The sequence below is a fragment of the Segniliparus rugosus ATCC BAA-974 genome (assembly GCF_000185725.2).
GTDB classification, from domain to species: domain Bacteria; phylum Actinomycetota; class Actinomycetes; order Mycobacteriales; family Mycobacteriaceae; genus Segniliparus; species Segniliparus rugosus.
This window is the reverse complement of sequence record NZ_KI391953.1, coordinates 1,867,666-1,922,431: the sequence shown is the minus strand read 5'-3', so window position 1 is coordinate 1,922,431 and position 54,766 is coordinate 1,867,666. Positions and strand designations below refer to the sequence as shown.

General features: G+C 68.0%; 60 protein-coding genes and 2 pseudogenes (1 of these 62 cut by a window edge). 28 read left to right on the top strand and 34 right to left on the bottom strand.

The window, feature by feature from the left end; genetic code table 11:
* From HMPREF9336_RS09460 to pdxT, 13 genes and pseudogenes are all read right to left on the bottom strand, one after another.
* Positions 1 to 1,666 carry the 5' portion of a RelA/SpoT family protein gene (locus HMPREF9336_RS09460; protein ID WP_021030421.1) on the bottom strand. It extends 713 nt beyond the left edge of the window, so the window shows 1,666 of its 2,379 coding nt (coding positions 1-1,666); it begins with the start codon at positions 1,664 to 1,666; its stop codon lies beyond the left edge, outside the window.
* A 171-nt stretch (positions 1,667 to 1,837) separates the two neighbouring features.
* Positions 1,838 to 2,382, bottom strand: a pseudogene (locus HMPREF9336_RS09455) (adenine phosphoribosyltransferase).
* A gap of 74 nt (positions 2,383 to 2,456) precedes the next feature.
* On the bottom strand, positions 2,457 to 4,121 hold the full coding sequence (locus HMPREF9336_RS09450) for an ABC transporter substrate-binding protein (RefSeq protein WP_007471233.1): 1,665 nt from the start codon (positions 4,119 to 4,121) through the stop codon (positions 2,457 to 2,459).
* Positions 4,111 to 5,226 (bottom strand): protein translocase subunit SecF, encoded by a 1,116-nt coding sequence (secF, locus tag HMPREF9336_RS09445; RefSeq protein ID WP_007471232.1) that lies wholly within the window; start codon positions 5,224 to 5,226, stop codon positions 4,111 to 4,113. The genes HMPREF9336_RS09450 and secF overlap by 11 nt, the downstream gene beginning before the upstream one ends.
* Positions 5,223 to 6,902: a protein translocase subunit SecD gene (gene secD, locus HMPREF9336_RS09440; protein ID WP_007471231.1), complete on the bottom strand. Its 1,680-nt coding sequence runs from the start codon at positions 6,900 to 6,902 to the stop codon at positions 5,223 to 5,225. Before secD ends, secF begins: the two co-directional genes overlap by 4 nt.
* Positions 6,895 to 7,533, bottom strand: coding sequence for a hypothetical protein (locus HMPREF9336_RS09435; RefSeq protein WP_007471230.1), 639 nt, complete (start codon positions 7,531 to 7,533; stop codon positions 6,895 to 6,897). Before HMPREF9336_RS09435 ends, secD begins: the two co-directional genes overlap by 8 nt.
* The gene (gene yajC / locus HMPREF9336_RS09430; RefSeq protein ID WP_244431647.1) at positions 7,526 to 7,846 is read right to left on the bottom strand and encodes a preprotein translocase subunit YajC; all 321 of its coding nucleotides are present in this window, start codon (positions 7,844 to 7,846) and stop codon (positions 7,526 to 7,528) included. Before yajC ends, HMPREF9336_RS09435 begins: the two co-directional genes overlap by 8 nt.
* Before the next feature lie 53 nt (positions 7,847 to 7,899).
* Positions 7,900 to 8,337: a PPOX class F420-dependent oxidoreductase gene (locus HMPREF9336_RS09425; protein ID WP_021030420.1), complete on the bottom strand. Its 438-nt coding sequence runs from the start codon at positions 8,335 to 8,337 to the stop codon at positions 7,900 to 7,902.
* A 24-nt stretch (positions 8,338 to 8,361) separates the two neighbouring features.
* Positions 8,362 to 9,425, bottom strand: a pseudogene (gene ruvB / locus HMPREF9336_RS09420) (Holliday junction branch migration DNA helicase RuvB).
* Positions 9,422 to 10,021 carry a Holliday junction branch migration protein RuvA gene (gene ruvA / locus HMPREF9336_RS09415; protein WP_007471226.1) on the bottom strand — a complete coding sequence of 200 codons (600 nt, stop codon included), beginning with the start codon at positions 10,019 to 10,021 and terminating at the stop codon, positions 9,422 to 9,424. The pseudogene ruvB and the gene ruvA overlap by 4 nt, the downstream one beginning before the upstream one ends.
* Entirely contained in the window at positions 10,018 to 10,587 is a 570-nt protein-coding gene (gene ruvC, locus HMPREF9336_RS09410; RefSeq protein ID WP_007471225.1) for a crossover junction endodeoxyribonuclease RuvC, read from the bottom strand. Before ruvC ends, ruvA begins: the two co-directional genes overlap by 4 nt.
* A gap of 54 nt (positions 10,588 to 10,641) precedes the next feature.
* A complete protein-coding gene (locus tag HMPREF9336_RS09405; RefSeq protein ID WP_007471224.1) occupies positions 10,642 to 11,397 on the bottom strand; it encodes a YebC/PmpR family DNA-binding transcriptional regulator in 756 nt (251 codons plus the stop codon).
* A 49-nt stretch (positions 11,398 to 11,446) separates the two neighbouring features.
* A complete protein-coding gene (gene pdxT / locus HMPREF9336_RS09400; protein ID WP_007471223.1) occupies positions 11,447 to 12,046 on the bottom strand; it encodes a pyridoxal 5'-phosphate synthase glutaminase subunit PdxT in 600 nt (199 codons plus the stop codon).
* 752 nt (positions 12,047 to 12,798) lie between these two features.
* Between pdxT and HMPREF9336_RS09395 the strand changes: the two genes are divergently transcribed.
* Together HMPREF9336_RS09395 and HMPREF9336_RS18435 are read left to right on the top strand one after the other, a co-directional pair.
* Positions 12,799 to 13,035 carry a hypothetical protein gene (locus HMPREF9336_RS09395; RefSeq protein WP_007471222.1) on the top strand — a complete coding sequence of 79 codons (237 nt, stop codon included), beginning with the start codon at positions 12,799 to 12,801 and terminating at the stop codon, positions 13,033 to 13,035.
* A gap of 10 nt (positions 13,036 to 13,045) precedes the next feature.
* A complete protein-coding gene (locus tag HMPREF9336_RS18435; RefSeq protein WP_021030419.1) occupies positions 13,046 to 13,339 on the top strand; it encodes a hypothetical protein in 294 nt (97 codons plus the stop codon).
* Positions 13,340 to 13,352: 13 nt separating this feature from the next.
* On the opposite strand, the gene HMPREF9336_RS09390 is transcribed toward HMPREF9336_RS18435, so the two are convergent.
* The 5 genes from HMPREF9336_RS09390 to dnaK are packed head-to-tail and all read right to left on the bottom strand — an operon-like array spanning position 13,353 to position 18,423.
* Positions 13,353 to 14,249 carry an aldose 1-epimerase gene (locus tag HMPREF9336_RS09390; protein ID WP_169727313.1) on the bottom strand — a complete coding sequence of 299 codons (897 nt, stop codon included), beginning with the start codon at positions 14,247 to 14,249 and terminating at the stop codon, positions 13,353 to 13,355.
* Positions 14,250 to 14,305: 56 nt separating this feature from the next.
* Positions 14,306 to 14,683 carry a heat shock protein transcriptional repressor HspR gene (locus HMPREF9336_RS09385; protein WP_040585374.1) on the bottom strand — a complete coding sequence of 126 codons (378 nt, stop codon included), beginning with the start codon at positions 14,681 to 14,683 and terminating at the stop codon, positions 14,306 to 14,308.
* 2 nt (positions 14,684 to 14,685) lie between these two features.
* The gene (gene dnaJ / locus HMPREF9336_RS09380; RefSeq protein WP_007471218.1) at positions 14,686 to 15,876 is read right to left on the bottom strand and encodes a molecular chaperone DnaJ; all 1,191 of its coding nucleotides are present in this window, start codon (positions 15,874 to 15,876) and stop codon (positions 14,686 to 14,688) included.
* A 53-nt stretch (positions 15,877 to 15,929) separates the two neighbouring features.
* Positions 15,930 to 16,577, bottom strand: a complete 648-nt coding sequence (gene grpE / locus HMPREF9336_RS09375; protein WP_007471217.1) for a nucleotide exchange factor GrpE — start codon at positions 16,575 to 16,577, stop codon at positions 15,930 to 15,932.
* Complete coding sequence (dnaK, locus tag HMPREF9336_RS09370) at positions 16,564 to 18,423, bottom strand: molecular chaperone DnaK (RefSeq protein WP_007471216.1); 1,860 nt, start codon at positions 18,421 to 18,423, stop codon at positions 16,564 to 16,566. The genes grpE and dnaK overlap by 14 nt, the downstream gene beginning before the upstream one ends.
* 304 nt (positions 18,424 to 18,727) lie before the next feature.
* Here dnaK and HMPREF9336_RS09365 point away from each other — a divergent pair, with 304 nt between their 5' ends.
* The 5 genes from HMPREF9336_RS09365 (at position 18,728) to HMPREF9336_RS09345 (ending at position 24,530) form a co-directional block, all read left to right on the top strand.
* The gene (locus tag HMPREF9336_RS09365) at positions 18,728 to 19,993 is read left to right on the top strand and encodes a hypothetical protein (RefSeq protein ID WP_007471215.1); all 1,266 of its coding nucleotides are present in this window, start codon (positions 18,728 to 18,730) and stop codon (positions 19,991 to 19,993) included.
* Positions 19,994 to 20,175: 182 nt separating this feature from the next.
* Positions 20,176 to 21,549 (top strand): WS/DGAT/MGAT family O-acyltransferase, encoded by a 1,374-nt coding sequence (locus HMPREF9336_RS09360; RefSeq protein ID WP_007471214.1) that lies wholly within the window; start codon positions 20,176 to 20,178, stop codon positions 21,547 to 21,549.
* A 107-nt stretch (positions 21,550 to 21,656) separates the two neighbouring features.
* Positions 21,657 to 22,541 (top strand): SDR family NAD(P)-dependent oxidoreductase, encoded by an 885-nt coding sequence (locus tag HMPREF9336_RS09355; protein ID WP_007471213.1) that lies wholly within the window; start codon positions 21,657 to 21,659, stop codon positions 22,539 to 22,541.
* A 94-nt stretch (positions 22,542 to 22,635) separates the two neighbouring features.
* The gene (locus HMPREF9336_RS09350; RefSeq protein ID WP_007471212.1) at positions 22,636 to 23,622 is read left to right on the top strand and encodes an ATP-binding cassette domain-containing protein; all 987 of its coding nucleotides are present in this window, start codon (positions 22,636 to 22,638) and stop codon (positions 23,620 to 23,622) included.
* A complete protein-coding gene (locus HMPREF9336_RS09345; RefSeq protein ID WP_007471211.1) occupies positions 23,619 to 24,530 on the top strand; it encodes an ABC transporter permease in 912 nt (303 codons plus the stop codon). Before HMPREF9336_RS09350 ends, HMPREF9336_RS09345 begins: the two co-directional genes overlap by 4 nt.
* Positions 24,531 to 24,598: 68 nt before the next feature.
* Here the strand turns inward: HMPREF9336_RS09345 and HMPREF9336_RS09340 are convergent, their stop codons facing one another.
* From HMPREF9336_RS09340 to HMPREF9336_RS09305, 8 genes are all read right to left on the bottom strand, one after another.
* Complete coding sequence (locus tag HMPREF9336_RS09340; protein ID WP_021030417.1) at positions 24,599 to 25,495, bottom strand: ribokinase; 897 nt, start codon at positions 25,493 to 25,495, stop codon at positions 24,599 to 24,601.
* A gap of 76 nt (positions 25,496 to 25,571) precedes the next feature.
* Complete coding sequence (locus HMPREF9336_RS09335; protein ID WP_007471209.1) at positions 25,572 to 26,288, bottom strand: VOC family protein; 717 nt, start codon at positions 26,286 to 26,288, stop codon at positions 25,572 to 25,574.
* Positions 26,289 to 26,345: 57 nt separating this feature from the next.
* Complete coding sequence (gene dnaE, locus HMPREF9336_RS09330; protein ID WP_244431646.1) at positions 26,346 to 29,843, bottom strand: DNA polymerase III subunit alpha; 3,498 nt, start codon at positions 29,841 to 29,843, stop codon at positions 26,346 to 26,348.
* Positions 29,844 to 30,055: 212 nt separating this feature from the next.
* Positions 30,056 to 31,003 (bottom strand): RluA family pseudouridine synthase, encoded by a 948-nt coding sequence (locus HMPREF9336_RS09325; RefSeq protein WP_007471207.1) that lies wholly within the window; start codon positions 31,001 to 31,003, stop codon positions 30,056 to 30,058.
* Positions 31,000 to 31,548 carry a signal peptidase II gene (gene lspA / locus HMPREF9336_RS09320; protein WP_021030416.1) on the bottom strand — a complete coding sequence of 183 codons (549 nt, stop codon included), beginning with the start codon at positions 31,546 to 31,548 and terminating at the stop codon, positions 31,000 to 31,002. Before lspA ends, HMPREF9336_RS09325 begins: the two co-directional genes overlap by 4 nt.
* Before the next feature lie 42 nt (positions 31,549 to 31,590).
* Positions 31,591 to 32,094 carry a DUF5078 domain-containing protein gene (locus HMPREF9336_RS09315; protein ID WP_007471205.1) on the bottom strand — a complete coding sequence of 168 codons (504 nt, stop codon included), beginning with the start codon at positions 32,092 to 32,094 and terminating at the stop codon, positions 31,591 to 31,593.
* A gap of 460 nt (positions 32,095 to 32,554) precedes the next feature.
* Positions 32,555 to 33,709, bottom strand: a complete 1,155-nt coding sequence (locus tag HMPREF9336_RS17515) for a pentapeptide repeat-containing protein (protein ID WP_021030415.1) — start codon at positions 33,707 to 33,709, stop codon at positions 32,555 to 32,557.
* Positions 33,709 to 33,969: a helix-turn-helix domain-containing protein gene (locus HMPREF9336_RS09305; RefSeq protein ID WP_007471203.1), complete on the bottom strand. Its 261-nt coding sequence runs from the start codon at positions 33,967 to 33,969 to the stop codon at positions 33,709 to 33,711. The genes HMPREF9336_RS17515 and HMPREF9336_RS09305 overlap by 1 nt, the downstream gene beginning before the upstream one ends.
* A gap of 163 nt (positions 33,970 to 34,132) precedes the next feature.
* Between HMPREF9336_RS09305 and HMPREF9336_RS09300 the strand changes: the two genes are divergently transcribed.
* The 21 genes from HMPREF9336_RS09300 to HMPREF9336_RS09200 all read left to right on the top strand — a co-directional run bounded on the left by HMPREF9336_RS09300 (position 34,133) and on the right by HMPREF9336_RS09200 (position 49,337).
* A complete protein-coding gene (locus HMPREF9336_RS09300; protein ID WP_007471202.1) occupies positions 34,133 to 34,315 on the top strand; it encodes a hypothetical protein in 183 nt (60 codons plus the stop codon).
* 4 nt (positions 34,316 to 34,319) lie between these two features.
* Positions 34,320 to 35,018, top strand: coding sequence for a trypsin-like serine protease (locus HMPREF9336_RS09295; RefSeq protein WP_007471201.1), 699 nt, complete (start codon positions 34,320 to 34,322; stop codon positions 35,016 to 35,018).
* On the top strand, positions 35,015 to 35,440 hold the full coding sequence (locus HMPREF9336_RS09290) for a hypothetical protein (RefSeq protein WP_007471200.1): 426 nt from the start codon (positions 35,015 to 35,017) through the stop codon (positions 35,438 to 35,440). The genes HMPREF9336_RS09295 and HMPREF9336_RS09290 overlap by 4 nt, the downstream gene beginning before the upstream one ends.
* The gene (locus HMPREF9336_RS09285; RefSeq protein ID WP_007471199.1) at positions 35,428 to 35,625 is read left to right on the top strand and encodes a hypothetical protein; all 198 of its coding nucleotides are present in this window, start codon (positions 35,428 to 35,430) and stop codon (positions 35,623 to 35,625) included. Before HMPREF9336_RS09290 ends, HMPREF9336_RS09285 begins: the two co-directional genes overlap by 13 nt.
* The gene (locus HMPREF9336_RS09280; RefSeq protein WP_007471198.1) at positions 35,622 to 36,041 is read left to right on the top strand and encodes a hypothetical protein; all 420 of its coding nucleotides are present in this window, start codon (positions 35,622 to 35,624) and stop codon (positions 36,039 to 36,041) included. The genes HMPREF9336_RS09285 and HMPREF9336_RS09280 overlap by 4 nt, the downstream gene beginning before the upstream one ends.
* Positions 36,042 to 36,365, top strand: coding sequence for a hypothetical protein (locus HMPREF9336_RS09275; RefSeq protein ID WP_007471197.1), 324 nt, complete (start codon positions 36,042 to 36,044; stop codon positions 36,363 to 36,365).
* The gene (locus HMPREF9336_RS09270) at positions 36,366 to 36,650 is read left to right on the top strand and encodes a hypothetical protein (protein ID WP_007471196.1); all 285 of its coding nucleotides are present in this window, start codon (positions 36,366 to 36,368) and stop codon (positions 36,648 to 36,650) included.
* Entirely contained in the window at positions 36,647 to 37,156 is a 510-nt protein-coding gene (locus tag HMPREF9336_RS09265; RefSeq protein ID WP_021030414.1) for a hypothetical protein, read from the top strand. The genes HMPREF9336_RS09270 and HMPREF9336_RS09265 overlap by 4 nt, the downstream gene beginning before the upstream one ends.
* Positions 37,138 to 37,713: an orotate phosphoribosyltransferase gene (gene pyrE / locus HMPREF9336_RS09260; protein WP_021030413.1), complete on the top strand. Its 576-nt coding sequence runs from the start codon at positions 37,138 to 37,140 to the stop codon at positions 37,711 to 37,713. The genes HMPREF9336_RS09265 and pyrE overlap by 19 nt, the downstream gene beginning before the upstream one ends.
* A gap of 164 nt (positions 37,714 to 37,877) precedes the next feature.
* A complete protein-coding gene (locus HMPREF9336_RS09255; protein WP_021030412.1) occupies positions 37,878 to 38,216 on the top strand; it encodes a hypothetical protein in 339 nt (112 codons plus the stop codon).
* Positions 38,213 to 39,187 (top strand): hypothetical protein, encoded by a 975-nt coding sequence (locus tag HMPREF9336_RS09250; protein WP_007471188.1) that lies wholly within the window; start codon positions 38,213 to 38,215, stop codon positions 39,185 to 39,187. The genes HMPREF9336_RS09255 and HMPREF9336_RS09250 overlap by 4 nt, the downstream gene beginning before the upstream one ends.
* The gene (locus HMPREF9336_RS09245; RefSeq protein ID WP_021030411.1) at positions 39,184 to 41,280 is read left to right on the top strand and encodes a hypothetical protein; all 2,097 of its coding nucleotides are present in this window, start codon (positions 39,184 to 39,186) and stop codon (positions 41,278 to 41,280) included. Before HMPREF9336_RS09250 ends, HMPREF9336_RS09245 begins: the two co-directional genes overlap by 4 nt.
* A gap of 96 nt (positions 41,281 to 41,376) precedes the next feature.
* Positions 41,377 to 41,724, top strand: coding sequence for a hypothetical protein (locus HMPREF9336_RS09240; RefSeq protein ID WP_007471184.1), 348 nt, complete (start codon positions 41,377 to 41,379; stop codon positions 41,722 to 41,724).
* Between the two features lie 2 nt (positions 41,725 to 41,726).
* Positions 41,727 to 42,440, top strand: coding sequence for a hypothetical protein (locus tag HMPREF9336_RS09235; RefSeq protein ID WP_007471183.1), 714 nt, complete (start codon positions 41,727 to 41,729; stop codon positions 42,438 to 42,440).
* 37 nt (positions 42,441 to 42,477) lie between these two features.
* Positions 42,478 to 43,791, top strand: a complete 1,314-nt coding sequence (locus HMPREF9336_RS17510) for a hypothetical protein (protein ID WP_021030410.1) — start codon at positions 42,478 to 42,480, stop codon at positions 43,789 to 43,791.
* A gap of 28 nt (positions 43,792 to 43,819) precedes the next feature.
* On the top strand, positions 43,820 to 44,140 hold the full coding sequence (locus HMPREF9336_RS09225; RefSeq protein WP_007471179.1) for a hypothetical protein: 321 nt from the start codon (positions 43,820 to 43,822) through the stop codon (positions 44,138 to 44,140).
* Between the two features lie 4 nt (positions 44,141 to 44,144).
* A complete protein-coding gene (locus HMPREF9336_RS09220; protein WP_021030409.1) occupies positions 44,145 to 46,541 on the top strand; it encodes a TPR repeat domain-containing protein in 2,397 nt (798 codons plus the stop codon).
* Positions 46,538 to 47,506 (top strand): hypothetical protein, encoded by a 969-nt coding sequence (locus HMPREF9336_RS09215; protein WP_007471175.1) that lies wholly within the window; start codon positions 46,538 to 46,540, stop codon positions 47,504 to 47,506. The genes HMPREF9336_RS09220 and HMPREF9336_RS09215 overlap by 4 nt, the downstream gene beginning before the upstream one ends.
* 104 nt (positions 47,507 to 47,610) lie before the next feature.
* Positions 47,611 to 48,192, top strand: a complete 582-nt coding sequence (locus HMPREF9336_RS09210; protein ID WP_007471174.1) for a hypothetical protein — start codon at positions 47,611 to 47,613, stop codon at positions 48,190 to 48,192.
* Between the two features lie 88 nt (positions 48,193 to 48,280).
* Entirely contained in the window at positions 48,281 to 48,610 is a 330-nt protein-coding gene (locus HMPREF9336_RS09205; RefSeq protein ID WP_007471171.1) for a histidinol dehydrogenase, read from the top strand.
* Entirely contained in the window at positions 48,600 to 49,337 is a 738-nt protein-coding gene (locus tag HMPREF9336_RS09200) for a hypothetical protein (protein WP_007471169.1), read from the top strand. The genes HMPREF9336_RS09205 and HMPREF9336_RS09200 overlap by 11 nt, the downstream gene beginning before the upstream one ends.
* Before the next feature lie 58 nt (positions 49,338 to 49,395).
* Here the strand turns inward: HMPREF9336_RS09200 and HMPREF9336_RS09195 are convergent, their stop codons facing one another.
* The 8 genes from HMPREF9336_RS09195 to HMPREF9336_RS09160 form a co-directional block, all read right to left on the bottom strand.
* Positions 49,396 to 50,313, bottom strand: coding sequence for a hypothetical protein (locus tag HMPREF9336_RS09195; protein WP_007471167.1), 918 nt, complete (start codon positions 50,311 to 50,313; stop codon positions 49,396 to 49,398).
* 69 nt (positions 50,314 to 50,382) lie between these two features.
* Positions 50,383 to 51,024, bottom strand: a complete 642-nt coding sequence (locus HMPREF9336_RS09190; RefSeq protein ID WP_021030408.1) for a RuvC family protein — start codon at positions 51,022 to 51,024, stop codon at positions 50,383 to 50,385.
* Positions 51,021 to 52,397: a hypothetical protein gene (locus HMPREF9336_RS09185; RefSeq protein WP_156920331.1), complete on the bottom strand. Its 1,377-nt coding sequence runs from the start codon at positions 52,395 to 52,397 to the stop codon at positions 51,021 to 51,023. The genes HMPREF9336_RS09190 and HMPREF9336_RS09185 overlap by 4 nt, the downstream gene beginning before the upstream one ends.
* Positions 52,384 to 53,088, bottom strand: coding sequence for a hypothetical protein (locus HMPREF9336_RS09180; RefSeq protein WP_021030406.1), 705 nt, complete (start codon positions 53,086 to 53,088; stop codon positions 52,384 to 52,386). The genes HMPREF9336_RS09185 and HMPREF9336_RS09180 overlap by 14 nt, the downstream gene beginning before the upstream one ends.
* Before the next feature lie 3 nt (positions 53,089 to 53,091).
* Positions 53,092 to 53,493 carry a hypothetical protein gene (locus HMPREF9336_RS09175; RefSeq protein WP_007471162.1) on the bottom strand — a complete coding sequence of 134 codons (402 nt, stop codon included), beginning with the start codon at positions 53,491 to 53,493 and terminating at the stop codon, positions 53,092 to 53,094.
* Positions 53,490 to 53,966 (bottom strand): hypothetical protein, encoded by a 477-nt coding sequence (locus HMPREF9336_RS09170; RefSeq protein ID WP_007471159.1) that lies wholly within the window; start codon positions 53,964 to 53,966, stop codon positions 53,490 to 53,492. Before HMPREF9336_RS09170 ends, HMPREF9336_RS09175 begins: the two co-directional genes overlap by 4 nt.
* A complete protein-coding gene (locus tag HMPREF9336_RS09165) occupies positions 53,963 to 54,364 on the bottom strand; it encodes a hypothetical protein (protein ID WP_156920330.1) in 402 nt (133 codons plus the stop codon). Before HMPREF9336_RS09165 ends, HMPREF9336_RS09170 begins: the two co-directional genes overlap by 4 nt.
* A 10-nt stretch (positions 54,365 to 54,374) precedes the next feature.
* Positions 54,375 to 54,614, bottom strand: coding sequence for a hypothetical protein (locus HMPREF9336_RS09160; RefSeq protein WP_007471158.1), 240 nt, complete (start codon positions 54,612 to 54,614; stop codon positions 54,375 to 54,377).
* Positions 54,615 to 54,766: the final 152 nt, after the last annotated feature.

The window sequence follows — 54,766 nt, the reverse complement described above, 5'->3', positions numbered from 1 at the left end:
CGGCCTTCCCCGCCTCCAACGCCTCCTCGCGGCGCTCCTTGGCGAACCATTGCCGGATCTTCGTGCGCGCCCGCGCGGAGACGACGAACCCCTGCCAGTCGCGCGAGGGGCCCGCGCTCGCGGCCTTCGAGGTGAACACCTCGATGACCTCGCCGTTCTCCAAGGGGCGTTCGAGCGCGACGAGCCTGCCGTCCACCCTGGCCCCGATGCACCGGTGCCCGACCTCGGTGTGCACCGCGTACGCGAAGTCGACCGGGGTCGATCCCGAGGGCAGTGTGATGACGTCGCCCTTCGGCGTGAAGACGAAGATCTCCTTCACCGCGAGGTCGTAGCGCAGATCCTCGAGGAAGTCGCCGGGGTCGGACGCCTCGCGCTGCCAGTCGAGCAGCTGGCGCATCCACGCCATCCGGTCGACCTCCGCCGAGTCGCTGCCGACTTTGCCCTTGTTCTCCTTGTAGCGCCAATGCGCCGCGATGCCGAACTCCGCGACCCGGTGCATCTCCTTGGTCCGCAGCTGCACCTCGAGCGGCTTGCCCTCCGGACCGATCACCGTGGTGTGCAGCGACTGGTAGACCCCGTAGCGCGGCTGCGCGATGTAGTCCTTGAACCGGCCTGGGAGCGGCTGCCACAACGAGTGCACCACGCCGACCGCCGCGTAGCAGTCGCGGACCTCGCCGCAGACCACGCGCAGGCCGACCAGGTCGTGGATGTCGTCGAAGTCCCGCCCCTTGACGATCATCTTCTGGTAGATGGACCAGTAATGCTTGGGGCGCCCGGCCACCTTCGCGTCCACCCGGAACGAGGACAGCGCCGATTGCAGCTCGCCCTTCACTCTGGCCAGGTACGTGTCCCGCGACGGGGCCCGGTCCGCGACCAAGCGCACGATCTCGGCGTATTTCTTCGGGTGCAGCACGGCGAAGGCGAGGTCTTCGAGCTCCCACTTCACCGAGGCCATCCCGAGCCGGTGCGCGAGCGGCGCGATGACTTCGAGGGTCTCCTGCGCTTTTCGCACCTGCTTCTCCGGCGGCATGAAGCGCATCGTGCGCATGTTGTGCAACCGGTCCGCCACCTTGATGACGAGCACCCTCGGATCGCGCGCCATGGCGATCACCATCTTGCGGATGGTCTCCGCCTCGGCCCCCGCGCCCCACGTCACCTTGTCGAGCTTGGTCACCCCGTCCACGATGTGCGCCACGTCCGAGCCGAAGTCCCGCTCCAGCTCTTCGAGCGAGTACCCCGTGTCCTCGACGGTGTCGTGCAGCAGGGCGGCCACCAGCGAAAGCGTGTCCATGCCCAGTTCGGCGAGGATGTGCGCCACCGCGAGCGGATGGGTGATGTACGGATCCCCCGAGCGCCGGAATTGGCCCTTGTGCCGGACCTCGGCGATCTCGTACGCCTTCGCCAACAGGCCGAGGCTGGCCTTCGGGTACAGCTCGCGGTGCAGCGCGGCGAGCGGCTCAAGCTCGGGCTGCAGCCCCGAGCCTCGGCCTGCCCCGAGGCTGCGGGCGATCCTGCTGCGCAGCCTGCCGCCGGACTTGGGGCTCGGCCCCGGAACGGCGTTCGTGCCGGGCGGGGCTGGCTGCTGGGCGGGCTCCTCCGGCACGGCGACTCCCGTGCCGGGGATCTGCACCGGAGTCGGCTGGCGGATCTCTTGGCTCGCTGTCATATTGCCACCCCGCATCGCAGACCCGCCCCGCCCGGCACGCCCGAAGCGCCCGCGCGGCGCACTGTCGATCCCACCTCGGCGCCGCAGGACGCTGCGCCTTGATGGTCGCGCTCCTGCAGTACCACGCCTACCATCCGACCATGATACCTCTGGTGATCGAGCCCGCTCGTCTTACCGCAGTTGTTCGTCGCTGAGCAAAGTCACCACGTCGAGGCCTTCCTTCGCCAGCCTGGCCCTGCCGCCGAGTGCGGGCAGTTCCACCACCGAAGCCGCTGCGAGCACTCGGGCCCCCGGCCGGCCAACAGCACGGCGGCGGCCGCGAGCGTGCCGCCGGTCGCCAACAAGTCGTCGAGCAGCACAACGTCCTGGCCCGCGAGCGCCACCCCGTCGGCGGGGATCTCGATCCGCGCCTCGCCGTACTCCAGCGCGTAGTCCTCCCCCGCGACCGGCGGCGGCAGCTTGCCCGCTTTGCGGATCGCCAGCACGCCGCAACCGCGCAACGCGGCGAGCGCCGCAGCGAACAGGAACCCTCGCGCCTCGACCCCCGCGATGATCCCGGCCTTCGGCGTCGACTCGTCCAGCGCCGCCAGCACCTCGTGGAAGGCTTCGCCGTCCGCGAGCGCGGGGATCAGGTCGTAGAACAAAATGCCAGGACTGGGGTAGTCCGGGATCTTCCGAATCGCCCCTGCGAAGCGCTGCAACGCCATATCACTCATCACCGCTCCATCGGTCCAAGCCAGCCCGCCAGCAACTGAGGCAGAACACAGCAGAACATGGACCACACCAACGCTTATCCATCACCGCTCCACCGGTCCATGTTCCATCCCGTCGCGCACGCCGTGGCGCCCGGCTGCACGCCGCTCAGCGTCTCGCTCCACACCACCGAACGCGGCGCGGCGAAAAGAGGGATCATCGGCAGATCGTCCCACACCGCGTCCTGCGCCCGTGCCAGCAGCCCGATCCGGTCGTCTTCCTTCTCCGCGAGCGCCAATTGTGCGACGAGGTCGTCCGTCCGGGCGCTCTGATAGCCGGAGAGGTTCTCGCCTTCGCCCTCTCGCACCTGCGCAGCGGAAGCCAGACCCCAGGAGGGGCCCGCCGCTCCCCCGGCTCCCGTCGCGAGGTCGGAGCTGGTCAGCAGCACGTCGAACTGCCCTTTCGCCGGGGCCAGCGGATCGAACTCGTTCGATTTGTCCTCGACGCGGATTCCCGCCGGATCGCACGCGTCCGCGACCGCTTTGACCAGGGCAGCCCTGCGGGCGTCCGGGGCGAGGTACCCGACGCGGACGGTGAGCGGCTGTCCCTTGGCCGCGGAGTCGCGCGCCTGATACGCAGCGGCGGCGTTCGGCTGGGCGTAGCGGGCGGGCTGGGACGCGGACAACTGCCAGGGGTCTTGGGAGCTGGACAAGGCGCCAGAGGCAAGGGGCTCGTTGTCCCCGAAGCGCGCGGCAAGCTCGGCTCGGGGCAGGCAGAGCGCGAACGCCTCTCGCGCCCGTTTCTGCGCGAACGCGCCCCGCAACAACAGCACGAACTGCTCGATCCCGAGCGAGCGGACCGTCCGCTCGCTCATGCCCGACGGCAAGCGCAGCTCCCCGAGCGAGCCCTTCCCGATGTCGATCACCTGCGCCCCAGCCACCGGCGGGCGGAACCCTTTCGGCCAGATCGCGACCTTCGGGATTCGAGCCGGGTCGCCCCACCATCGCGGGTTGCGCACCAGGGTGGTCGGCCCCGATCCGGTGGATTGGATTTGGTACGGGCCGCTGGACGGGAACCTCGCCTGGTCGAACTTCGCGCCGAAACTCCACCCCTCGTTCCAGAACTTCCCCGCCGCCTGCAGCTTGGCCCGGTCGTCCGAGCCCATCGCGCCCGCGACGTCCACGCCGACCGCCTTGGCGAGCACGTGCGACGGGAGGATCGTCCCCGGGCCGAAGAGACTCGGCCAGTCCGGGAAATGCCGCTCGAACACGGCAGTCGCCGTCTTCGAGCCTTTCTCGCACTGCATCTGGGAGATCAGCTCGTAGCCCAGCTTGCTCGCGGGCTGGGCCCCTGGCAGCCGCCCGGAGAGCGCCGCCCAAGCGAGCACGAGGTCTTCGCAGGTCATCGCGACTCCGTCCGACCATGTCGCTTTCGGGTTGAAGGTGTAGCGGACGGTGAACTCTTCCCCCTGCCCGGTCTGCGGCTCCGCCGCGCCGATGTCCGAGTCCGCCACCGAGCCCCCGGTCGGGGCCGGGTAGCTGAACCCCGGCAGCACGCGGGAGAAGGCCATCAACGTCCCGTTGGAGCGTCCGAGCACCGTGTTGGCGTTATAGGTCGGCAGCTTCGCGTCGATGAAGTAGTTGACGACTCCGACTTTGTCGCGGAAGAACCCGCAGCCTGCGACGGAGCCGAACACGAGGCACAGCGCCCAGCCGAATCGGACGAGCTTGCGGCGACTGCTGAGCCCGAAGCTACGACGCATCCGCCCCGGCCCGGCGACGCGAGGCGACTTTCGCATTGTGCCGTTTGATCTCCTGCTTGCGCTCCTTGAGCGTCACCAAAAGCGGCGTCGCGACGAAGATGGAGGAGTAGGCGCCGCTGATCAGGCCGACCAGCTGCACCAGCGCGAGGTCCTTGAGCGTCCCCACGCCGAGCAGGAGCACCGCGACCACGACGAGCCCGAGCACGGGGAGCACGCCGATCACCGTGGTGTTGATCGAGCGCATCATCGTCTGGTTCATCGCGAGGTTCGCCAGTTCCGCGTACGTGCGGCGCGTGGTCCGAGTGACCCCCCGGACGTTCTCCGCCACCTTGTCGAAGACGACGACGGTGTCGTAGAGCGAGAAGCCGAGGATCGTGAGCAGGCCGATGACCGTCGCCGGGACCACCTCGAAGCCGACGAGCGAATACACGCCCGCCGTCACGACGAGGTCGAAGAGCAAGCTGATCAGAGCCGCGATGGCCATGTCCAGCTCGAACCGGATCGCGATGTACGCGCCAACCGCGAGGAGGAAGACGCCGAGCGCGATCAAGGCGCGGTTCGTGATCTCGCCGCCCCAGCTCGAACTCACAGAAGACACGTTGACGGCGGCCTTGCTCGGTTTCCCGTCGTGTCCCTTCGGGTGGAATGCCTCGAAGAGCGCATCGGTGACCTTGACGGTCTGCGCGTTGTTCAGATCGCCGGTGCGGATCTGCACCGTCGCGGAGGAGCCCGTGCCCACCGTCTGCACCGAGACCGGCTCGTGGCCGGTCGTCTCCGCGATGACCTTGGCGATCTTGCCGTTGTCGGTCGTGCCCTCTGCCGGGAAGGAGATCGAGGTGCCGCCGACGAACTCGATGCCGAAGGTGAACCCCCGGAACACGAAGCTCGCCACGCAGACCAGGAGGATGCCCGCCGTGATCAGGGACAGCAGCTTGCGCCTGCCGACGATCTCGAACGCCCCGGTGCCGGTGTAGAGCCGGGTGAATAAGGACGGCCGGCCGTCTGCTTTCCCGCGCTCCGCCTCTTCCTCTGCTTCGTCAACCTCAGTTTCGAGCTCAGCCTCGTCCACCGCGTCGATCTCTTTCTCTGTTGCTTTCTCGCTCACGCGCTCACCGCCTGAGCGCGCGCCCGGCCCAGGCCGGTGCGGCTGGGTTTCGCCCACCACGCCCTGGTGGACGCGGCGTGCACCAGCGGATGGGTCACGAGGAACACCACCACGAGGTCCATGATCGTGGTGAGCCCGAGCGTGAAGGCGAAACCGCGCACCTCGCCGATCGCCAGGATGTAGAGGACCGCGGCGGCGATGAAGGTGACCGCGTTGCCGGAGAGGATCGTCCGGCGCGCCCGCTCCCACGCCCTTGGCACCGCCGAGCGGAAGGAGCGGCCCTCGCGGACCTCGTCCTTGATCCGCTCGAAGTACACCACGAAGGAGTCTGCCGTCATGCCGATGCCGATGATGAAACCGGCGATGCCCGCGAGGTCGAGGGTGAACCCGATCCAGCGGCCCAACAGCACCACGACCGCGTAGTTCGCCACCCCGGTCAAAATCAGCGACAACAGCGCGAGGAAGCCGAGCGCGCGGTAGTAGAAGAGCGAGTACAAGAGCACGAGGACCAGGCCGACGACGCCCGCGATCAAACCCGCGCGCAGCGAGGCGAGGCCGAGCGTGGCCGAAATGGTCTGCGCCTCGGACGAGGAGAACGAGAGCGGCAGGGAGCCGTACCGCAGCACGTTCGCCAGCTCTCTGGCCTGCGTCGCGCTGAAGTCCCCGGTGATCTGCGTGCTGCCGTTGATCACGCCCTGGATCACCGGGTGGCTCACCACGCGGGAGTCCAGGGTGATCGCGGTCTGCGTGCCGACGTGGCCCTCCGTGTACTTCGACCAGATCTCCTGGCCGTGCGGCTTGAACGACAGGCTCACGCTCCACGTGCCGCGCTGGTTGTCGAACTGGGAGCCCGCCTCGGAGATCTCCTGTCCGTCGATGATCGAAGGCTCGAGGACGAGCTTCTCCTTGCCGTCCGTCGAGCAGGTGACCAAGGGCAGCTTCGGGTCGTCGTTGCCGCGCAGCGGGTCCGGCTTCGAGCAGTCCAGGCTCTTGACCGCCTTGTCCAAGGGGCCGAACTTCTGCTCGACCAGCTTCGCCGTGCCCTCCGGGTCGGTGAGCATCATCAGCCTGATGTTCTGGATCTCCTCCTGGCTCACCTTCACCAGCACGTCGGGCGACTGCCGGATCGCGCGGGCCTGCTGGATCTCCTTGGCTTGCTCCTCCGTGACGTCCTGGCCGGCGGGAGCGGGCTCTCCGGCCGGCGGGGCCTGCTCGCCGTTCGCGGGCGGAGCCGGAGGCGGCGGCGGCGCGAACATGTCGGGGGCGGTCTCCTTGTTCCAGACCATGGCCTCGCCCTTCACCGGGTCCTTCGCGACCGGGCGGATGTACAGCCGCGCCGTCTGTCCCAAAGTCTTCGCCTGCGAGCCTTCCTCGCCCGGCACCGTGATGACCAGGTTGGAGCCTTGGATGAGCACTTCCGAACCAGCGACGCCGAGTCCGTTCACCCGCTGCTCGATGATGTTTTTCGCGAGCTTGAGCGAGTTCTGGTCCGGGTCTTTCCCGTCCAGGGTGCGCGCCGTGAGCGTCACGCGGGTGCCGCTCTGCAGGTCGATGCCCAGGTGCGGGATCTTCTTCTTGTCGCCCGTGAAGAGCACGAGCGAGTACAGCCCGGCCAAGAAGAGCACGAACACGGTCAAATACTGCAGGGGCTGCATGCCCCGAGATCGTCTAGGCATGACATCCTCCGAGCGCTTGGACCAGCGGGCTCGCGTCCTGTGAGGCCAGCCGCACGGTGAACGGGGTCGGCCCGTTCACCTCGATCGTCGCGACCACTTTCGAGTCCACGACGACAGCGGCGAGCGTGCCCGCGTTTTTTGATGTGTACTGCGACCAGGCGCTTTGCGCCTGGGGGGAGAAGACAAGGTCAGCTCCGGAGCCCGCGACCACGCAGGAGACCTGCGCTCCGTCGATGATGGCGGGCTTGAGCACGTACTTCGTTCCAGCGTCCGAAGAGCAGGCCACCAGCGGCAGTTTCGGGTCGTCCTTGCCGCCCAACGGGTCCGCCTTCGCGCAGTCCAGGCCCTCCGCCCCGGCGACGAGCGCCCCGGACTGGGCGGTCTGCTCCTCGGAGAGGAGCGCGGCGGCCTGCCTGGCCTGCTGCGACGGCACAGTCGGGTACGCGGCGAAGAATTTGGGGTAGCTCGCGCGGGAGAACGCCATATTGCCTTTCGCGTCGCTCAGCCCGGCTCCGTTCTTCGCCACCGGGCGGACCTGGAACCGGGAAGCGGGCTCCGCCTGCGCGGGAACCGCCGAGAGCGCGCAGGCCCCAGCAGCCACCACGAGCGCGCCGAGCAAACCGTTACGCACGATCCGGCCCGCTCTCCTCTGGCGAGGCTGTCTCGGCCTCCACGGCGTCCGCCTCGGCTTCCGGCTCCTCAGCCTTCTCCCGCACCGCGATCTTGGTCCACTCCGTCACCACGCCGGTCGCGATCTCCAAGAGGATGGTCTGATCCCGCACCTCGCGCACCGAACCGCGCAGCCCGGACGTCGTGACCACCCGGTCGCCCGCCACAAGGGAGTCGTGGAACGCCTGGAGCTGTTCGAGCGCCCTGTTCCGCGAACGGCCCTGCCACCACATGAACAGGAACATCAGGGCGCCGAGCCCGATCAACGGCAGCATTTGCTGCACAGTGTCATCCTTCCTCGAGGCTTCGCCTCAGGTTTTCGCGAGCCTTAGACCGGGAGGGCGTTCATGAGGTCGAACTTCGCCTGCACCTGCGTCGCGCGGATCCGGTACAGCGCCTCGTCCTGCCCTTTGAAGAACTGCAACGTCTTCTCGAAGTCTTCCTGCGGGGTGTACCGCGCCACCAGCTTGGCCAGAAGCTCGTCGAAACGCTCCGGCTCCGCGCTCTTGGCCACCACGCCGGTGATCGAGACGTACGAGTAGGGCGGGCATCCGTCGTCCACGAGGAACGCGACGCGCGGATCCTCCGCGAACGCCTTCGCCTTCGGCGATTCCCGACCGGTGAAGAACACGATTTCGCCGTTGTCCACCACAAACCACACCGGGACGACCGCAGGCCTGCGGTCCTCGCGCAAGTAACTCAGTTTTCCGTTGCGATCGCCCTCTGAGAGGAACGCCGCCACCCGGGGATCAGTCAATTCAGCCACGGGAGAGCAGGATAGCACCTCAGGCTAGTCATCCTCCCAAAGCAACGCTGCGTGCTGCTCCGTCGGCGGTTTCAACCCCAGATGCGCCCAGCCCGCCTGGGTCGCCACCCGCCCGCGCGGGGTGCGCGCGACCAGGCCGGCGCGCACTAAGAACGGCTCGCAGACCTCGGCGACGGTCGCAGGCTCCTCGCCGACGGCGACCGCGAGCGTCGAGACGCCCACCGGCCCCCGCCGTGCCCGCTGACCAAGGCCGAGAGCACCGCGCGGTCCAATCGGTCCAAGCCGAGCTCGTCCACGTCGAAGATCTGCAGGGCCGCCTGGGCCGCCGCCAAGTCCACGAAGCCGTCCCCTCGCACCTGCGCGTAGTCGCGCACGCGGCGCAGCAGCCGGTTCGCGATCCGGGGCGTGCCCCTCGACCGGCTCGCGATCTCGATCGCCGCCTCCGCGTCGAGCTCCACTCCTAAGATCTTCGCCGAACGCGCCAGCACCTGCGACAGCTCTTCGGGGGTGTAGAACTCCATGTGGCCCACGAAGCCGAACCGGTCGCGGAGCGGGTTGGTGAGCGCCCCCGTGCGGGTGGTCGCGCCGACGAGCGTGAACGGCGCGAGCGTGAGCGGGATCGCCATCGCGCCTGGCCCTTTGCCGACGACCACGTCCACACGGAAGTCCTCCATCGCGAGGTAAAGCATCTCTTCGGCGGGACGCGCCATCCGATGGATCTCGTCGATGAACAGCACGTCGCCCTCCACGAGGTTCGACAAGAGCGCGGCCAGATCCCCCGCGCGCTCCAGCGCCGGGCCGGAGGTCATCCGCAGCGCCGCGCCGAGCTCGCCCGCCACGATCATGGCGAGCGAGGTCTTGCCGAGGCCTGGCGGCCCGGAGAACAGCACATGGTCGGGGACCGCGCCCCTGGATTTCGCGCCTTGGAGCAGAAGGCGCAGTTGCTCGCGGACCTTGGGCTGGCCGATGAAGTCGTCCAAAGCGCGCGGGCGCAGGCTCGCGTCCAGCTCGGCCTCGCCGACGGCCGCCTCCGGCCGCACCGCGCGGTCCAAGTCCGCAGAACGCTCTGGATCGGTGGTCACGCTCACCTATTCTTCCCCAGGATCGCCAGCGCGCCGCGCAACGCGACCGCAGCGCTCGCGTCCTGGTCCTCGGCGAGGACGGAGTCCGCCGCGGATTCGGCGGGTTTGAGGGCGAAGCCGAGGCCGACCAGCCCGTCCACCACCTGCTGGCGCACCAGCGCGCTCCCCTCCGGAGCCCCCGGTTTCCCCGTCGCGCCGACACCGACGCCGACCTTCTCTTTCAGCTCCAGCGCCAGCCGCTCCGCGACGCGCTTGCCGACGCCGGGGACTCGGGTGAGCGCGGCGAGGTCCCCCTCGCCGATCGCCCGCCGCAACTGTGCGGGCTCGAGCACCGAGAGCACGGCCATCGCCAGCTTCGGCCCGACTCCCGAGACGGTGCGCAGCACGTCGAAGAGGTCGCGCGTCTCGCGGTCGGGGAACCCGTAGAGCGTCTGCGCGTCCTCCCGGACGATGAAGGAGGTCACCAGCCGCAGCTCGTCCCCCCGCGCCGCCATCGCCGCCGTCGAGGGCAGGACGACGACGTGGTACCCGAGGCCAGCGCATTCGACCACGACATGGTCGGCCCCGACTTCGACGGCCTCGCCTCGGACCGATGCGATCACAGCCAACCTCCTGTCTTGCGCGCCCCGGCGAGCGCGACGGCCTCCGCCAGACGATTCGGCCGCGCTTCGCCCGCCACCGCCGCGCGGCCAAGGAGCGGAGCGCGCCAGCAGTGGCAGATCGCAAGCGCGAGGGCATCGGCGGCGTCGGCGGGCGCGGGTTTCACCTTGAGCCCCAGAATCCGGGTCACCATAGCGGTCACCTGGTCTTTGTCGGCGCGTCCGTTGCCCGTCACCGCAGCCTTCACCTCGCTCGGGGTGTGCGTGCGCACCGGGATCGAGCGTCTGGCGGCGAGCAGCGCCACCACGCCGGAGACCTGGGCGACCCCCATGACCGTCCGCACGTTGTGCTGGGCGAAGACCTGCTCGACGGCGACCACGTCGGGACGGTGCGAGTCGAGCCAATGCTCGACCTCGTCGGCGATCCGGGACAGCCGGTGCTGCAACGAGTCCTGCGGCGAGGTCCGGCACACGTCCACGTCCAGCGCGGTGACCTTCCGGCCCGCCCCTGCCTCCACCAACGCCAAACCGCATCGGGTCAGCCCAGGGTCGATGCCCATCACTCGCATGTTCGAAAGGATAGCGGGCGGGGGCGCCCCGGCCGCGGTGACACGCCGCGCGGGCTACTCGGCTTCGAGCTGCGCCAACACTTCCTCGGAGATGTCCATGTTGGTGAAGACGTTCTGCACGTCGTCGCAGTCCTCCAGCGCGTCGACCAGCTTGAGCGCCTTGCGGGCCGTCTCGAGGTCGACCTCGACTTTCGAGAGCGGCTGGAACTCCACCTCGGCGGACTCGTACTCGATGTTCTCGCCGCGCAGCGCGTCGCGGACGGCGGGGAAGTCCGAGGGGTCGGAGAGCACTTCGAAGTTGTCGCCGAGGTCGTTGACCTCCTCGACTCCTGCCTCGAGGACCACGCCGAGCAGATCGTCCTCGGTGAGGTTGCCCTTCTCCACCAGGACGACGCCCTTGCGCGCGAAGAGGAACGACACCGAGCCCGGATCAGCCAGCGTGCCGCCGTTGCGGGACAGCGCGGTGCGCACCTCCCCCGCCGCGCGGTTGCGGTTGTCGGTCAAACACTCCACGTACAGCGCGGTTCCGCCGGGGCCGTAGCCCTCGTAGAACAGGCTCTGCCAGTCCGAGCCGCCGGCTTCCTCGCCCGCGCCCCGCTTGCGCGCCCGTTCGATGTTGTCGTTCGGGACGGAGTTCTTGCGCGCTTTGACGATGGCGTCGTACAGCGTCGGGTTGCCGTCGGGGTCCCCGCCGCCGAGCCGGGCCGCGACCTCGACGTTTTTGATCAGCTTCGCGAAATTCTTGCTCCGCTTCGCGTCGAGCACGGCTTTCTTATGCTTAGTCGTCGCCCACTTGGAATGGCCGCTCATACATACCTCAGTTCTTGATCGTTCTTCGTGGTCCCAACCTAGCAGCGCGTCAAGCGCGAGCCATCGACAAGAACAACGCGTGCCAGCGAATGTCCGCCGTGAGTTCCGGGTGGAACGCTGTGACCAGTATATTCCCCTGCCGCGCCGCGACTATCTTCGGCTCCGCGCCGTCCGAGGAGGCCACTGTCGCGAGCGTCTGGACCCCCGGACCGGCCCGGACCACCCACGGAGCCCGGATGAACACCGCGCGCGCGGGATCCGGGCCAAGCTCGGGCACGTCGAGATCCTCCTCGAACGAGTCCACCTGCCTGCCGAACGCGTTGCGGCGCACGGTGATGTCGATGGCTCCGTAATTGCGGGTGCGCTCGTCGGGCGGGTCCACCGCCTCGGCGAGCAGGATCAGGCCCGCGCAGGAGCCGAACGCGGGCATCCCGCCCTTCAGCCGCTCCCCCAGCGGCTCGGCCAGCTCCGTGACGGCCAGCAGCTTCGTCATCGCGGTGGACTCGCCGCCCGGCAGAATCAGCGCGTCGACCGAGGCGAGCTCCTCCGGCCTGCGCACCAGGACCGGCTCTGCCCCCGCCGCCCGCGCGGCTTCCGCGTGCTCCGCCACTCCGCCCTGCAACGCCAGGACTCCGACAGAAAAACCCATGGGGGGAATTGTATGGAACCGGTCGGGCCAGGACCGCGTCCCATCCGTCGAAGCCCCGCTGCCCGTGCTCCGCCGACCGCCGGGGCGGGCTCGACGCGCAAAGCCAACGCATTCGCGCACAGCCAGCCCGAAACCGCGCCCTTGCGCTGCGCAACCCCTTATCGGAGACAATATCCAGCAGTGACGACCCCCTCCAGCGTGCCGCTTGAAGCCTGCCAGGATCGCCCACGATAATGAGCACATGACGTACCCGTACCGGCGCGAGGACGCCCCGGCCTCCTCCGCTCCGCACGAGCCGCCGCAAGGGCCGACCGAGCCGAGTTCGGGCGGCTCGCCGAAGGGCCTGATCGCAGGAACCTCGGTCGCCCTCGCCGCGGTCGCCGGGCTCATCGCGTATCTCGTCTGGCCGTCGAAGCACGAGGCCCCCGCCGCCCGGTCGAGCACCTCGCTCATCCCGCCGGTCTTCTCGCAGTCCTCCTCCTCGGAGGAGCCCGTCCCCGCGCCCCGAGCCGACGACGACCGAGGCGGCTCCTGCCCCCGCTCCGCCGCCGCCTCCCCCGCCGCCGCAGACCACGACGGTCACCAGGACGGTCAATCCCGAGCCGCCGCCACCGCCGCCCGAGCCGGAGACGACCACGCCGGCTCCTCCTCCGCCGCCACCGCCGACGAGCACGTCCACCGCGCCGCCCAAACCCACGACAGCGGACATCGTCCTGGAGGTCAGCGGGTCGGGCGGGGCGCGGGTCGGGCGCGTGTCGCTCAACGACGGCACCCCGTCCGGCGGGTCGTACGTCTACTCCATGCCCTTCACCCATTCGAGCACGGTCACGCTGCCGCGCAGCGTCCGCATCTCGGTGGAGTGGGTAAAGGACGGGCCGCTCGACTTCGGCACCAGGCCTGTGTTCGCCTGCCGCATCCTGCGCGGGGGCCAGGTGATCGCCGAGAATCGGGGGGTCGGCTACGCCTCATGCTCCGCATCGCTGAACTAGGGTTATCACTATGACCTACCCGTACAAGCAGACCCAGCCATCCGCGCCGACGCCGACACCCTCTGCCCCTGGCTCGGAACCGTCCGCCCCGCATGCCCCGGAACCTGCAGCTCCGGCTTCCGCGAGCGTGGCGGAAGCGAAGAAATGGCTCATCGGCGGACTCGTCGCCGTCATCGTCATCATCGTCCTGACGACGATTCTCGTGAGCACCGAGCACGACAAGACGCCCCCGCCGACCACCCCGACCCCGGGAGCCGCCTCGGTCGTCGCCGACCAGGGGGACGAGCTTCCCGCCCAGGCGTAGGCCGCCTCGTCTCCTAGCCGACCGTGATCGAGAACTCCGCGCGGTACGGCTCGCCGAGACTCGCGAACCGCAGCCGGTCGCCGCTGCGCAGCGCGTCGGTCGGAGCCGTCATCGGCTCGAAGCAGATCACTTCCTCGCCCGCGGGGGCGAAGATCTGCGCGCACGGGTAGCCCTCGTCGAAACTGACTTCGATCCGCCGCCCACCCGAGGAGACGGCGAACACGGAGCCGACGGCGATCCCGTCGTAGCCGTCGTCGAACAGCCGCTCGCCCAGCGTGAAGGCCTCCGCCGGTTCGAGATTCCCCGCTCCTGTGGGGATGCCGGATCCGTCGAGTTCCAGACGGCGGCGCGGCGGCAACTCGACCCGCCACTCCTCCCTCGCCGTGCCGGGGATCCGGAGATACGGGTGAAAACCGAACGACACCGGCACGGGCTTGGACGAGGTGGCGGTCAACGTCGTTCGGATCCGCAGCCGCCGCCCGGCGAGCGCGATGGCGAGCGTCAGCCGGTGCGGGAACGGGAAGCTGGCCAGCAGTTCCGCACAGGCCCCGAAGTCGAACTCCGCCACAAGCTCGCCCGACGTGGCGGACCGAACCCGCCAATCCGGACGCGCGGCCAGCAGTCCGTGCATCGGCAGACCGTTCCCGTCGAGGTGCACCCCCGCAGCCCCGTCCGACAGCACCACCGTCTCGCCCGAGACCGTGTAGTCATGCGCGCTCAGCCGGTTCGCCCACGGGTGCAACAGCGGAATCCCCATGGTTTTGCCCGAGGACAGATACGCCTCCAGCCCCCGCCGCTGCCCCAGCAGCTCGGCCCCGCCGTCGGCCAACGACACGCCGATCATGCCCGCGGCAGGCACGAACACGGCGGCCAGACCGGAAGCCTCGTCCGACAGGGTGAATCTCTGCAGCTCGGTCATATCGCCGATCATGCCACAACGGGCAAAGCCCCGCGCGGACCCCGAAACTAACGATTCCGAGGCTTCCAGACCACAAGGGCGGTCGACTTCGGGAACGGCACGATCTCACGCCCCTGGGGGACGGTGCTCGCCGACTGCGCCGTCTCGGCGAGGCGGCGGCGCAGTTCCAGCACTTCCTTGGTCAGCTCCATGATCCGCTTGATCCCGGCGAGGTTCACGCCCTCCTCCTGCGAGAGGCGCTGAACCTCGCGCAGCAGCTCGACGTCGTGCAGCGAATAGCGCCTGCCGCCGCCCGGAGCGCGGCCGGGGCTCACCAGACCCATACGGTCGTATGTGCGCAACGTCTGCGCGTGCATGCCGGAAAGCTGCGCGGCGATAGAGATCACGTAGACCTTGGCGTGCGGGTCGCCCGGCTGCTCGTCCATGCTCATCGCGAGCCCGCCCAATTCGCCCTCGGGTCGAAGCCGCTCGCCTCTTCGGAAGCCGCGTACTTGCGCAGCGCCTCCAGCGCGGCCTCGTCCAGTTTCACCGGCACCGCCACTTGCAAGGTGACCAAGATGTCGCCCGCGCCGCCGCCGCGCTTGACGACGCCTTTGCCGCGCACCCGCAGCGTCCTGCCGTCCGCCGTTCCGGCGGGCACGCGGACCCCGACCTTGCCGTCGAGGGTGGGCACGGTGATGGTCGAGCCGAGCGCGAGCTCGGTGAACCGCACCGGCACCGTCAGCCGGAGGTCGTCGCCCTCCCTGGTGAACACCGCGTCCGGCTCCACATGGACGGTCACGTAGAGGTCGCCGGGGCTGCCGCCCCGGACGCCGGGCTCGCCTTGCGCGGCGAGACGGATCCGCTGCCCGTCGTGCACGCCGGGCGGAACCCGCATCGTGATCGTGCGCGAGCGCGTCGTCAGCCCCGTGCCAGCGCAGTCCGGGCACGGGTCGTCGATGATCTGGCCGGTCCCCCGGCACTCGGCGCACGGCTCGGTGAAGCCGAAGGAGCCCTCCTGGCGGGTCACCAGGCCCGAGCCGTCGCAGTACGAGCATTTGCGCGGCGTGGTGCCCTTGCGGGCGCCCGAGCCACGGCACGAATCGCACGTGACTTGGCTGGTGATCCGCAGCGGGATGGTCACGCCCCGCGCGGCCTCCCGGAACCCGAGCGTGGTCTCGGTCTCCAGATCGTTGCCCCGCCGCGCGCGGCTCCCCGGCCTGTTCGCGGAGCCTCGGCCGGCGCGACCTTCGCGGAAGGCGTTGCCGAAGATGTCCGAGAACGACGTGCTCCCCCCGCCCTCGAAGAGGTCGGCGAAGTCGCGGACCCCGAAGTCGCGCACCCCGGACGAGTAGCCGCTGCCGAAACCGGAGAAGCCCCCGCCGCCCGTCCGGGAGCCGGATCCGAAGAGCGAACGGGTCTCGTCGTACTCTTTGCGCTTCTCCGAATCGGAGAGCACGCTGTACGCCTCGGAGACCTCCTTGAACCGCTGCTCGGCCTTCTCGTCGCCGGGGTGCGCGTCCGGATGGAGTTCCCTGGCCAGCTTGCGGTACGACTTTTTGATCTCGTCCGCGCTCGCCTTCGAATCGACGCCGAGCGTCGCGTAAAAATCTTTCTCGACCCACTCACGTTGGCTCACCCGGCGTCACCTCCTCTCCTACTGATGCTTCGCTGTCATTGATTCTAGAACTGTCACTGATCTGCGGGCTGCTCCTGACTCGCCTCGGGCTGTTCCGTCGTGTCGTGCGGCGGGGCCTGCACGTCCTCCACGACCACCATCGCGGTGCGCAAGATCCGCTCGCCGTGCCGGTACCCCTGCCGGTAGACCGCCGCGACGACCGAGAAGTCGCCCTCGCCGGTGTGCTGCACCGCTTCGTGCAGTTGCGGGTCGAACGGCTCGCCCACCTCGCCGAAGGCGACGATCCCCTGGCTGTCGAAGGCCTGCTGGAGTTTGTCCGCCACCGATTTCAGCGGGCTCGACTCGAGGTCTCCGTGGCTGCGCGCCCTGCCGAGGTCGTCGAGCACCGGCAAAAGCGTGGCGTAGACGGAGGCCTTCGCCGCCTCGATCACGCCGGCCCGGTCGCGCTCGGTCCGTTTGCGGAAGTTGGCGTAGTCGGCCTGCACCCGCTGAAGGTCCTCGGTGAGCTCGGCGATCTTGTCTTGCGCCGCCTCGTCCTGCTCCGACGCTCCGGGGCCAGGCTCCCCGGCCTCCTGAGCAGGCGCCTCCGGCGCCTGCTCAGGAGCTTCCGAGTCTCGCACAGTCCCGGTCGTCGGATCGATCCGACGGCGGTCGGTGATGGTGACCGGCTCGCGCTCGGCCGAAGTCTCAGGCTCGGCCATGGCTCTTCCCGTCGGTCTCGTCGGTCACGACTTCCGCGTCCACCACGTCGCTGTCCGCGCTCGCGGCGGAGGCGGCCCCTTCGCCCGCCGAGGCGGACTCGGAGGCGGACGCCTCGTAGATCGCCTGGCCGACCGCCTGGGACTCCTCGGCGAGCTTCTCGACCGCCTGCTTGATCGCGGCCAGGTCCGTGCCCTCCAGGGCCTTGCGGACCTCGCCGACCGCACCGTTCACCTTCTCCGCGACGTCCGAGGGCACCTTGTCCTCGTTGTCTTTGAGGAACTTCTCGGTCTGGTACGCGAGGCTCTCGGCCTGGTTGCGCACCTCGGACTCCTCGCGACGGGCCTTGTCCTCGTCGGCGTGCGCCTCGGCGTCCTTGATCATCCGGTCGATGTCCTCCTTGGAGAGGGCCGAGCCGTCCTGGATCTTGATCCGGTTCTCCTTGCCGGTGCCCTTGTCGCGCGCGGTGACGTGCACGATGCCGTTGGCGTCGATGTCGAAGGTGACCTCGATCTGCGGGACGTTGCGCGGCGCGGGCGGGATGCCGGTCAGCTCGAAGGAGCCGAGCAGCTTGTTGTGCGCCGCGATCTCGCGCTCGCCCTGGTAGACCTGGATCTGCACCGAAGGCTGGTTGTCCTCAGCGGTGGTGAAGGTCTCCGAGCGCTTGGTCGGGATGGTCGTGTTGCGCTCGATGAGCTTGGTGAACACCCCGCCCTTGGTCTCGATGCCGAGCGAGAGCGGCGTGACGTCGAGGAGCAGCACGTCCTTGACCTCGCCGCGCAGCACGCCCGCCTGCAGGGCGGCTCCGACCGCGACGACCTCGTCCGGGTTCACGCCCTTGTTGGGCTCGCGCCCGCCGGTCAGCTCGCGCACCAGGTCGGTGACGGCGGGCATCCGGGTGGAGCCGCCGACGAGGACCACGTGGTCGATCTGGCTCACGGAGATCCCGGCGTCCTTGATGACCTGCTGGAACGGAGCGCGGGTGCGCTCGAGCAGGTCCGAGGTGATCCGCTGGAACTCGCTGCGGGTCAGCTGCTCGTCGAGGAAGAGCGGGTTCTTGTCCGCGTCCACCGTGATGTACGGCAGGTTGATCGAGGTGCTCTGGCTGGAAGAAAGCTCGATCTTCGCCTTCTCCGCCGCCTCGCGCAGGCGCTGCATGGCCATCTTGTCCTTGGTCAGGTCGATGCCCGAAGTGCTCTTGAACTTCTCGACCAGCCAGTCGACGATCCGCTGGTCCCAGTCGTCGCCGCCGAGGTGGTTGTCGCCGGAGGTCGCGCGCACTTCCACGACGCCGTCGCCGATCTCGAGCAGGGACACGTCGAAGGTGCCGCCGCCGAGGTCGAACACCAGGATGGTCTGCTCCTTCTCGCCCTTGTCGAGGCCGTAGGCCAGCGCCGCCGCCGTCGGCTCGTTGACGATGCGCAGGACGTTGAGGCCCGCGATCTGCCCGGCCTCCTTGGTGGCCTGGCGCTGCGCGTCGTTGAAGTACGCCGGGACCGTGATCACCGCGTCGGCGATGGTGTCGCCGAGGTAGGACTCCGCGTCCCGCTTGAGCTTCTGCAGCACACGGGCGCTGATCTCCTGCGGCGTGTAGTTCTTGCCGTCGATCTCGACGGTCCAGTCGCTGCCCATGTGGCGCTTGACCGAGCGGATGGTCCGGTCGACGTTGGTGACCGCCTGGTTCTTGGCGGGCTGGCCGACGAGCACCTCGCCGTTGCGGGCGAAGGCCACGACGGACGGCGTGGTCCGCGCGCCCTCCGAGTTGGCGATGACGACGGGGTCGCCGCCTTCGAGGACCGAGACCACGGAGTTGGTGGTGCCGAGGTCGATGCCTACTGCACGAGCCATAGTTGTCTTTCTCCTTGTTCTTTCGAGAGACTTCAGCGAGTCGCGCTCAAGTCTGCCACATTGTTTTCAGTTCGTCAATCAAAATTGAGTATACATCGCTCAACTTCTGTCGATCAGCTCAACCAGCCCCCGGCTCCGTTTATTCCCGCTTTATTCCCGCTTTATTCCCGCGACTGCTCCCCTCCTCCAAGCGCGCAGACTGGCGGGACGAGAAGCCAGGCGGTGAAACACGGAGGGGAATCATGCTGTCGTCCATCCACCGAATCTTCGGGCCCTGCGCCCCATCGGATTGGAGGCGGGCGTCGTGACCAAGCCCGCCATCGCCAGGCTCGCCTCCGCCATCGTCGCCGTCGCCGTGTTCTGCGGGGTCGTGGCGCTCGGGCTGCGGGGGCAGGGACAGCGCGCGCCGATGGATTCGGACGCGCCGCCCATCGCCTACACGACGGCCGACAAGGACAGCCTCGTGCTGTTGCGCGGCACAGCCGAAACCGCCAGATGGCCGGACCCGAAGACCGCTCACAAGCAATGGCGGCTGGACGCGCCCCAGTTCACCGAGGACGGCAGATTCCTCTACACGATGGCGAGGACATTCCGGCCCGGCCCATCGGGGACGGCCAAAGCGCAATTGGTCGTGATCGACGCCCGTTCCAACGCCGTCCGCGTCCTCCCCGCCCCTGCGGACAAGCAGCTCGCGTACGGGGACGAGGTCCGCGCTCTCGAAGGCAGCAGCGTCGTCTGGCTCGGGACCGACAGCTCGCAACGCTCGGCGGCGGAGACTGTGTCGGCTCCGAGGCGGCTGATCGCGATGGACCTGGGCGACAAAGATCCGGGGCCGAGGCTGCTCCGCAGCGTGGCGCTGCCGGAGCCGAACGCCGAAGAGCAAGCGGAGAACGAGCACTGCCCGACCTGCGTGCGCGGCGGCTACCTCGTCGGCGCGGGGGGCGGCAAGGTCGTGCTCGGCAGGATGAACACCTACCCAGGCGCGCGCGGCTTCGCCGACCACCTCTACCTCGTCGCCCCGGACGGATCGACGCGCGATCTCGGCCATATCCCGAAGGCCGAGAACGACCGACCAGGGCTCTTCAGCCCGGACGGAAAAAATTTCGCGTACCCCGACTCCGCCTGGGGCGGCGCGAGCTGCGGCGTCGGGACCAGGATCGTCCAATTCGACCTCTCTTCGTCATGGCCAGGAGGCCGGGTGCTGCGCACTCCCTTCCCGCAAGCGGAACCGTACGACGAGATCCGACAGCTGTGGTGGACCGTGGACAGCAAGCTCCGCATCAGCGGCAACGCCCTTGTTTGCGATATATTCCGCCCCGAGGGGCAACGGGCGGCGCGCACGCCGAGCGTGTGGGAGCTCCGAGGCGACCAGTGGACGCAGATCGACCCCGACGGCTTCCTGCTCGACGTCACGCTGCCCAACGGGGACAGCGTCGTCGTCACCGAGGCGACAGCGGCTCCCGGTTACAACCGGATCGACAGCCTCTCGATCCGGCACGGCGGGCAGCTCATTCGCATCGCGGACGACGTGGGCGACGTGGCCGTGGCCTCGGGCTGCCGGGCTCCATGAGATCCGAACAGCCGACACGCTCGTCCCCACCCCCTGCCCTGGCGGTTCTCCGGAAAGCGGGCCGGTGTTTACATACTCTTTTCCATTTCCTTCCATGAGATCCGCCCTACTTTCGGTAATGTCTGTGAGGTAGCGCTCGTAGCCCCGCCCACCCGCCACCGCTGCCGCAGAAGGAGCCGACGATGCCTCTCATGCCGATCAGCGACGCCATGTTCCTCCTCATGGAGTCACGCGAGCATCCCATGCATGTCGGAGCCGTGCAGCTGTTCCAGCCGCCGCCCGAAGCCGGCCCCGACTACGGGCGGGTCTTCCACGACCAGCTGCTCGCCACCGCCGACGTCTCGGGCGATTTCCGCAGACGGCCGGGGCAGCCGCTCGCCAGCGCCCGCGCGCTGCGCTGGGCCACCGACCCCGAGCTGGACTTCGAGTACCACGTGCGCCGCCTCGCCCTGCCAAGCCTGGCGGGGATGGACGAGCTCTTCGCCCTCGTCTCCCGCCTGCACAGCGCCGCGCTGGACCGGCACCGCCCGCTGTGGGAACTTGCCGTCATCGAAGGCCTCGCCGACGGCAAGCTGGCCATCTACACGAAAGTGCACCACAGCCTCATCGACGGGGTGGGCGCTCTGCGCACTCTGCTGCGGACGCTCTCCGACGACTCCGAGGCGCTTGACTGCCCCGCGGTGTGGGCTCAGCGCGGACGGCGCGAGCCGGCCCAGGCCGCCGTCGCCCCGAGGGGCCCCTTTGCCATGATCCGAGGAGCCCGCGCCGCCGCGAAGGGCGCGGCCGAAGTGGCTCCGGGGCTGGCCCGCTACGGGGCCGGGCTCGTCCGGGGGTCCGGCCTGGTCCGACCGATGCAGGCGCCGAGGACGATGCTCAACGTCCCCATCGGCGGGGCCCGCAGGGTCGCCGCCCGGTCGTGGCCGCTGCAGCGCGTGAAGACCTTGGGCAAGACTTTGGACGGGACCGTGAACGATGTGGTGCTCGCGATGAGCGCGGGCGCGTTGCGCGCGTACCTGTCGGAGCAGGGGGCGCTGCCGGACAAGCCTCTGGTGGCGGCCTGCCCGGTGTCGATGCGCAAGGAGGGGGACCAAAACGCGGGCAACGCGATCACTTCTTTGCTGGCGAACCTCGCCACCGACAAGGCGGACCCCGGCGAACGGTTCGAGGCCATCGTGAGGTCCGTGCGCAGCGCCAAGTCCATGCTCGCGACGATGACCCCGCTGCAGCAAGTCGTCACCGGCCTGATCAACACGGCTCCCGCGGGGCTCGGCGGCTTCCCGGTGATGCGCGACCGCGCCGCGCCCGCCTTCAACATCGGCATCGCCAATGTGCCAGGGCCGAGCACCGCGAGGTACTGGAACCGGGCCGAGCTCGTCGGCCTCTACCCCGCCTCCATCGCGATGGACGGGCTGGCGCTGAACATCACCGTCACCAGCACCGCCGACGCGCTGCACTTCGGCCTCACCGGCTGCCGCTCGAAGGTGCCCCACCTGCCGAGAATCCTCGGCCATCTGGAGGATTCGCTCGCCGAGCTGGAGGCGGCAGCGGGCGTGTGACGCCGAGGACCACAGCCTTCCTCCTCGGCCGGGCGTGGACAACTCTTCCGGCGGTGCTGTAGGGTGACTCACACAATTATATCTGCTACCAGGAGACTCAGATAAATATGAAGGATTTCCGCGACAAAGTCGTAGCGATCACGGGGGCCGGCTCGGGCATCGGCCGGGCGCTCGCGTTGAATTTCGCCGAGAAAGGAGCCCGCCTCGCGCTCTCCGACGTGAACTTCGCCTCTGTGGCCGAGACCGTCTGCCTCGCGGAAAAGCTGGGCGCGCAGGCGAAGGCCTACACGCTCGACGTCGCCGACCGCGACGCGGTCATCGCCCACGCGGCCGAGGTCCGGGCCGACTTCGGCAAAGTCAACGTCATCGTGAACAACGCGGGCGTGGCCATGGGCGGCAGCGTCGAAGCGATGGACTGGAAAGACATCGACTGGATCCTCAACATCAACTTCCACGGCGTCATCAACGGCACCAAGGCGTTCCTGCCCCACCTCATCGAGTCCGGCGAAGGCCAGATCGTCAACATCTCCAGTGTCGCAGGTTTCGTCGGAGCGGCGTTCGGCAGCGGCTACTGCACGTCGAAATTCGGGGTGCGCGGCTTCACCGAGTGCCTCCGCCAAGAGCTGATCGCCGAGAACAAGCCGGTCCGCGCGACTGTCGTGCACCCCGGCGGGGTCCGGACGAACATCGCCGCCAACCCGAAGGCGACCGACGACCCCGACACCGCCCGCAAGTGGTTCCACCGGGTCGCCGCGACCAGCCCGGAGGGAGCCGCGCGCATCATCGTGCGCGGCATCCGATGGAACTCCCCGCGCATCCTCGTCGGCCCCGACGCGTATCTGATCGACCTGTTCCCCCGGATCCTCGGCGGGCGCTACCAGGACATCCTCGCCTGGGGCACCCGCTTCGGGCTCTGGTTCCTCACGAAGAGCCGGTTCAACACGAAGCGGTTCGGATTCGACCCGGAGAAGTTCGGCATCAAGATGTCGTAGCGCGCCGCATGGACACGCCCTCCGAGCTGCGCGGCCCCTCTCGGGCTCGCCCTGTTCGTGTAGTCTCCAGACACGATGAAGCTCGGAAGGCCGCATGACGGCCATCGCTGACCCGCTCACCGGAGCGGTCATCCAGCAGCAAAGCGCAGCGTCTACGGCAGACGCTGCGCCTGCTGTCGAAGTGCGCGGCTTCACCAAGTCATACCGAGGGAACACGGTGATCTCGGACCTCTCCTTCAGCGTCAACCCCGGAACGGTGACCGGGTTCCTCGGCCCGAACGGCAGCGGCAAATCCACCACCTTGCGGGCGATCCTCGGCCTCGTGCGCCCCGACTCCGGGCAGATCCTCGTCGAGGGCTCGCCCTTGGCCTCGGCCCGCAACCCTGGCAAGGTCGTCGCGGGCGTGCTCGACGCGAACGGCATGCATCCGAACCGCAAAGCCGTCGACCATCTCAAGATCTACTGCGCGGCGCTCGGCGTGCCCGATTCCAAGGCGAAAGAGGCGCTCGAAACTGTGGGGCTCGGCTCTGCCTCGGCAGAGCGCCCCAAGGCGTACTCCCTCGGCATGCGCCAGCGCCTCGCCATCGCCACCGCCCTGCTGGGCGACCCGCGCATCCTCATCCTCGACGAGCCCGCCAACGGGCTCGACCCCGCAGGACTCGCCTGGCTGCGCGGGTTTTTGCGCGAGTTCGCGCAGGCGGGCGGCACGGCGCTCATGTCGAGCCATCTCTTGCGCGAAGTGGAGCAGACCATCGACCATCTCGTGGTCATCAGCCAGGGAGCCGTGGTGTTCGAAGGCTCGTTGGAGACCCTGCGCGGAGCCCAGGCCACGCGCACCTACGTCGCCAGCTCCGACCCGGCGGCGTTGCGCGCAGCGCTGCGCGAGCGCGGGGCCATCAGCGCGGAGCCCACCGAGGACGGCAGGCTGCTCGTCACCGGGCTCGACCGCGACCAGATCGCGCGGATCGCCGAGGCCGCGCAGATCGCGCTCTTCGGCCAGGCGGACGACTCGGTCGGCCTCGACCAGCTGTACACCTCCCTCGTCACGCCGCAATACGTGGCCAAGAGGGCCGCACCATGACCACGACCGCGTTCGGCCCGGCGGCCGCCAAGAAAGAGCGCCCCGAGTTCTTGCGGCTCGTCAAGTCCGAGTGGCGCAAAGTCCGCTCGCTGCGGTTCTGGTGGATCTTGCTCACCGCCCCGCTCGTCATCACGGCGCTGTCCACGGTCGCGGGACTCGCCGCCCTCGCGGGGGTCCAGGGCGACGAGGACGCGTTCCACCGGTACGGCTCCAGCCTCTTCAGCGTGTTGACCCTGCTGCTCGGCTACGCGGGGTTTTTCGCGGCCGGAGCGCTCACGATCCTGTTCTGCGGCATCTTCGCCGGGGTCAACGCCGCGTCGGAATTCCAGCACCGGACCATCGCGCACACCTACGCCACCGCCCGCTCCCGAGACCGGGCCATCGCGGCGAAGCTCCTGGTCACCACGCTGTTCGGCATCGGCTATGGCTTGGTTTTGGACTTCGTGGTGGTGCTCGCGACCTATCTCCTCGGCTCGTTCGAGTCCAGCACCCTGCACCGCTCCAGCATCAGCGCCGGTTTCGTGGCGGGAGTCTGCCTCGCGTCGGTCCTCGTCGCGGTGCTGTGGACCTGGATCGGCACCGGGCTCGGCCTGTTGGCCGGCAGCCCGCTCTCCGCAACGGTGGCCCAGGCCTTCTGGTCCTTCCCCGGCGAGCCCCTCCTCTGGCTCATCCTCGGCTTCATCACGCTGAGCAGCCAGGGAACCGGGGCCGCCGCCGCGGCCCGGTTCCTCCCCGTGAGCGCCACGGGACAGACCCTCCTCGGCTCTGCCATCGTGCTCGACAAATCGGGGGCCGACCAGAACACCGGGATCACCATGCTCGCGTACGGACCCCCGTCCCTCGCCGTGTGGGCCGTCCTGATCCTCGGGCTCGGGTGGTGGCGCGCTCGGACCCGCGACATCACCTAGACTCCGCGCATGGTCGCGCGGAGCACGTCCGAGGAGGCGGAGCCCGAACGCAAGGAGCCGGAGCGTGACTAGGCCCTGAGCCCGTCCAGCGCCTGGTCGATCTCTTCAGAGGTCGGCGCGCAGTTCCCCGCGCCAGGCACAAGCGTCGCGAGCGACCCCGCGACCGCCGCCCGCCGCAGCGCCTGCTCGGGCCCGAGGTGCCACGAGGCGGCGAGCACCCCTGCGAACACGTCGCCAGCCCCTGTGGTGTCCACCGGCTGCACCTTCGGCGAGGGCACGTTGACCTCCCCGCGCGGACCTTGGTAGCGGGCTCCGCGCGCCCCGAGAGTCGTCACCACGTGGCGCACGCCGCGCAGCCGCTCGCCCAGCTCCCGCGCCTCGCCCTCATTGACGACCAGCACGTCCGCCAGCTCCAACAACTCCGAGGGGAACGACCCAGGCGGGACCGGGGAGAAGTTCACGATCGTCAAGACCCCTGCCTCCCTCGAAGCCCGCAACGCGTCCACGATCGCGTCGAACGGCACTTCGAGCTGGCACAGCAGCATGTCGACTCTGGTCAAAACGCTCTCCGCCGCTTCGGTCAGCGCCAGCTTGTCGTTCGCCCCCGGCGGCACGATGACGACGTTCTCCCCGGTGTCGTCCACCAAGATCACCGCGACCCCGTTCGGACCCGGCACGGTCATGCTCCCGGTCAGGCCCACTTTCTCCCGTCGCAGCCTGCCGCGCAGCACGGCCCCGACCTCGTCCTCCCCGAACGATCCGATGAACTGGACGACTGCCCCCGCCCGCGCCGCGGCGACCGCCTGGTTCGCCCCCTTGCCGCCCGGCAGACGCTCCAGCGACCTCGCGAGCACCGTCTCCCCCGGATGCGGGGGCCGCTGCACGCGGAGCACGAAGTCTTGGTTCACGCTGCCGAACACCGCGACACGGGGGACTGCAGAGGATTTCGCCCTTGGACTCGACATCGTCACACCATCCCCCGTCCGATCAGAGATTTCAACAGGAGTCCGGGGCCAGGAAGGGAAAACATAGCCGTCCAGCCTATCCGGTCCGCTGCTCGATCACGAGGGTCGGCGTGGCCAAACCGGGGTCTTTGACCGTGGCGACCCGCGTCCCCGGCTTGTGGCCCTTGCGGATCTCGCTGACCTCCACTCCGCTTTCCACAAGCCGCGCGTGGGTCGCCTCGATGTCGTCGGCGCGCCACGCGATCCCCCAGATCGAGTCCGCTTTCCCCGGCAGACCTGGTTTGACGAGCACTTCGACCACCGTGTTCTGGCAGCGGAAGAAAAGCTGCTTGACCACCTTCATCATTTTCTGCTCCAGCCGCAGGTCCAGGCCGAGCCTGCCGCCGAGCACGGCGACGATCCGGTCGAGGTGCGTGGTCGAGACGACCACGTGGTCGATGGCGGCGATATCCCCCGCCGTCGGCTCGGCCTCGGCCCGCTCGACCACGCCAAGCAACAGACCGTTCACGACGCCCGCCGCCGCGCGCCGCCCGTCCCCTGTCTCCTCTGCGGCCGCCGGGACGAGCGGGAGGCCTCGGCGGGTCAAGAGTCGCACGGCCCCCTCGTAGTCCTCCGAGGAGAAAACCAGCCCCGGCCTGGGAGCCCACGCCGGGCGGCCCAGCTGCACCGCCGCGTTCGAAACCCTGGGCTCGGCCCCGGCCTCCCTCCCGAGGAACCGCGCGTACGCGGCCCCCGCCAGCTCGTGATCGGGCACGTCGAGGATCACCCGGTCCAGCGCGAGGTCGAGAGCCATACCGCAATTCAACCAGAGGCGATCAGAGCGCAGCAAGGAGCCTGAGCGCCCCGAAGGCTAATTGGCCAGGCAGTTCGGGCCGATCAGCGCTTTCAGATCCCCGTAGAGCTCCGGCGAGGGGGTCACCGTGAGCGCCTCGTCCAGCCGGAACGACAGAGACTTGCCGTTGCGGTGCAGGTCCAGGAGCACTTGGGTCGGGCCGGGGTTGCGTTCGAGGATCTCCCGCAGCTGGCCGACCGAGTCGGGGTTGCACCAGCTCTCCGAGACCGAGAGGCGCAACGTCCCTGCCGAGGTCTGCGGGGTGAGCTCCACGTGGCTCACATCGCTCGCGATGAGCGCGATCCGGTCGTCGCGGAAGTTCACCCGCGCGTTGATGAGCACGACCGTGTCCTCGACGAACTCCTCGCCGTACGCCACGTAGTTCTGCGGGAACAAGAACACCTCGATGCCGCCGACGAGGTCTTCGAGCTGCGCGCTCGCGTACGGCGCGCCGTTCTTGTTCACCCGCCGGTTCACCCCGGAGAGCACGCCGCCGACTTTCACGCTCGTCCCGTCCTTCACCTCGCCGTCGAGGATCGAGCGGATCGACACGTCGGTCGCCGCCGCGAGCGCCTGCTCTAAACCCGCGAGAGGGTGCCCGGAGACGTACAGGCCCAGCATCTCCCGCTCCAAAGCGAGTTTCTGCTTCATGTCCCATTCCTCGTCTGGGATCTGCGTCTCGAAGGTGGACGCGAGCTCGGGCGACCCCGACTCGAAGAAATCGGAGAACAGGTCGTACTGGCCTTGCGCCTCGGCTTTCTTCGTGCCCATCACCGCGTCCACAGCCTCGGCGTGCACCAGGTAGAGGCCCTTGCGGGGATGCCCGAGCGCGTCGAAGCCACCCGCTTTGATGAGCGACTCCACCGCTTTCTTGTTGCAGGCCGCGATATCCGCCTTGGCGAGATAGTCCGAGAAGCTGGTGAACGCGCCCTCGGCTTCGCGCGTGCGGATGATCGACTCCACCAGCCCCACCCCGACGTTGCGCACCGCGGAGAGCCCGAACAGGATGTCCTCGCCCACCGCGGCGAAGTCCACCCTGGACTTGTTCACGTCAGGCGCGAGGACCGTGATGCCCATCTTGCGGCAGTCCGCGAGGTAAACGGCCGCCTTGTCCTTGTCGTCGCCCACCGAGGTCAGCAGGGCCGCCATGTACTCCGCCGGGTAGTTGGCCTTGAGGTAGGCGGTCCAGTACGCGACCAGGCCGTAGCAGGCGGCGTGCGACTTGTTGAACGCGTAGTCCGCGAAGGGCAGCACGGTGTCCCAGAGCGCCTTGATCGCGGCCTCGGAGAAGCCATTGCCGAGCATGCCCGCCGCGAAGCCCTCGTACTCCGCCTGGAGCACTTCGAGCTTCTTCTTGCCCATGGCCTTGCGCAGCGCGTCGGCCTTGCCCATCGAGTAGCTCGCGACCTTCTGCGCGATGAACATGATCTGCTCTTGGTAGACGATGAGGCCGTAGGTCTCGGCGAGGATCTCCTTGAGCGGCTCTTCCAGCTCGGGGTGGATCGGCTTGATCTGCTGGCGGCCGTTCTTGCGGTCGGCGTAGTCGTTGTGCGCGTTCACGCCCATCGGGCCGGGCCGGTACAACGACAGGACGGCGACGATGTCGCCGAAGCCGGTCGGGCGCATCCGGCGCAGCAGGTCGCGCATCGGGCCGCCGTCGAGCTGGAACACGCCGAGGGTCTCGCCCCTCGACAGCAGCGCGAAAGTCGCCGGGTCGGTGAGCGGCACGGTCTCAAGGTCCAGCTCGATCCCCCGGTTCTGGCGGATGTTCTCAATGGCGTCCCCGATGACCGTGAGGTTTCGCAGCCCAAGGAAGTCCATCTTCAACAGGCCGATGTCCTCGCAGGACGGGTAGTCCCAGCCGGTGATGATCGCTCCGTCCTGCGCGCGCTTCCACAGCGGGATCGTGTCGATCAGCGGCTCATTGGACATGATGATCGCGCAGGCGTGCACGCCCGCGTTGCGGATCAGGCCTTCCAGCGAGAGGGCGGTCTCGTAGATCTTCGCGACGTCGGGGTCGCTCGCGATGAGCTCGCGGATCTCGGCCGCCTCTTTGTACCGCTCGTGCTCGGGGTCGGTGATCCCGGACAGCGGGATGTCCTTCGCCATGATCGCCGGGGGCAGCGCCTTGGTGATCCGGTCGGCGATGGAGAAGCCGGGCTGGCCGTGCAGCACGCGCGCGGAGTCTTTGATCGCGGCTTTCGTCTTGATCGTGCCGAACGTGATGACCTGCGCGACGCGGTCCGCGCCCCATTTCTCGCTGGCGTAGCGGATCATCTCGCCGCGTCTGCGGTCGTCGAAGTCGATGTCGATGTCGGGGGCGGAGGGGCGCTCCGGGTTGAGGAACCTCTCGAACAGCAGGCCGTGCTCGATCGGGTCGAGGTTCGTGATGCCGAGGGCGTAGGAGACGAGCGATCCTGCGGCGGAGCCTCGGCCCGGCCCCACCCGGATCCCCACGCTGCGCGCGTAGGCGATCAAGTCGCCGACGACGAGGAAGTACGAGGGGAAGCCTTTCTGCTTGATGACGTCGAGCTCGAACGCCGCCCTGGCCCGGTACTCCTCGGCCACCCCGTCCGGGAAGCGGCGCTCCAGCCCCCGGTCCACCTCCTTGGCGAGCCAGGAGTTCTGGTCCTCGCCGTCCGGGACCGGGAACACCGGCATCCGGTCGCGTTTCTCCCACACTTCGTCGTAGCTGCCCACCTGCTCGGCGACGCGCAGCGTGTTGTCGCAGGCCCCCGGCACCTGCGAGTCCCACGCGGCGCGCATGAGCTCGGCGGATTTGAGGTAGTACCCGTCCCCGTCGAACTTGAACCGGCCGGGGTCGGACATGGTCTTGCCGGTCTGCACGCAGAGCAGGATCTCGTGGCCCCGCGCATGCTCCTGCTTCACGTAGTGGCAGTCGTTCGTCGCCAGCGGGGGGATCTTCAACCGCTCGCCGAGGCGCAAGAGGTCTTCGCGGACCCGGCGTTCGATGTCGATGCCGTGGTCCATGAGCTCGAGGTAGAAGTTCTCTTTGCCGAAGATCTCCTGGAAGCGTCCGGCGGCCTCGCATGCCTCCTCGAACTGGCCGAGGCGGAGCTTGGTCTGCACCTCGCCGGACGGGCAGCCGGTGGTCGCGATGATCCCCCGCCCGTGCTCGGCGAGGATCTCCGCGTCCATCCGGGGCCACTTGCCCAGCTGCCCCTCGATGGACGCGAGCGAGGAGAGCTTCATCAGGTTGTGCAGCCCTTGCGCGTCCTTCGCCACCATGGTCATATGCGTGTAGGCCCCGGAGCCCGAGACGTCGTCGGAGCGCTGGCTCGGCTGGCCCCAGAACTCGCGCTTGGTGGAGAACCGCGAGGACGGCGCGAGGTACGCCTCGATGCCGATGATCGGCTTGACCCCGTACTTCTTCGCCGCCCGGTAGAACTCCGCCGCACCCCACATGTTCCCGTGGTCGGTCATGCCCACGGCGGGCATCCCGAGCCTGGCCGCTTCCTCGAACATCGCGTTGACCTGGGCGTGTCCGTCCAGCATGGAGTATTCGGTGTGGTTGTGCAGATGCACGAACGAATCGGCCACGGCCGTCCTTTCCGTCAGGCTTCGCAAAGGTCCGAGAGGTGCACTAGCCTACCCGCGCCGGGCCGAGAAACCCAGCCGCGAGGTCTTTGCGGACGACGCTGCGGCGTGTCGGGCCCCCGCTCGGCTCCGCTCCTCTGGCGGAGCCGTCACGCCTGTGGCGGATGGGTTCAGACGGCATCGCGGAGCACCCCGAGCGCGTGCTGCAAGTCCTGCGGCAGCTCGGACTCGAAGCGCATGATCTTTCCGTCCGCCGGATGCGCGAAGGAGAGCCTGCGGGCGTGCAGCCATTGGCGCCTCAGGCCCAGGCGCGCCGCCAGCTTCGGGTCCGCGCCGTACAGCATGTCGCCGCAGCACGGGTGGCGCAGCGCGGAGAAATGCACCCGGATCTGATGGGTGCGGCCGGTCTCCAGCTTGACCGAGACCAGGCTCGCCGCGCCGAAGGCCTCGATCGTGTCGTAATGGGTGACGCTGTGCCTGCCCTCGGTGGTGACCGCGAACCGCCAGCCGGGGCCCGGCCGTTTGCCGATCGGCGCGTCGATCGTGCCGCTCGACGGGTCCGGATGGCCTTGGACCAGCGCCTCGTACCACTTCTCCACCTCGCGGTGCTTGAAGGCCCGCTTGAGCACGGTGTAGGCGTGCTCGGAGGCCGCGAGCACCATGACGCCCGAGGTGCCGACGTCGAGCCGCTGCACGACGCCCTGCCGCTCGGCCACCCCGGTGGTCGCGATGTGGAAACCGAGCGCCTTCAACCCCCCCACCACTGTCGGGCCGCTCCACCCGACGGACGGGTGCACCGCGATCTCCGGGGGCTTCTCCACCACCACGACGTGCTCGTCGGAATAAAGGACGTTGAGGCCAGGGATGATCTCGGGCGCGTCCTCCTCGACCGGCGCGGACGGGGCCGAGGGGACGGACACCTCCAGCCAGGCTCCCGCCACGAGCCGGTCCGAACGTCCAGCCTCTTTCCCGTCGATCAGGGCGTGCCCCGCGTCGGCGAGCTCAGCGGCCTTGGTCCTTGAGACCCCGAGCAGACGCGCGAGGCCCGCGTCGAGCCGCAACCCGGCAAGCCCCTCTGGGACCGGCAGCGAACGCAGCGCGGACTCAGCCTCGGTCAACGCTCTTGCCCAGACGAATGCTCCACCCCGAAAAAGCTCAAGGCCACCATGAGCACGGCTCCGCACACGATGGCCGAGTCCGCGAGGTTGAACACCGCCCATCCTTCCCCGTGGTCCGAGAACAACGAGAGAAAGTCGACGACCTGGCCCCGGAACGGCGCGGGGGCGCGGAACACCCGGTCCACCAGGTTCCCGAAGGCCCCGCCGAGCACCAGGCCGAGGCCCAGCGCCCACCAGAGCGAGCCCAACGCCCGGCTCATCCGAACGATCACCACGACCGCCGCCACCGCGATCGCGGTGAGGACCCAGGTGTACCCCGTCGCCATGGAGAACGCCGCGCCCGAGTTGCGCACCAGCACCAGCCAGAGCGCGCCGCCGAGGAGACGCTCCGGACGCTCCGGATCGAGGTAGGCCACCGCCGCAGCCTTCGAGGCCAGGTCCGCGAGCGCCACGAGGGACGCGACCGCGAACAACAGGCGAACCGCCGCGACCCGTGACTTGGGATCCTTCGGGGCTTGTTCAGCCTGGGGGGAAGATGTGGCCATAGCGGGACAGAGCTTAGCAGCCGCGCGCACGCCGCAGCTGCGTCAGTTGTAGGCGACGGGGCTGTCGTCTCGCCAATCCCACGCCGACTGGTCGTCCCTCGGGTACTTCGAGCAATTCTCCGCCATCTTCGCCACAACGCCCTTGTTGTTCACGAAGAGCTTCGCGTAGTCGGTGTACAGCACGTCCAACGGGTCGCCGAAGGTGGCGGCCATATGCTCGGAGAAGTCGCGGCGCGGCCCGGTCACGCCCGGAGGGAGGGAGAAGAACCAGTGGAGCCGCTCCTGCGTCCGCTGGTCGAGGTCTTCGCCGTGCTTCTTGTACTCCATGATGTAGCGGTCGAACTCCATCGGAGTCTCGAACTTCGCGGCGTCGAGGAGCTGCTCCGCGGTGCACGTGGTGAGGAGCATCTTGCGGGGAATCGGGTACTCGTCCGTGGAGTGGACGTATCCGTCGATGTAGTCCGGCGGCGGGTCGGCGACCGCGGCGGCGGGGAAACTCAGTGCCGTCGCGCCGAAGGCGAGCAGGCCAGCGCTAATTTTTGCCAAGGGTTTTCTCAGATGCGGAGCCATATACTTACTATAACCCAAGAATGTCGGAATCGAAGCTCTCCCGGCCGCGCCGGACCAGCGCGGCGCCTTCGGCGGCCGCCGAAGGCCAGACCAGACCCGCAGAAAACGGGAAGGAGGAAGAAAGACGACGTTTCCGCCCAGGTCAGGGTGAAAACTCGGCTCCCCCGGCTGGACTCGAACCAGCAACCGTCCGATTAACAGTCGGAGCCCGTTTGTAGTGCCTGACGTTGGCGAACCATACCTTACCCATTCTCGCGCAGCTGAGAGTGCTCGCGGCGCCCCAGGTCGTGATGTCTGGCGATAGGCGACGATAGATCTCGTGTGACCACTGTGTGACCACAGCGAAGAGGGTCCGAGCTGCGGGGACTCCGTGCCCCGTGACCAATGAAGCGCAAGAGCTCAAGACCTGTCCCCCGCCGTACCGCGTCCGCAGAACTCACCAACTCAAAATAGGCGGGCAGTTGACGCTTTTGGCCGCTTCGTCGCGCGGAGGCGGGGCGAAGCCTTCGGGCCACTTCGTTTCCGAGTCGTGGTTGCTTTCAGAGAGGTCAACGCCAGTCAGATCAGCTCCCCGCAAGTCTGCCCCTTCGAGATGCGCGCCGCGCAACGACGCTGGTCTGAAACCGGCTCCCGTGAAATGGACTCCGGCGAACACAGCTCCTTTGAAGCGCGCGCCACACAAGTCAGCCCCTTCGAGATGCGCGCCGCGCATTATCGCCCCGTCGAATTCGGCTCCGAACAACTCCGCATACATCAACCAAGCGCCCTCGAGGACCGCCCGGTTCATCTGGGCGCTCGCCATCTTCGCGCCGTCCAGGATGGCGAAGCTCAGGTCGGAGTCTTCGAATCTCGCGAAAGAGAGGTCGGCTCCCCATATGTTCCAACCGCGCAGCGAGCCCTTGTGCGCGGCGTTGAGGTCTGACAGGTCGATGTCGCGCCAACAGTTGGGCAGGTCCCATGACACTCCGGTACGCGCTCCACGGCTGAGATAGTCGTTGAACTCGACGCTGAGCGTGGGCTCTGGTGAGGGCGGGTGGAACACCGCCAGCTGAACGCCGGAGTGCGACAACGAGGCGACCGCACGCACGGCTGCCACTATGTCGTCAGGCGTCGTGCTCCTGCCGTATGCCCAGTTATAGGGCTTGGGCACCTCGACTTCCGGCTCTGCCTGAAGCGGGCAGGCAGGAGGGTGTTTGGAGCTCTGCGTGACGAACGCGATCAGAATCTTCGCCGCGTTAGTCCCGTAGTCCTCGGAGTCGAGGCCTATTTTCTGAAGGGCAAAGACGGCTCCGAGGCGCACGCCCTGCGACGGAGAGTTGAGCTGGTCGACCGCTTTCGCGAATCGGTCAGCGACTTGCCCCTGAAGGGTGAGCTGGTTCTGCCTTCGGTTCTGGTCAATAGTCTCGTTGAGAGTCATGAGGGAGACCAGCAACATCGCGAACGCGGTGATGGCCGCGACTGTCGCGGCCGCTCTGCGCCACGCGGGCCAGTTCCATCCTTCCCAGTCCCATACCTTCCATCCCCGTACACCATATCGAAGTGGTTCTTCCGCCACGGCTTCCGCAGCAGGTTCCTGTGTCAAGTCATCCATTAGTTCTGCGAGCTGGCGGGCGGCTCGTCGAGGACGGAGACTATTTGCGAGATCGGCACGTCGAGCGCGCGGGCGATCTTGACCAGGTGCCGGATGGTGTGGTTGGTCTGCGCCATCTCGTATCGGTGCAGCGTGGCCTTCGCGATCCCTGTGTGCCCCACGAGGTCCGTGAGGCTCCATCCCTTCGCGACTCGCCTGCGCGCCAGCTCGTGGCCCAAGGCGCGCAGGTCGATGCCGTCTTCATCCTCTGCACTTGACATCCCCTCAGAAGATCAGCGAGACTCACCATGAACATACTCACGGATGAGTACGATTCACTCGCGCGGTTCGGCGGCCTAAAAGCCGGGACCCACTAGCACGGCCCGCTTTCCACGCACACCAGACAGGCCGACAGGCCCACGAGAAGACTTGAGGAGCACGCGCATGGCGGACAGCGTCTTGGCCGGTGACAAGCGGTACGACTGGCTGGTGGTGGCCGAGGGGAGGCGCTACGCGGACAGCGTGATCGAGCGCAAGGCCCGTGAGGACGGCTTCATCTACTTCGACGGGAAGCCCTCACCGGAGGACGACGGGCGGGTCATTCTGACCTTCTACAAGGCCAAGTGACGCGATGATCGCTCGCGCTCTCGTCTCCGCCCTCGTGGCCGCGATCCTCATTCCTGTCCCTGCGGCCTCGGCGAGCGAGGGCGCTGACATGGTCGTGCCGGGGGTCTCGATCTTCCAGAACGATCCCGCTGGTGGCCGTTTTGAGTGCTCCTCGGGCTTCGTGGTGAAGCTCTCGGACGGCACGCCCGGGATTCTCACCGCTGGGCACTGCTCGCACGGCCCGTCCGTGCCGGTCACGCAGTTCGACACCAGCTCCACGGAGCACAGGGTCGGCTACTACGTCCGCGCCGCGAACGACGACACCGTGATGGGCGCGGACATCGGGCTCATCTCGGTCCAGAGCGATCTGCCAGTCAGATCGGGCCTGTGGGGCCGGGTACCCGTCGAGGGCATCCTCACCGCCGAGGACGCGCGCTCGCTCCCGGCTGGCGAGCAGGTCTGCAAGATCGGCGCCAAAACTCAGTTCAGCTGCGGCCCGGTGACGGAGGTGCGCGGCGACAAGGTGTTCTTCCGCGCCGACGACACCAACGGCGACAGCGGCAGCCCGGTGTTCGTCCCGGCCCCGGACGGCAAGGGGGTCTACGCGCTCGGTGTCCTCGTGCGGGGCACCGGCTCCTCGGACGGCTCCGGGACCATCGAGGCGCAGACCATCGCCCCGTACCTGCGCGCGTGGGGCGTGAAACTCGTCATCACCCAGCAATGACCGGTCAAGAAGACGCGAAAGAGAGCGCCGTGGAGCAAGAGAACACCAGCCTCGACCACGAGTTCTGGCGGATCGTCGGCCAGGGCAGACGCGCCCGCGCCATCGCCGCCGGAGAGCTGGTCCCGGTCGCGGACGCGCCGTTCGGCTTCCGCGACAGGGCCGCATTCACCCGAACGGCCTGGGAAGCGAGCGGAGCCGGCCAAAGCGCCGAGAGGCTGGGCCAGATCCTCGAAACAGCCGCCGACAAGATCCTCGAGCGGGCACGTTCCGCCGATCGCGCGGGCAGGCTGCTCTTCGCCGCCCCGCCGACAGGACCGCACGACGTTCCCCTGCCGCTGCTCGCTGTTGCGGGCTCCGGAGACGACGGGCTCGGCGCGGTCACATTCTGTCTGCCGGAGGAGGCGTCGACATGCCCGAAGTGAGGATCACGCTCAGTGAGGAGCAGCTCCACGACATCCAAACGGCCGCCGGGCTCAGCGGCCGCACGCCCGATCAGTTCGCCCTTTCCGCAGTGCTCGACGAGGCGCACAGCCTCGTGCAGGCCCCCTGGCCGATCTGCCAAAGGTTGAACGACCAATTCGACGGATTGCTCAAGAGGCTCGCATGACGACCGACGTGCCTGTTCCCCGCCCATTGCGCCGCCTCACCCGCGACGACGTCGCGCTGGGACTCATGTACACCAGCGGCGGGTACTGGTGCTCCGCGGAAGAGAACGCGGCGATCGAAGCCGCCCTCGCCGACCCGGAGTCCCGTCGCGCTGGAGACTTGTTCGACCAAGCGGGAGCGCTGCTCGCGGCGCTCCTCATGGTTGAGTTCGAGAGGCAGGTCGCCCAGCGCGCGGGGTTCGTCGGGACATGCCTCTTCCTGCACGTCAATCGCAGGCCCGCGCCAAGGGGCCTCGACCAGGACGCGGCGTTCGACCTCGTGACAGGAGCCGCCGAGTGCCGGATCGGAGCGCTCGAAGCCGGCGAGCGACTGCGGGCGCTGTGGTCGGTCGGGCACGACCACACGGAGGAGCGGTAGATGGAAGAGCCGGTGAGGGCAGAGTTCCTGGTCCTGTCGCTGAGCCGCGACGAGCTGGCGTGGCTGCGCGAGCTCGCGGCGGACGCGGGGAAGGAGCCGGTGGACGTGTTGCGCTCGTTCTTGTCCCACGCCGTGTACGAGGTGCGCTGTCGAGAGGCGGCCGCGCTGCGCGCCGCGGCGGAGCGCGGCCAGGTCCCCGACCTGTTCGACCGGACGGGCGCGACCGTGGAGGACGTGCGGCGGCTCTCCATGCTCTGGCACGGCGCGATGGGCGCCAGGGAGGAGCTGGAGGCCGAGGGCGGCGAGCCGGAGGTCACGGAGTAGATGGCCGAGTACCTCGTCCCAGGAGACCTGAGGCTCATCGCCGCGAAAGGCGGGCACGACGTCCTCGTGCTGCGCGGCGAGGAGGAAAGGATACGCGTGCTCGGCGTGGCCGTGTTCGCGACCCACGAGGAGGCGGTCGCAGAGTTCGGACGCGTGCCGTTCGGCCTTGACGGGGACCCGGACCGGCCATGCTTCCTGCGCGTGGTCGGCGGCCCGGAATGGCCGAAACACGTCAAGCCGGTCTCAGCCGGGACGGCACAGATGCTGTTGGGGCGGGACCTGTGAGCGCCTTCGTCGTCGCCAAGACGCATGTCGACGCGCTGGTGTCGGCGCTGGTCGGGGTGTGCGGGTACCCGCACGAGTGGGCCGGGGCGCTGGGCCACAAGCTCTGGTCGGAGAACTTCCGGTCGGTGAATTATCTCTACGAGGAGGACGAGCCGACGCCCGTGTACGACCCGGAGCTGGTGGACGGCCCGTTCGACCTGGTCGCCGCGCTCAAAGCCGCCTCATGCATGGACTACCAATCCTGCGAGCACCCGGAATGGAAACAGTCCGAGGCGTTCGCGCTGCTGGAGTTGCTGCGCGCGGAGATTTTCAAACTCCGCCCAGAGCTCGGCGAGAAGACGACGAACAGCTACGGCGAGACCTGCGAGCGCTGGCAGACCCTCCCCGAGGCCGAGAGCGCCCTGTGGGAGGTCGAGGACGCGCGCCAGGTGCTCCGAGCCAGTGATGTCTACGGGAGTCGGCCACGCGATGAAAGGACGGGGACGACATGGACCGCTGTGCCTTAGCCGCAGAGGTGGACGCGGTCTGCCGCCTCACGGGAGAGTTCCGGCTGCGATCCGGCGAACGCTCCAATGAGTACTTCGACAAGTACCTGTTCGAGTCCGACCCGATGTTGCTGCGTCGCGTGTGCGAGGCGATGGTCCCCCTGATCCCCTCGGACGCCGACCTTCTCGGCGGGCTTGAGTTGGGCGGTGTGCCGCTCGCCGTCGTCCTCGGCCAGCTCACCGGCCTGCCGACGCTCTTCGTGCGGAAGGAGGCGAAGGCGTACGGAACCTGCCGACTTGCAGAAGGAGCTGATATCGCTGGTCGGGCCGTGACGCTCGTCGAAGACGTGGTCACCACTGGCGGCGCCGTGCGCGCCGCGGCCTCAGTGCTTCGCCGCAGCGGCGCGGAGGTCTCGCATGTCGTCTGCGCGATCGACCGACGAAATGGAACCAGGGGCGTTCTCGACGATGCGCAAATCGCGGTCCTGGCGGTCCTGACCAAGGGCGACCTCGACGACGCGCGGGCGAAGCCGGGGCCGTCGGGCGCGATCATGCCTGACCGCATAGGCTTGGAGTGAGGCCGATGACGGCGTTGCCCGAGTCGGCGAATTCCCGCACTATGGAACCGATCGGGGCCTTTGTGCGTCTAAACAGATTGAGACTTGTCCAACCATGATCCGAGGAAAGCGAGCGACGACGATGACCGGCGAGGCCAACGCCGGGGGGATTCTCGAGGTGCGCCGTGGCTGACTCTGGCGGTTTCTCGTTGGACTCGCAGGAGTCCGAGTCGGTGTGCCGGGCTGTGCTCAAGTCGCTCGGCGAGCGCCACCAGCTCTTGGCGGACAAGATCGCGGACACCTCAGATTTCGAGGGCGCCCCGGACGAGGCGGGACGCAGGGCGCAGGAGCTGGCCCGTTCGGCGAAAGCCCGCTTGGAAGAGCTGCGATTAGGTGGCGCGGCCCGCGCCGTGAGCACAGTCCGCAACGTGTTCTCGGGGGTGGCTCTTGTGCGGGAGACGGATTTCGAGGCCGAGTACGGGCTGAAAGCAGCTGGCACGCGGATCGACGGAGCAGGCGCGTGAAATCAGAGACGGCGGAGATCCCGGATTCGGGTTTGCGCGATCCGCGCGAGATGGCGGTCTGGGACGGCGCGGAAGAGAACTCGGCCCGGCTGGAGGAGATCGCGACGATCTTCCGCATGGGGCACGTCTCGTTCAAACACCCCAAGGTCTCCGGCTCGGTGCAGTTGTCGGGCACGCCGCCACTGGTGCGATTGGGTCCGGGGGGTTCGAGGGTGTTCCGCCACAAGGAGCCGTTGCTCGCGGTCTCGGGTTTCCCGCGCGAGTTCGGGGAACACATGGAGTGGGTCGTCGCGAAAGCCGCCGAGCGCTACGACCTCTACGAACGATTGGCGGACGACTCGAGTATGGAGCCGAGAGAGGCGTCCGAGGCGAGCGGATTCGACTTGGAGGCCCCCGCTGGTTGCCGGACGCTGTCGGGGCGCGTCGACTACTTGGAGAAGGCGAGAAAGGCTGTCGAGGGCGACGCCAGCGCGTTGGCGTTTTTGAAGCGGCACAGCGAGCGGGTCGCGCATGTGGAGGTGATGGCCGAGACCGGGGCGGGCGCGATGTCCGTGGTGATCGACGGGCGCGACCTGCCGGTGTCGATGACCTCCGCGCGGTACTCGGAAGCGGCGAAGCTCGCCTGCTGGGGGCTTCGGGCGGCGGGGATCGAGGCGCAGAAGTGGGCCAACCAGCTCGCGAGAGAGCTGGCGGAAGCCACTGCTGGTGTCGGGGAAGTGCTGTCCGAGGACGAGCGGGTCGAAGTGGACTTCACTCGGGGCCTGCCGGATTGGCCCGAGGAGATGGCCGAGGACTTCGACCTCGTCCAAGAGTTCCTCCTGGACTTCCAACACACGCGGCATGATTTCGTCACCGCGCAGAAGCAACGGGAAGCGGAACGCGAACAACAGTGGCAGGAGGCCGAAGCCGACCTGGAGCGCCGCAAAGCCGCCGCGATGGACGAGTTCCGGATGCGCGGAGGTCGGATGTGAGCGAGATCGGGTCGCGCCCCTATCCGGAGCCGTTCGGCGAGGTGCAGAAGCTCGTCGCCGAACCCGTCTGGCTCGGCGTCAACGAGGTCGAGCTCGCGGACCTCGCCCAAACGCTGCGTTCGGTCGCCGAATTGGAGCGCGCCAGCGGCAACGAGATCCACTCCCACGCCGGAAGGCTCGAGGACAACCACGCCGGGGGCGGCTTGGACGCGGGACCGGAGGCGCTGCGCCGCGACGCTCTCGCCCTCCATATCCACGCGGAGCGTTGCGACAAGGCCGCTGCGATCCTCGACGAGGCCGCCATGGAAGTGCGGGAGGCGAAGGTCGAGCTGAGCGTGCTCGGCGCCTACGCGCAGCAGGAGCAGAACTCTTGGGACGTGCTGCTCAAGCAGACGGCGAACTCCCGCTGGGTGCAGAAGCTCGCCGCGAAGAGCCTTCAGAAGGCCCAAGACGCGGCGAAAGCCCGTGCGGACAAGGCCGAGGCGTTCTTCGCCGCCAAGATCCGCGAGCACGACAAGCTCCATGAGGAAGAGATCGCCGTCGGGCATGTGGATCTGGACGAGGTCGACGGCCCTGCTTCGCCGTCCGTGCGGCACGCCGCCGTCGAAACATCACCTGCTCCGGCTGTCCAGGAGCAATCCGCTGAGACAGAGGCAGAACGAGTTTCGACCGCCGAGCCCGACCCGTTCGAACAGCACCGCAATCTGTGGCCCCAGCACGACGCCCCCGGCCAGGCCCGCGCAGAGCACGAATGGCCCGCAGATTTCGGCACCGCGCACGACTCGTCCGCAGCGACTTCGGTCCAGTCCGGGGCTGCGGTCTTCGACCATGCCGACACGGACTCGGCGAGCACCGAGTTAATGTCGGCCACGGGGCTCGACGTTCCCGACGACGTGACGACTGTGGATTTGCAGGAGTCAAGCGACACGGCGACGATGGGCGCGGCAGGCGCGGTCACCGGCCAAGCGTTGAACCTCGCCAACACGGACGAGGAATATCGGAGCCCTGGCGCTCGCGGCTATCACGGCGGCGAGGGACTTTTCGGCGACCGGCACGCAGCTGAGCTGCCGCAGGACCAGGAGAGCCGATTGGCGAGGCTGGCGTTGTGGGTCAAAGAGCAGCCCGACCTCTTCGATATCGGGGCCTTGGCAACGGGAGGCCCGCCTCGCTACGCCTTCTCCCTGGAGGTGGACGACCAGCTCCAGGAGCACGTCTTCGCGCACACGAACGTCGGCCCCGGCGTCCTCTCCAAGCGCCTCCCGTTGGGCACATGGAACGCGTGGGATGTCGTGATGGACCCCGACAACCACGACCGCGCCGTGCTCCCGAAAATGCTCGGCCACGCAGACCCCGTCCACGGCCTCGTGGCGCATTACTTGTGGCGGCGGGGATTGTGGGAGGCGCACAACGCCCGCTACCACCTCGCAGGGATCGCCCTCGCCTACACGCCGGAGGAGCCCGAGACGCTCCGCAGGCTCGTGCAACCGTTGAACAATAATCTGCCCGACGTGGAAGCGCCTTTCTTGGTGGAGGCGAAAGGCCCGCTCGTCGAACCGGAGGGCGGCAGCCTGCACCCGTTGCAGCACGCGGCCCCCGGCTTGTTCAAACAGTTGCAGAACACGCTGGACTCGCACTGGGCCGAACAGCTTCGCCCCCTCGTCCCGCACTGGGTCGCCGCCGCCGTCGAGCGCTCCGGGGCGAACGGGCGGCCAGCCTTCGACACCATCACCACAGCGATCCGGAACGGCCAGCCCGTGACCCCAGAGATGTTCGGGAAGGCCCGCGAGGACGCCGGCCATGGTCTGCCGACGATGCGCGCCATGCTCGACCAGGCCGCGAAGCTCCCCGAGGCCGCGGGCGGCGCGCGCTTCGCCCCCTACTTGAACCTCTTGGGCGCGCAGCTCGCCTACGCAGCCCTCACAATCTGGGCGCCGACCCAGGCCCAGCCAACGGGAACGGGCCTGCGTTGGATTCTGAACGCCGCGTATCTCGTGGTGAAAGCGACCGACTCGGACCCCGCTTTCATCCAGTGGATCACCAGCTCTCTTCCCGACCTCGACCGCAGCCCGTGGAAACAGCAAGGCGGCGGATGACCAGGCATGGACAGCCCTGAACCAGCATGAGACAGTAGACCAACATCACAACCCCGGACGGGGCGAAGAGCACGAGACCAAACGAGGAGGCCCGGAATGGGGCAAGAGGTCGGCATAACCGAGGAGTACGCGCGCTACGTCCTCAAAGAGTTCGACGACGCGATCAACGATATAAAAGGCTACCTCCAAGAGCACCAGGACCTCGGGCAGCTAGCCAGTCTTGGCGACGCCTGCGGCTCGCTGCCGGACGGGCAGAAGCGCAAGGAGATCCTCAAAAAATCTGGCCAGACTTTCCTGCAATGGGGCCAGGACCAGGTCGACTACTTGCAAGGCATGCGGGATCTGCGCGAGAAGGTGTTCAACACGTACTGGGGCACGGACTGGTCGAGCAAACAGGACCTCTCCAAGGTGCAGATCCCCGACGTTCAGCCGCGAGGGCACTAAGCATGGGCAAACGACTCACCGCCCTCGCGCTCGCAGCTCTGGCCGCCCTCGCCGTCTCCGGTTGCGACCGGAGGGGCGGCGGACAAGCGGCGGACACAAAGGCGTCGGCTTCTGGCAGCACCGCGGCCGCGAGCCAGGCGAACCTCGCCACCCCGGAGACGGCGGGGAAACCGGCCTTCCAGCTGAAATTCGGACAACCCGCCTCCTTCGCCAAGGGCGGGGTCACGATCACTGTCGTGCCGAAGACACTTGACCCGGTCGACGGCGTCCCCGCTGGTCTGGCCGACGATGTGTTCAACTGCGGCTCTTGGTGGAAGCTCACCTACGACCTGACGGTCGACGCGCAGGCGGACTCGACGTGGAAGGGCTGGTATGTGGAGTTTATCGGACCTTCCGCTTTGCAGAGCATGAAAACCGCTAGTAGCAGCTACGGCGGCAGGTACGGCGACACGTACATACGCGGCGGACAGCCGGAAGACCCCGCCTCGCAAGGCCACTTCGTCAGCAAAGCCGCGAACGACTACACGAAAGACCCCAAGGCCGCGTTCCAGCGCAGCGGCGCTGTGGTGCAATACTTCGCCACCTGCGTCTACAACTCCGAGACCAAGCAGCATCTCCCGAGCGGGAAGCCGCCGGTCGGTGTGGTGTGGAACCAGGAGCTTGAGAAGGGCCAGGGCATGGACAAGCGCCCCGACGTGGCGGTGTGGACTTTATGACGACGAGGCATCTTTCAACACGAGGCAGGACGCGGTAATGGCCGATCACGACTACATGGCGAACCCGGACGCGGAGTTCTTCGACAACCTCGGCTCGGGCGAGAAGCTCAGCGGGGACGCGCTGCACCAGGTCGCCGAGAGCTGGAGCGCGCTCAAAGGGAAGATCGCGGACCGGGTGGGCCGGTTGCGGCTGGTGCTCAGCGAAGGCAACTTGGGTCAGGTCGGCACGAGCGAGGACTGGTGGAAGGGCACGGGCGGGGACGCGCACCGAGACCAGCTCACCCGGTACAGCAACTACGTGGAGGCCCAGCAGGGCGACTTGGCGAAGTACGAGGGGCATATCAAGGATTTGGCGGACGGGACCGCCGAGGCGAAGAGCACAGCAGGGCAGCCGATGGGAGCGTTGTTCGGGTCTGGCTCGAACCCCGCTGAGACGACGCGGGCGGTGGCGCGGGCGACCCAGAAGCTCTACTACAACCCCGGCACACCTGTCGCGGAGGAGCTGCACTACCCAGGCCAAGCCCCGCAAACCCCGACGCTGGACGACTTCACAGCCCCGCCCAAAGGCGCCGAGCAACCGCAGCCGTCGACAGGTGGAGCTGGCGGGGGCAGTCCGGCGAGCGGCTCGGCTCCGCACGAGCCTGCCGCCTCGCCCGTGTCGGCGACAGCGCAACAGAATGACGCGGCGACCTCGCAGCAGCCAGAGGCCCAGGCCGATGGCAAGCCTTCCGGCGAAGGAGCTGGCGCCGGTTCGGGCGGCGGCTCTGGGAGCGGCGGCGGGTCTGGCTCCGGCGACGGGGGCAAAGGCGCTGGGGCTGGTGGGGGTTCGCCGTTCGGCGGCACGCCCGCTGCCGGAACCCCGTCCCCGAGTTCTGGTTTCGACCCGTCCGAGTCGGGCGCGACGCACGCGATGGGCGCGAGCGACTGGACACCGTCGTCGTCTGGCGGCGGTTCAGGTCTCGGCGGCGGCGTCGGCACGTTGGGCGGCGACCATGAGCGAGCTTTGTCGGCGAAGACTGGGCCAGTCGGTTACTCGACCCCGAAGCCGGTCGTGAACGTGAACGGCCTCGCAGGATCGGGCGTCGGCCAAGGCGGGGGCATGGGCAGTTTCGGCGGCATGGGCGGCGCAGGGGCTGGTCGGGCCGCTGACAAGGAGCACAAGACTCCCGACTATCTGCGCAGCACGGACAACGGGTTCGAACTGATCGAGAAGCTGCCGATCGTGAGCGCCCCGGTGATGGGCGACCTCACCGCCGAGGAGATCGCGGAGGGCGAGGCCGAACGGGCGCAGGCCGAGCAGGAGAAGCTGAAGCAGTTGATGGAGGAGGAACGCGGATGGGACGCGCAATAGCGAACTGTAGGGCCGAGGAGGGCGAATTATGCAGGTGAACGTGGAGGCGTTGCGCAAGGCGGCAAAGAGCACCGACGACCTCGCGGACCAGGTCGTGGTCAGCAGCGCTGCGGGCGTGATGGCGTATCCGGCTCAGTACCAGCAGGCCGCGCGGGACGCAATGGCCGGTTGGGATGTGTACACAGGGACGTGCGACGAGGTTGCGGACGGCACAGGCAAGGCGTTGGAGAACTGCTCGGGGGCGGTCCGCGGCTTCGGGGACGCGATGCGCTCCTGCGCGGCTCTCACCGAGTGCACCGACGACGACGCGGGCGCGCAGATCGCCGCGACCATGGACCGGAAGGCGTGAGATCGTGGCAGTGACGAAGACGCTGCTGGTCGCGACCTACTCGGACCTCTCGAAGCTGGACGCGATGCGCAAGGCGGGTCAGGTGTACGTGGACAAGGGGACGGACTTGGCCGACCGGTTGGCCGACTTCATTCTGCGCTCCGCAGATGTGGACGGGTGGCACGGAAAAGCCCAAACCGCCGCGGGCAACCGCGCGGACCAGCTCGCGGGGCACGCCCGCGCCATCGGATCAAAGTTCCAAGACATCGGCAAGGCGCAGCTCGTCGGAGCGGACGCGATGGTCGAGCCGCTGCGGATCGCCGAGGAGTGCGTCACTCAGGCAGAGGGCCGCAAGCTCTTCCCCATGGTGGTGAACGAGGACCTGACCGTCTCGGACCCGAATCTGGAGGCGTACCGCCAGAACTGGGAGAAGCTCGGGTACAGCGACGTCGCGCAACGCGTCGCCGAGCGGGTGAACGCCCGCGCGAGGATCGAGGCCAGGCTCCAGGAGGCCGCGAGGAACTGCGAAGACGCCCTCGCCACATGCTCGAAAGCTATGTCCGAGGGGATACAGCTCGCCCTCGACCAGGCCCCTGTCCTCGCAGCCCTCAACCAGGCCCAGGCGGCGCAGGACGCGCAAGACGTCAAGGACGGCAAACCGCTCACCCCTGAGCAGCGCGAACGGCTGCGCGCGGCCACAAGTCTCACGAAAGAACAGCAGCAGGCCCTCGCGAACGGCGGCGACGCGGACCTGCCGCCGCAGCAGATGCAATACCTGCGCGACCTCAGCCGCGCGCTCGACGGGAAGACCCCCGGCGAGATCAAAGCCCTCGCCGACAAGCTCGGCATCGGACCCGAGCTGGGCAACGCCTTGGAGCTCGCGGGCAGCGAGCATGTCACGTCCACTCTTCCCAAGCTCGGCCCGGACGGCAAACCTGCCGCCTACGAGCGCACCAAGGGCGGCGTCGACCAATTGCCGAGCAAGGTGCGCGAGGCCGTCACCCAGGCCGGGGCGCATTGGGAGCAGGTCGGCGGCAACAACCGCGTGCCCGAGGTCCAGTTGAGCGTGGAGCACGGCCAAGACCTCAACGACCTCAGCTCGATCCTCCAGCAGAGCGACAACCAGGTGCGGCAGAACTCCTCTCTGGACGGAGCGCTCGCGAGCCGCGCGAAAGAAATCCAGCACGTCGCGGCCAATCCGCCGAAAGACATGTTCGGGGAGCCCGCGATGGTCATGGGCAAAGAGCAGTCCGACCAGGTCGTGCAAAACCTGTTGCGGACCGTCGCCCCGGACCACGAGGTCGTACACGACCAGTTGCAGGGCACGGACGGGCAGGCGTTCCTCTCCGACCTCACGCACTACAAATGGTCCGACGGCGGATTCGCCGCCGGGGAACTGCTCGACCAGAGCGAGGGCGCGAACGCGGGCGGGCATCAGGGACAGCTCGCTGGTGAGAGCGAGCGGACTGTCGCCGACTACTTCGCCGCCCACGGCGAGCTGAACAGTTGGGGCGGGCACACGTTCGGGGAGACGAACCCCGACCTCGCCCAAAGCGTCGCGCACGGCCTGAAACCCTATTTCGCTGACATGACCGGCTCCCCGCTCGCCACGCACGGCGACACGTTCGGGAAGACGCCGTTCGACACCCCCGACGCTTTCGAGAAAGGGCTGTCCACCAACGCGAAGCAAGTGCTCGCCACCTTGTCCACCGACGACACCGCGGCGACGATGCTCAAAGAGGCGGCGAACCAAGAAGAGCTGAAGCTGCTCGACAAGATGGCCGACGCCCAGCACAACGGCGACCGTGAGACGGCGAAGGACTTTTTGGAGGCGGCCGAGCGCACCAGGGCGCTCTCCGACCGGGGCCTCTACGACGGCATGGAGGCCCACTACAAAGACGCGGACGAGGCGAGCAAACACGAGTTCGCGACCAAGAACGCCGCATGGGACTCGCTCAAGGCGTTCGTCGGCACCGGGGCGAAAGCCGTGCCGGGGATCGGGACCGCCCTCGGAGTCGCCCTCGACGCGGCGAACTCCCCGATGAAAGCGTGGTTCCTCGGCGACTCCCCAGGAGCGCACACCCCCGGCAGCGCGCCGCACGAGAACCCCGTCGTCTTCAAAGGCATGGTCGCGCAAGCGCTCCTCGCCGGACACCCCGAGCTCGCGCAGGGCAATCCGCTCGTGTCCCCCGACGGGCACATCCTCTCGGAGGAGGAATGGAAGACGCAGGTCTGGCAAAACACCGGCAGCGCCTCCGAACCGCGCGCCACCACCGATCCGCGCGCCGCCTACAAGATCGCGCTGAACGAGCTGCTGAACAAGGTGGCTCCGGGATACTCCGACCTGACGGACCTCACCCAAGGCACGTACAACACCACGGCGGACAACAACGGCAAACCGGAAGAGAAACCTGGGAAATGATCCGCGCCCTATCGGCTTTGGCCGCGAGCCTCGCCCTGCTCGCCGGATGCGCGACCGGCCCGTCCGCGCCGAGGCCCCCCGCTCCTGCTGGCGACGGGCTCTACCGTCTCCCCGAGCAGTTCAAAGACCTTCGTTTCGTCTGGACGGCCGAGCCCGGAGTCGACCTCGTGAACGGCCCGATGGTCCCGATCCGCGCCTACGAGGAGTCCGTTCTGCTCCGCGTCTGGAGCGGGAGGGAGCAAGGGGCGTATCTGGGGTTCGACCGGGCAGTGCCCTTAAAAGGATGGCACGAGGGCGATCCCACGGAGTGGCTAGACCTGCGGCCCCATATCCCGAGGAACCTCGACTCCGCGAGCAAGGAGGAGAAAGAGGAGTTTGAGACGGCGCACGGCGGGGTGGGATTCGAGCACGTCCTCACCCTCGCGCCGACCGAAGACGGCGGTTGGGCCGCTGTCGTCTGCTTCGGCGGATACTCCCTCCTCTACAAACAGCCGGACGGGAAATGGTCGCAGCGAAAGTGGTGGAACCCGTCGAACCCAGGAGTCGAGGACAGCCCCGAACAGGCGCCGCCCGACGCGGGCTGGGGAGGCGTGTACCGGATCAGCGTCAAAGCAGGGCAGGCGAGTCCGCCGAGCGCCTCGAAGCAGTCCGCGCAAGAAGGTCCCCTGCCCGCTCCGCAGGGCGATGTGTTCGCCGATTGGACGGTGACAGGACGTATAGGCTTCAGCCCCACGTATAGGCGCGACCTCGCAGGCTCCTGGTCCCCGGAGTACTCGTCCGCCTGGTCGGACGGGTCCTGGGGCAAAGAGGACTGGCGGCGCGCTCATGAGGAGTGCATGGCGAAGGCCCCCGACCCCCGCGACGTGCGAGTGCGGTGGCTCGTCAGCGAGCACGACGGCCCGTACCCGTTCCCCGATCCGCTGCCCGCACCTGTTCCCGGCTGGCCTGCGGCGGGTGGTGCGTGATGGCACGCTGTTCCCGTCGGGCTATCGCGATTCTCCTGGTGTCGTTGTTGGCTGCTTGCTCCACTCCTGTGCGGAGCAAGCCCGCTGCGGGCGGAGCGTCGAGCGTGTCGGCTGTGGCGTCGGTTCTGCCCCCTGAGCCGTTGTTCACCGCGACGTTCGAGACGTTGGCGAGCCCTGTGCGCGAGCTGGCGTACGGGGAGGCCATGGCGTTCTCAGGCGAGGGCCTGACCATGACGGTGAGCATGGATGCCCCAAGGCGGGCCACGGGCCTGCCGCAGGGTGTGGACCTGGGCGAGGGCGGCGCGTGCGGGGAGGTTTGGTCTGCTCCGGCGCATTTGCGTGTGCGCGCGGAGAACGCGCGCTGGGGGCTTTGGCACTTGGACCACGCGTTCGCGATGGTGTCCCGGTACGACGGCGCCCCGGTGGTGGACGCTCCAAATAACTCTCGTCATGTTGCGGGAACTCCCGGCAAGGGGGTGCCGGACAAGATAGAGGACGTGATGGAGGCGCAGGAGTCGGAGCACGCGTCGCCCACGTTCGACACGAGGTTCGGCGGCAATGTCTACGGGGTGCAGTGCGACCAGGCGCAGGGCGGGCGTCCCCCGGCTGCGGTGGAGTGGTGGCTCGTCACTGAACAGGGGCCGAAGATGATCGCCCGGTGGCGGGACCGTCCCGCCGGATCTTGACAGGTCGCGCCGGAGCGGGCTTGCGGATGCCCTGTCGTCGGGGTTCCTCCGACCGGCCAGCAGCACGCGAAGGAAAAAGGATCGCAACATGACATCCCCGGAAGGCGAAAAACAACTCGACCCGAGAGCTGTGGCGCAGATCGTGCAACGTGCCTGCGAGCGCTACGGGGCCGAGTACGTGGGCGGGCGCTACAGCGAGGAGCACGACGTTTACGGGTTCAAGGCTCAGTGGGGCAACGAGGAGATCGTCGGCTCGGGCCGAACCGCCGTGGCGGCTGCCGAGGAGTTCCTGTTCTCCCTCGCCGCGCACGACCAAGCGATTGCGTGGCGAGACCAAATAGCCGACCTCACGAGCGAGGGCCTCGTGCGGGACGTCGAGGGCTGGCTGCGCGGGCAGGACGACGGTCGTGGCGCATGAGAGCTGGCCTGCGGGCGGCGTCGACCTTGCGGCGTACGCCGCCGAGCATTGGCCTGGGGTCGAGTTCGAGGTCAAGGGCTGGGAGGACGGGGAGGGCTGGTACGAGCTTGGCACGCTGTTCTCGATCGTCGGCGCTGACGCAGAGGAGCGCCCGAACCTGTTCTGCGACCCCGAGACGCTGTTGCCGCACGTCCAGGGTTTGATCCAAGTGCGCGAAGACCACCTCGACGGCGTGGACGATCTCGATGTGCCAGGACACAATCAGTACGACGATTTCCCTGGGCACAAGTCCCCGCCGTGGAGCTGGGCTTTACTCAAGCGGCATTGGATCGTCGGGCCGTGGGCGTGCTCGGTGGCGCTGCGCGTCCTGGGCCAGATCTACCGCGAGGACATGGGTTCGTCGCCCGAGTTGGAGCTGGAGCATCGTTGCATGAGGCTCGCGGGCGAATGGAGCCTGTTCTACCAGGAGACCAAGCTGTACCTGAACTGGAAACGGGCGACGGCGAGGATTAAGGACCGCAAGGTCCATTGGTGGAACATCCTCCCCGATCCGGGGGCGGAGGCGGCGCTGGACGAGGAGTGCTATCAGCGGGTCGCGAAACGCCTGATGGAGGTTGACCAGCAGCTTGTCGAGTGGAGTGGGCAACGCGTCGGGTTCCACAGTCGGAGCTGGAACAAGTTCAGTGGCCTCGTGAGACACGAGGGCAAGACCACGCTAGAGTTCTGACCACGGAAGACTTGTGCCGCCAACGTTCGGGCGGCGATGGCGAGGTGTCGCGGTCGCCTCAATGGATGTTCGCGCTAGCGATGATGAACAAGCCGGTCAACGTGAGAATAAGCAGGAAGATGTGCGTCGCGGTGGAGACGTCGTCCGCGGCGAACGACTCGGCTTTCTTCTCGAAGAACTTCCTGGTCCGTTCGGAGAACCAGATGCGCCGCAGGACCGGCTTGTCGAATCGTTTCCGCAGCCGTTGCAGGCTTTTCTCCAACGCGTCGAGCCTCTGTATCTCGCCGAGCTCCCGAACGTCGCGTTTCGCGCCTGATGCGGCCCTCATCAGCCGGTAGAAGGCGGCGAGGAGCACGAAGAACACGGCCGTCGCCGCCGCGTCGTGGACGAATTTGCCGCGGTCCTTGTGGAACTCGGCGGCGAGGCCGTCGCTGATGTGTTTGAAGAAGTACCCGAACAACGTCACCGCGCCCCATTTGAAGGGCGATCCGACCTTGCCGTAGTGCTCTTTGAACAGCGAGGTCTTCGGCTCGATCCGGTTTGCACCTGTCAGCACGAGGTACGCTGCGAACCACTTCGGCAGCTGGTGCAGCACGGCCAACGCCAGGGTCGTCCCCCACAGGCCGTAGAACACTCGGTCCGAAACGGTCGTTGCCGATCCCCCCACGTCGGACTGCTGCCCACCGCTCGGGATGAACAGGAGGGCGAGCGGCGAGGCCGCGAGCGCCAGGGCGAGCAAGACGAGGACGGAGAAACCGAGCATCTTCACGCTCAACCAGCAGCGCCACAGAAACTCGTCGCGCTCTTCGCGCCACACCTCGGGGAGGATCGCGAACGCTTCCCCGAAGAACGCCGCGATACGGGCGATGAGCACTGCAGCGAACAAAATCGGCAGCGTCGCCCACAGCGACGTGACGACCGCAGCCGCGACCAACGTGTCGCGCCCGCCCCGTGCTCGCGCGGGCAACATCGGCATGGGCGCACCTTAGCAAAAGCTGTGGTAGCAGCAAACGAAGACAGCGCGGGCATACCCGGAATCTGATGCTCAGAACGGCACAGGAGCCCCGCGCTCCGCGTCCGGCCACTGGACTCCGGCGAGGCAGTCCCGACGCGCTTGCGTGGCCCTCAGCGCTGTTTCCCGCCCCAGGGCGACGGCCCCGAGCGCGGCGAGCCCGATGGCGTCGGCCTCGTCGTCCAGGCTGATCGCCAGTTCGGGCCACGCGCGTTGGACGGCAAGGGCGACCTCGAGCTTCTTCGCCGTGCCCTTGCCCGTCACGAACTTCTTGAGGACGCTTGGTGGGCAGACTGCGATCGGCACGCCAAGATCGTGGAACCTGCCGGCAAGCTCCCACCAGATGTGCGCGCGCCTCCAGCTCGACGTGTCGGCCTTCGAGGCGTAGGAAGGGCCCTCCAGGACGACCAGGGCCACGCCGTCCGGCGCGACGCTCTTGCAGCGGTCGAAGACCGCCGTCGCGATCCGGTCCACGAGCGAGCGATGCCGCGCGAGGTGCGCGTCGAGCCGGTCGGGACAGGCTTTGCTCCCCACGGTCGTCACGAACGGCGGCTGCGTAGGGTCGGCCCCGAGCAGCGCGACACCCGTGCTCGCGAGAGATAGGTCGATTCCGACCACGGGTGCTCGGAGGGGTCGGTCCGCCGTGGCGTATGCGAGCGGGAGGGCGGCGGTCATTCGTCGCCCTCGCCCTTGTCCTCGTCGTGCTCTGCGGCGTAGTGGCCTCCGGGGGCTCGCCGTGGTGTCACGTCTGCGAGTTCGACGCGCACCTGGTCGGCGGGGAGGTAGACACCTTGGACTTGGCGGAACTTGCCCTGATCGTCCATGAGGATCATGCGGCCTGGTTTGTCGGCGGGCAGGCGGACGGGGTCGAGGGCGGGGCCGGTCTCGTCTGGGTCCCATGTGTCACCGAGGGCCATGGTGGCTGCGGAGCGTTTCGTGACTCGCAGGCAGGTGCGCAGCTGCGCGTTATCGCGGATGCCGGTGGGCACCGCGTCGGCGTCCGGGCGTTGGCTCATGCCGATCCACAACACGCCGAGCGAGCGGCATCGGGTCACGAAGAAGTAGACCAACGACTGGACGGCGCTGGCGATGGCTGCGAGCTTCTTGTCCGCCGCAGCGTCGCCGGTCTTCGTGGGCGCCATGAGCGACTGGAACTCGTCGCACAGGACCGCGATGAGCGGATGCTCGCTGCGCACCGCGTCGGGCAGACTCCACCAGTTCGCCTCGCCGTACTGCTCGTAGAAGTGCTTGGCCCGCCACTCCGCGATCTCGCGCACTTCGGTGAACAGGCGCACCACGGCCTGCATGTCGGGCTCGGAGACGAACTCGGTGGCATACGGGCGCAGGTGCTCCCAGTCCATCCCGAACTTCCCGTCGACCACGCGCAGGTCCATGAGCCCGGCTTTGAGCCAGGGGACGACGACGGAGGTCATCAGGGCGGTCTTGCCGGTTCCGCCGAGGCCGCCGACGATCCAGCCGCTCTTGTTCTTCACCGAGAGCAGCACCGGTTCGCCGGTCTCGTCGGCGCCGATGTGCCATGCCGTGGTCGACAGCGGCGGCGTCTTCGCGCGGACACCGTCGAACGGGTCTCGGTCGTTGAGGCACAAGACGAACTGTCCGGGGCGCTGCTCGACGGTCGCCTCGGGCTTGTGCAGGGCGGTCGCGAGGATCGGCAGGGCTTTGTCCCACGTCGCGCGGCTGTGTCCGAGGAGCGCCGTGAATCGGATCTGCAACCCGGTTCGGGCCATGGCGATCGACTCGACCGGCGGGGCCTGCGCGACGGTCACCTGAGTCTCAGAGCCGTCCGGGTTCGCCCTGGCCGTCGTGGTCGAGACGATCAGGCCCGCGCGCTCGAGGAGGGTGAAGGCGTCCTCGCCGCGCAGCAGGTCGAGCTGCTGCTTGTACGCGGTCTCGACCTCGGCGCGCAGGACGCGCCCGCGGGCGGCGGTGTGACGGGCACGCACGCGGGCGAGCGCTTCGTCTCCCGGCCGCGGGCCGTCGAGGAGCAGCGTTGGGGCAAGTTCGGCCATCGGGTCAGATCTCCCCATGTTCGCGGAGCCATGCCTCGGCGGCGCGGTCCTCGGCCTCGCGCAACGCGGCGGCGTGGGCGGCCCTGCGGCGCTCCGCCTCCTGCTCCGCGGCCAACGCGGCCGTTTGCTCGGCCTGACGGGCCTGGAAGGCTACACGGCGCGCCCGCTCCTCGCGCCCCGCGTGGCGGGCTCCCGCCACGAGCAGCCAGATCAAAAAACACGCGCCCATGAACAGCACGAACGCGAACAACGAGCCGGCGGTCATCGCCCGCCCCCTTTCTTTCGGTCCTCCGTCAAGAGGGAAGTGCTCGAACGGTGTCGAGTCATCGACGCCGAAGCCTTGCTTGAGCAGCAGCCTCGCCGGATACTTCTCCGCCGGTTCGTCGCTCAGCAAGAGCCGTACCACCCCGCCAGCCCGTTCGAACTCGCCGCGAGCGACCTCGAAGAACGTGAGGATCGCCTCTTGCTTCGCGCGCAGCTCCGGCAGGCTCACCTTGGACGGCTGGGCGAACACGAAATCGACATACGCATCGGTCTCACCATGCCGGCCCCACCCGTGGAGGGAAGCGCCGCGGCGCACAGCCGTCGTGCGTGGAGCTCGGAACAGAGCGTGGTCCTCGACATCCTCCATCCAGGCGAGGCCCAACGCAACGAGGAGCGCGTCGATTTCGCCCACTCGTGCTTTGAGCTTCTCGAACACTGTGTCCACCCGTCATTCCTCCTCTCCGTAGAAGGGGCTGAACGATATTCGGACTTGACCGCCCCCAATCGGCTTCGCAGAGAGGCGGGCGCTGACCACGTTCCCGAGCTCGTCGAGGACCGACCTCTTGTTGAACGCGGCGGCCTTGCCGGCCGGGACGCTCAAGTCGACGCTGGTCTCGTGGACTGCACTGACTGAAGGGCCGTCGTACTCGCCGTCGCGCTTGGACGCGGCCTGGCAAGAGGTCAAGAACGCCTTCCCCTCCTCGCTCTCGATGAGCCTGATGAACGTGCGCTGAGCGTCGGCGTAAGGACTCTCGTCGTCAACACGCCGAGTGTCCGTGCGGTTGGCCGCCAGGGACAGGAGCGTGATCACTGCGCCGACGACCAGCAGGACGATGAGAAATGTTGTCATGCCCCAGCCCTCTCTCCCGCGCTCTCGGCCAGCCGGGCGGACATCGCCTGGTGCTCGCGGGTCAAGCCTTCTGTCCGCCAGAGCAGCGCATGGCGCAATGCCTTGTGGACGATGCGCCTCGCCTCGCGCAGACCGCCCAAGACGAGCTCGCGCGGCTCGTCCGCCTCCAGGCCGGAGAGCATGATCGAACCAGTGTTGATCCGGGACCAGGCTCGTACGAGGCCGTTTCGCATACGCGGCTCGGCGCACAGGACCCGGAGCGTGGCCAGCGCGCGTGCCACGTCTTCCTTCGTGTCGCCGTCCCAAGCTGAGGCGTTGGCGACGCTCTCCACCGCGACTTCGACCGGATGGCGTTCGCCCTCCTCGGGAGGGGCGAAATGCTCGTCGGGATTCTCGACCAACCATGCCTTGATCTTCGCGGGAGCTGAGCCGGTGAAGATCAAGGTGCTCAAGCCGCTGGTTTCGTAGCTCATTGTCGTGCTCCCCTCCGGGCGGATCGCAGGCCCCGCGCTGCTGCGCTTGTAACCGCGCCAGCCACGAGGAGCACGGCGAGCCACGACGTGACCGGGTCCAAACCGGCCTGCGCGGCGTGCTGAAACAAGGGCGCAGGCGGCGGGGCGAGGAGCGTGGCGGTGAACCCGCTCGGCTGGACCTCGGTCACCGGAGGATCGCCAGCGCAGACGAGGTGCCCAGCGGTGAAATCCATGGAGCAATCCGACTGCGCCGCAGGTTCGTCCGAGCAGGACAGAAGTTCGCGGTGCGGGGCGACCGGGGACGGGCACAGGTTCTTGACGACCGTGGTGGGCTCGACCGGGACTCGACAAATCAAGCCGTCGGGCAGGCCGTCGTCGAGGCACGGTGGCAAGGGCATTGCACGCATCTCATTTTTCCTTACGCAAGATCGCCACAGCGCGCTCGACGTTCGCCAAGAGCCTGGTCACCGAGATAACAGGCTCGTCCACGCCGAGGAGCGCGCCGTCGAGGGCGATGCCCTCGTGGAGCGCTCGGAGCGAAGGGCTCTGCACCGCCGCCTCGTAGCTCTCGGGGTCCGGGTCGATTCCGAGCCTCGCTTCCACCGGGAGGTCCCTGAAGCGGGAGAGCGGGAGGAAAATCGCTTTCATTTTCCCCATCCTTTCTGGCTCCGAAAACCAAAGCCGATAGTCATTCAAATACTAGATGTTGTGCCTCTATTTTACTTTGACCACAATGTATAGTGGTTTATTTGACATCTGATCCATGATCACAATTCGGTAACGGCGAATGGGACCGGCGC

Bases quoted from the DNA above. Each gene is read 5' to 3' on its own strand.
- HMPREF9336_RS09185 (WP_156920331.1), bottom strand. From the start codon at position 52,397: ATGGGGAGATCTGACCCGATGGCCGAACTTGCCCCAACGCTGCTCCTC.
- pdxT (WP_007471223.1), bottom strand. From the start codon at position 12,046: ATGGGTTTTTCTGTCGGAGTCCTGGCGTTGCAGGGCGGAGTGGCGGAG.
- yajC (WP_244431647.1), bottom strand. From the start codon at position 7,846: ATGCTGCCGTTGATCGGGCTCGGCGCCCTGATGTTCCTGTTCATGTGG.
- grpE (WP_007471217.1), bottom strand. From the start codon at position 16,577: ATGGCCGAGCCTGAGACTTCGGCCGAGCGCGAGCCGGTCACCATCACC.
- HMPREF9336_RS09235 (WP_007471183.1), top strand. From the start codon at position 41,727: ATGGGCAAACGACTCACCGCCCTCGCGCTCGCAGCTCTGGCCGCCCTC.
- HMPREF9336_RS09355 (WP_007471213.1), top strand. From the start codon at position 21,657: ATGAAGGATTTCCGCGACAAAGTCGTAGCGATCACGGGGGCCGGCTCG.
- pyrE (WP_021030413.1), top strand. From the start codon at position 37,138: ATGGACCGCTGTGCCTTAGCCGCAGAGGTGGACGCGGTCTGCCGCCTC.
- secD (WP_007471231.1), bottom strand. From the start codon at position 6,902: ATGCCTAGACGATCTCGGGGCATGCAGCCCCTGCAGTATTTGACCGTG.
- HMPREF9336_RS09405 (WP_007471224.1), bottom strand. From the start codon at position 11,397: ATGAGCGGCCATTCCAAGTGGGCGACGACTAAGCATAAGAAAGCCGTG.
- HMPREF9336_RS09360 (WP_007471214.1), top strand. From the start codon at position 20,176: ATGCCTCTCATGCCGATCAGCGACGCCATGTTCCTCCTCATGGAGTCA.
- HMPREF9336_RS09450 (WP_007471233.1), bottom strand. From the start codon at position 4,121: ATGCGTCGTAGCTTCGGGCTCAGCAGTCGCCGCAAGCTCGTCCGATTC.
- HMPREF9336_RS09350 (WP_007471212.1), top strand. From the start codon at position 22,636: ATGACGGCCATCGCTGACCCGCTCACCGGAGCGGTCATCCAGCAGCAA.
- HMPREF9336_RS09205 (WP_007471171.1), top strand. From the start codon at position 48,281: ATGACATCCCCGGAAGGCGAAAAACAACTCGACCCGAGAGCTGTGGCG.
- HMPREF9336_RS09300 (WP_007471202.1), top strand. From the start codon at position 34,133: ATGGCGGACAGCGTCTTGGCCGGTGACAAGCGGTACGACTGGCTGGTG.
- HMPREF9336_RS09225 (WP_007471179.1), top strand. From the start codon at position 43,820: ATGCAGGTGAACGTGGAGGCGTTGCGCAAGGCGGCAAAGAGCACCGAC.
- HMPREF9336_RS09305 (WP_007471203.1), bottom strand. From the start codon at position 33,969: ATGTCAAGTGCAGAGGATGAAGACGGCATCGACCTGCGCGCCTTGGGC.
- dnaE (WP_244431646.1), bottom strand. From the start codon at position 29,843: ATGCTGGACGGACACGCCCAGGTCAACGCGATGTTCGAGGAAGCGGCC.
- HMPREF9336_RS09290 (WP_007471200.1), top strand. From the start codon at position 35,015: ATGACCGGTCAAGAAGACGCGAAAGAGAGCGCCGTGGAGCAAGAGAAC.
- HMPREF9336_RS09280 (WP_007471198.1), top strand. From the start codon at position 35,622: ATGACGACCGACGTGCCTGTTCCCCGCCCATTGCGCCGCCTCACCCGC.
- HMPREF9336_RS09295 (WP_007471201.1), top strand. From the start codon at position 34,320: ATGATCGCTCGCGCTCTCGTCTCCGCCCTCGTGGCCGCGATCCTCATT.
- HMPREF9336_RS18435 (WP_021030419.1), top strand. From the start codon at position 13,046: ATGACCTACCCGTACAAGCAGACCCAGCCATCCGCGCCGACGCCGACA.
- HMPREF9336_RS17510 (WP_021030410.1), top strand. From the start codon at position 42,478: ATGGCCGATCACGACTACATGGCGAACCCGGACGCGGAGTTCTTCGAC.
- HMPREF9336_RS09275 (WP_007471197.1), top strand. From the start codon at position 36,042: ATGGAAGAGCCGGTGAGGGCAGAGTTCCTGGTCCTGTCGCTGAGCCGC.
- HMPREF9336_RS09165 (WP_156920330.1), bottom strand. From the start codon at position 54,364: ATGCCCTTGCCACCGTGCCTCGACGACGGCCTGCCCGACGGCTTGATT.
- HMPREF9336_RS09240 (WP_007471184.1), top strand. From the start codon at position 41,377: ATGGGGCAAGAGGTCGGCATAACCGAGGAGTACGCGCGCTACGTCCTC.
- HMPREF9336_RS09170 (WP_007471159.1), bottom strand. From the start codon at position 53,966: ATGAGCTACGAAACCAGCGGCTTGAGCACCTTGATCTTCACCGGCTCA.
- HMPREF9336_RS09285 (WP_007471199.1), top strand. From the start codon at position 35,428: ATGCCCGAAGTGAGGATCACGCTCAGTGAGGAGCAGCTCCACGACATC.
- HMPREF9336_RS09345 (WP_007471211.1), top strand. From the start codon at position 23,619: ATGACCACGACCGCGTTCGGCCCGGCGGCCGCCAAGAAAGAGCGCCCC.
- HMPREF9336_RS09175 (WP_007471162.1), bottom strand. From the start codon at position 53,493: ATGACAACATTTCTCATCGTCCTGCTGGTCGTCGGCGCAGTGATCACG.
- HMPREF9336_RS09160 (WP_007471158.1), bottom strand. From the start codon at position 54,614: ATGAAAGCGATTTTCCTCCCGCTCTCCCGCTTCAGGGACCTCCCGGTG.
- HMPREF9336_RS09190 (WP_021030408.1), bottom strand. From the start codon at position 51,024: ATGACCGCCGCCCTCCCGCTCGCATACGCCACGGCGGACCGACCCCTC.
- HMPREF9336_RS17515 (WP_021030415.1), bottom strand. From the start codon at position 33,709: ATGGATGACTTGACACAGGAACCTGCTGCGGAAGCCGTGGCGGAAGAA.
- HMPREF9336_RS09340 (WP_021030417.1), bottom strand. From the start codon at position 25,495: ATGTCGAGTCCAAGGGCGAAATCCTCTGCAGTCCCCCGTGTCGCGGTG.
- HMPREF9336_RS09215 (WP_007471175.1), top strand. From the start codon at position 46,538: ATGATCCGCGCCCTATCGGCTTTGGCCGCGAGCCTCGCCCTGCTCGCC.
- HMPREF9336_RS09335 (WP_007471209.1), bottom strand. From the start codon at position 26,288: ATGGCTCTCGACCTCGCGCTGGACCGGGTGATCCTCGACGTGCCCGAT.
- HMPREF9336_RS09270 (WP_007471196.1), top strand. From the start codon at position 36,366: ATGGCCGAGTACCTCGTCCCAGGAGACCTGAGGCTCATCGCCGCGAAA.
- ruvC (WP_007471225.1), bottom strand. From the start codon at position 10,587: ATGCGAGTGATGGGCATCGACCCTGGGCTGACCCGATGCGGTTTGGCG.
- HMPREF9336_RS09385 (WP_040585374.1), bottom strand. From the start codon at position 14,683: ATGGACGAGCAGCCGGGCGACCCGCACGCCAAGGTCTACGTGATCTCT.
- dnaK (WP_007471216.1), bottom strand. From the start codon at position 18,423: ATGGCTCGTGCAGTAGGCATCGACCTCGGCACCACCAACTCCGTGGTC.
- HMPREF9336_RS09195 (WP_007471167.1), bottom strand. From the start codon at position 50,313: ATGCCGATGTTGCCCGCGCGAGCACGGGGCGGGCGCGACACGTTGGTC.
- lspA (WP_021030416.1), bottom strand. From the start codon at position 31,548: ATGGCCACATCTTCCCCCCAGGCTGAACAAGCCCCGAAGGATCCCAAG.